We start from the raw sequence: 57,671 nt of genomic DNA on the forward strand, positions 1-57,671 counted from the left end.
ATCTTCACGTGGCTGGCCTTGCCCCGCGACAGCGCCAGCGCCCACTGTTCCCACGCATGCTGCAGCGACATGACTTTGCTGGACACAGGCACCAGCGACAGCGTGAATTTGTCGGCTACCGACAAGGGCAGCGCATCGAGCCACGCGGCCCGCTCGAACTGTTCTTCCGTAATGCGCGGATAAAAGAAGCCGTCCGGCACGTCGATGTTGTGCACGAAGCGCTTCAGCAAGCGCGCCAGCGACGTTTCCGCCGTCACCGATGAAATCAGGTGCAAATGTTCCAGTGTCGGCGCGACAGAAAACCCCGTGGCATTGAGCGGCGCCGGCTTTTCCTTCAGCAGCGCGCGCATCACCTGGTGCGTATCGTCGTCGAACCCGGCAACCAGACCCTCTTCATGGATGCCGTAGCGCCCCGCCCTCCCCGCAATCTGGCGCGCCAGCGCGGACGGGATTTCCTCTTCTTCGCGGCCATTGTATTTCACGGTGGTCGTCATGACGATGCGCGAAATCGGCAAATTCAAGCCCATGGCAATGGCGTCCGTCCCCACCACCACGTCGGCCGTGCCATCGCGGAAGCGCTGCGCCTGCGCACGCCGCACTTCCGGCGACAGGTTGCCGTACACGGTGGCGGCCGACAGGCCCATTTCCGTCACCATGTCGCGCCACATCAGCACGTCGCGCCGGGAAAATGCGATCAGCGCATCGCCGCGACGCACGTTTTTCAATTTGCGTACGGCAGACGGTTCCATCGCCAGCGGACCTTTGCGTTTCAACAGGTGCACTTCCAGCGGGCACTCCAGCCGCTGCGCCAGCGCTTCAATGGCTTTCCTGGCTTCCGGCGCACCCACCAGGTACACGGTGCGCGCTGGTGCGCCGCAGACGGCGGCAGTCCACGCAGCGCCCCGGTCCGGGTCCGCCAGCATCTGGATTTCATCGATGACGGCCACGTCGACCGAGGTGCGGGTATCAAGCATTTCCACCGTGCTGGCCACGTGTGTGGCGCCTTCCACGATGCGGCGCTCTTCGCCCGTCACGAGGCTCACGGCCAGCGGCTTGCCATGGCGCGTCACGGTTTGCAGGCGCTCGTAGTTTTCCAGCGCCAGCAGGCGCAATGGCGCCAGATACACGCCGCTGCCCGCCTTCGCCAGCGCTTCCATGGCTTTATGCGTCTTGCCGGAATTGGTCGGGCCCAGGATGGCGATGAAGCGGCGCGGCATGCGGTGCGCCGTCGTGAATGAGGCAGGATATTCGCCCAGGCTGATGCTCTGGCGCGTACGCTCCGCATGGCGCTCTTCGCGCTGGCGCTCGACCGCGTGCTCCAGGCGCAGGCGGATGCGGCCGCACACTTCGCTGCCCAGATCCGACGTCTGCAAGTCCGACAGCGTATGCAGGAAAGCCATCGGATCCATGTTGTAATCGTCGGCTTCCACCGCGATGTCGCGCACGAATTCCAGCACGTACGCGTGCAGGTCGCGCACGGCTTTTTCGCCGCTGCGTTCGCGCAGCAGGGCCAGCCGCGTGTCGCGGTCCATCTTGCGCCACTTCGATGGCTTGGCCAGCACGCCATATTGCGGCACCAGTTGGTAAGGCACGCGCAGCCCCGCCTCTTCCACCACGCCGGCAAAGCGCAGGAACACGCGTCCTTCCATCTTGACCAGCGTAATGCCGCGTTCGGGCAAACCCAGCGCTTCGCACAGGCGCTCGTCGTCATCGTCGTGCGGCGTCAAGGAGGTTTCGTTGGCGTGGGTGCTGGTCATGGTGTTTCCTGCATGGTGTTTCCTGAATAACTGGTGCCTATTGGGCTGCAAGTATAGCGCCCCGCGTCCTGCTTGGTGGGCGGCAAGGTACAATCGTGCCTCAGCCGTATGTAGGCGCCAAACCGTTGTACCGAATTGAACCATGCCGCAAACCATCATTACACCTGTTCACCACGAACTGGTCATCAAGAAAAGCCGTTTTATTGCCTGCGTCCAGCCCATGCCTGACCGCGCTTCCGCGCAAGCCGTGGTGGCGGAATTGTGGGCCCAGCATCCAGGCGCCGCGCACGTATGCTGGGCGCTGCTGGCTGGCGGCCAATCGGCGGCAGTGGATGACGGGGAACCCAGCGGCACGGCCGGGCGGCCCATGCTGGACGTGCTGCGCCACCAGGACCTGGAAGGCGTGCTGGCGACCGTGGTGCGCTACTTTGGCGGCGTCAAGCTGGGTGCGGGCGGCCTGGTGCGCGCTTACACGGACAGTGTGGCGCAAGCACTGCTGACGGCGCAAAAAGTCGCTATCATCCGCCAGCAAACGTTGCGCTGCACGGCGCCGTATGCCATGGAAGGCTTGGTGCGGCGCGAAGTGGAACTGGCGCAGGCCAAGCTGGTGAACGTGGCCCACGGCGACGACGTGCTGTTTGAATTTTCGCTGCCACAGGAGGCGGCGCCGGCGCTGGTGTCGCGCCTGACGGAAGCGGGCCACGGCCGCATCGTGTGGCTGAAGGACGACGAGCCGGGCAACGGCGGCTGACTGCCCGTCCTCCTTCCGCCGCAAAACCTGGCTTAGCGGCAAACGGACATTTTTTTCGCGGCTTTCTTGTCCTTGCCATCGCCTGCGGCGGCCTTGCCGTCCTCCTTGCCTTTGCCATCCTTGCCGTGATCGCCGCCCGGCGAACCTTCGCTGCCGCCAAAACTGTCAGCGCCGCCACCAATGGTCTGCTGCTCGAATGCTTGCGCCAGCGCAGCGGACGCGGGCGATGACGACTGGATCGCCGGGTTGGCGGACGAGGGGCTGTCTTGCGGCGCACCGGACGCCTGGCCGCTGTCTTGCGCATTGCCTGCCGGCGTCGAAGGTTTGCCGTCCGGGCCTTTGCTGTCTTGTGGCTTATCGTGCGGCTTGCCATCCTGCGCGCTGGCCTGCTGTGGCGCTTGCTGGGTTTGTGGCTGGATTTGCGGCTGGGTTTGCGGCTGCTGCGGCGGTTGTTTGGCGCTGTTGGCGGCTGCTTTGGCCGCATTATCCGCCGCCTGCCGCGCTGCCTCATCCGCCGCAGCTTTGGCAGCGGCTTTCGCAGCGGCATCGGCGGCTGCCTTGACGGCAGCATCCGCAGCTGCTTTCTCTGCCGCTGCTTGCGCTGCCGCGTCGGCGGCGGCTTTTTCCGCTGCGGCCCGGGCCACGGCTTCTGCCGCGGCTTGGTCCGCGGCAGCCTTCGCTGCGGCCTCAGCGGCTGCCTTGGCTGCTGCTTCTGCGGCGGCTTTCTCTGCCGCTGCTTTGGCTGCCGCATCGGCCGCGGCCTTGTCAGCCGCAGCCTTTGCCGCGGCTTCCGCTGCTGCTTTTTCAGCTGCGGCTTTGGCTGCCGCCTCTGCCGCAGCCTGATCCGCCGCAGCCTTGGCCGCCGCATCCGCTGCCGCTTTAGCTGCTGCATCGGCTGCCGCCTTGGCCGCTGCTTCTGCCGCCGCTTTCGCCGCTGCATCGGCGGCAGCTTTATCCGCCGCAGCCTTGGCGGCGGCTTCCGCTGCGGCCTTGTCGGCGGCGGCCTTGGCCGCGGCTTCAGCAGCAGCCTTTTCCGCAGCAGCTTTCGCGGCAGCTTCGGCCGCGGCTTTTTTCGCTGCCGCATCGGCGGCGGCTTTGGCAGCGGCTTCGGCTGCTGCCTGGTCTGCCGCAGCTTTTGCGGCGGCCTCCGCCGCGGCTTTGGCCGCCGCATCGGCCGCTGCCTGTGCCGCCGCTTCCGCTGCTGCCGCGTTGTCCAGTTCTGTCGATGCGATCGATACGCTGCCAATCACAGCGCCGGCCGGCGCTACCACTGCGCCGCCCGCCCCGCGGGCTTCCAGCGTGGCCGAACCGCCTGCGCTGTCGATGCGGGACGCCGCGTTCAGCACGATGCTGCCATTTTGCGCCAGCAATGCAATGGTTCCGGGCGCCGTGGTCGTCAAACGTGCCGCCGCCCCCAGTGTAATGTCCGTGCTGGCCGTGACCTGGATCCCGCTACCGCTGGTCACGGCCGTATTGATGGCGACGGGACTGTGCGCCGTCAGCGCCACCTTGCCTGCGGCGGCAATGCCGCCCGGGCTGCTCGCAGCAATGCCGCCCGTGTTGTCGATGGTGATGGCGCCGGCGGGGTTGTTCAATGTCCCCAGCGCCAGCGATGCCAGCCCGCTGTTGTTGGTGAACGTGATATTCCCGCTGCCGCTATTGGCTGCCGCAAACGATGCCACATGATTGGCGCCATCGAGCACGATGCCCCCCGTGGCCGTGATATCGAGCCCGTTGGCCGTAATGGTTTCCGTCCCCGCGCGGCTGAACGCGCCGTTATTGACGAGGCGCAGCGTACCGCTGACGCCAGGCGCGCTAATGCCGCCGCCATCCGTCAAACTCATTGCGCCCGTGTGGCCGGCATCGCCCACGACCAGCGTGGGCGTGGTGAAGGCGGCCATGTCGCGCGTATTGAGCAGCAAGCCCGCACCGGTATCTTCGCCACCCAGCGAACTGAATTTAATCGGCTGCGCCGCCGTCAGCGAATTGACTTTGATGAAGTTGGCCGCACCGCCTGCCGACGCCACCTTGCTGCCGCCATACACATCCACTTCATCGGCCTGCAGCGTGACATTGCCGCCGCTGGACGTGATACCGGCGTTGATGGCAAGGCTGGAGCCGGCCAGCGAAATGTCGCCGCCCGCCGCCAGTGCGGTGCCCACCGCCGCCACGCCCTGCACGGACAGCGCGCCGCCCGCACTGCCCTGCAAGCTGCCCACCGTATTCGCCTGCACCAGCGCCACATTGCCGGGCGCATTCACTTGCAACTGCTTGACCACCAGCGCCGTGCTGCTGCTTTGCGCAATGTCCCCGGCCACGGCTTTCGCATTGATTGCATCCACCGTGACATTGCCCAGTGTGAGCGTACCGGTTCCCTGCGTGATATCGAGCGTGCTGAACCCGGACAAGGCGCCGCCCGTCTGGCTGTACGCCGACGTCACCGTCATCGTAGAAGCGGCATCGGCGGACAGTTTGCCGCCGCCCTGCGTATAGACGCCGGCCACCAGCGCCGCCTTCGTCACGTCCATGGCGCCGCCATTGATGGCCAGCGTGCCGACCGCAGGCGCCGCGCCCGTCACGGACAGCGTGCCGCCGCCCAATGCCAGCGTCCCCGTCCCCGACAGCGCATTGAGCGTCACCGCGCTAGTATCGCCGCTGATGCGCAGCGCGCCATCGACCACCATGCCTTTCTTGACATCGAACTGGCTGCCATTGATGTCCAGCGCCGCGCCCGAGACGATACGCAACGTCGACATGGCTTGCTTGCCCGCGCCTGCCGCCAGGCCCAGTCCTGTATCGATCACGACGTCGTCGGCAATGACCGGCGCCTTGCCCTTGCTCCAGTTATCCTTGTCATCCCACGACAGCGTGCCCGTACTGTTGGTGAAGTAATTGGCGCTGGCTACCTGGTTGATCCGCACGGCTTCGCCTGCGGCCAGGCCATAACCAGCCTGGTAATCCGCCGGCAGCGTGACTTTGCTGAAGACGCCGGTACGCCCGCCGCCTGCGTTGACGATGGCGATCGGCTGGTACGCCACCGGCTTATAGCTGGAGGCCAGCGTTGCCGCCAGCGCGCCATCGAGCAAGGCTTTGCCGCTGACAGCCAGCATATCCGACTGCCCTGCGCCATTGCCGCCCACGTCCATTACCAGCGTGCCCGCCGCATTCTGCTGATAGTTGCCCGTCACTTGCAGCGTGCCGATGCCGGTGCCGCCCGGGCTGACTTTGCCGCTGCTGGTGAACGTGCCCGTGCCGACGTCGATGGCGCCGCTGCCTTGCAATGTACCGGTAGCCGCCAGGGCCAGGTCGCCCGCATGGGACAGCGTGGAACCGCTGCCGATATCAATGGTCCCGGCCAGCGTGGACGGGCGCGTACCCAGCGTCAATGCCGCCTTGTTGGCCAGCGCCAGCGTATTGTTTTTGCCCAGGTCCAGGCCCTTGATGGATGCCGGGCCGCTGGCGCCGTCGAGCGTCACCGTCAGCGTGTCGGCGCGGGCGATATGCACCAGTTGCGCGGCGGTCGGCAATCCCAGCGACCAGTTCCCGGCAACGTTCCATGCACCAGACGCATACGCGCCGCCGCTCTGGTGAATCCAGAAATTATCACCCGCCTGCGACGTCAGCCGCACCGCATGGTAAGACGGGCTGACGTTTTCCACGGCAAAGCCGGCGACGGCGGGCAAGGCGCCCGCCACCACTGATGCCGTGCTTTGCAAGACATCGAACACATCGCCGCTGGCATACGCGCCCGATACATCCGTGCGGTTGATGACGGTGGCCGCGCTGACCGTGACGGCGCCTGTCGCCGTGACTTTATCGTAGCTCGACGCCGACGTGAGTTCGCTGTTGACGGCGCCGGCCGACGTATCGAGCGTACCGTTGATGGCCAGCGTACCGATCGACCCCGTGCCGCCGGGCGCGATCGTCCCCAGGTTGGTGACGTTGGCGGCAATCGTGCCGCTGCCGGACAGCGTACCGCCCGCGCTGTTGGCCAGCGCGCCGGAAGCCGTACCCACTGTGGCGCCATCGGCAACGAATACCGTGCCGCCGTTGGCGGCCAGGCCGGACATCGTCAGCGCGCCATTCGACACCGTCACGGTCCCCGTGTTCGTGCTCAGCAAAACGCTTTGCGTACCAGCCGACGTCTTGTTCAAATGACCTGCATTGGCAAACGTGCCGCCGCCGCTGACGGGCGCCGTATTGGTTCCGGCCAGGTTCACTGTCCCTGCCGCCGTGTTCGACAAGGCAGTCCCCGCCACGGTGGCCAATCGCCCCGCCGCGCCACTGATATTGATGACACCTGCATTGGCCGATGCGCCGCTGTCCAGTCCCAGTGCCGCGGCCAGGTTGACCGTGCCGCTGTTTTGCAGCGTGGCGATGGCCGATGCATCGTTGACGTCCACGGTGGCGCCCGAGCCTACCTTCAGCAGGGTCGATCCCGCCGCGAGGCCGCCGCTGCCGATCGTCAGCTTGCTGGCGCCTTGCAGCTCCACGCTTGGACCGGTATAGGTTCCGGACAGCGTAACTGTCCCTTCCGTTTGCGTCAGCGCGCCGCCTGCCAGCGTGCCGGTCACGGTGCCGCCCTTCAGCGTATAACTGGCCGCAGTCAGCGTGCCCGACGCGGCGCTGATGGCGCCCGCACTGGCCAGGGCGCCCACGGTTTGCGCAAAGCCCGACAGGTCAAGCGTCCCGGCTGATTCCACCGTGACGGCCGGTGCGCCAGTCAAACGGTTATCCGCGCCAAACGTCAACGTACCGCCCGTGATGCTGACGCTGGCGCCGCCATACGCCCCCGTCAACTGGGTGCTGCCGGATACGTGCGTCAGCGGCCCAGTTCCCAGATTTGCGCTGATGACACCGCCCTTGAGCTGATACGTGCCGGCAGTCAGCGTACCGGAGCCGCTCAGGGTGCCCGAACTGGCGAAGGCGCCGCCAATGGCGGTATTGGCGGCCAGACTGACGGTGCCCAGCTCGCCGATGGCAAGATTACCGGTGCCCAGTGCATTGGCGGCAGCGAGTTTCAGCGTGCCGCCGTTGACGGTGGTGCCGCCCGTATAGCTGCCGGGCTGGCTGAACGTGGTGACGCCGGACCCGGTTTTCAGTACGCTGCCCTCGCCGCTGATCGCGCCGCCGATTGATTCACTCACCGTGCTGCCCAATGCCAGCACGGCGTCCGCGCCCAGTTTTACGGCGCCCGTCAACGGCAGCGACAAGCCGCCATTGACCGACACGGTGCCGGTGACGGAAAGGTCCAGCAGGCTGGTATGGAACCATGGCGACGACATGGCCAGCGCTGCGGCAGTCGTCGCGCCACCCGTATTGACGCGGGAAAAGCCATCAAACGTTCCGCTCAGCGTCGTGTTGGGCGCGAGGATCGTCAGTTGCGCGGGAGCGCCGCCATCGTTGCCGCGCCCGCCGCCATTGAGCGCCACACGGCTGCTGTTAATCGTGCCGGTCAGTTTGGTGGCGCCGGCTATGCGCAGCTGGCCGCCATACGTCTGGTTCCCTGACGTGGTGACGTTGCCCTTCAATAAGACCGGGCCGCTGACAGCCAGGCTGTCCAATACCGCGACCGTACCGCCAAACGTCGTCAATCCCGTATTGGTGATGGCCAACGCAGGGTTGCCCACCGTGCTGATGGCGCCGAGGAAGTCCACGGCGCCGCCGCTGTTGACGGTGGTATTGCCGCTCAATGCCAGGCTCCCGTCATATGACTGGGCGCCGCCTGATTCCAGTGTGCCGCCATTGAACGTGATGACGTGGCCGGGCGCCGCGATAGTGATATTGCCGCCCGCTTTCAGACTGCCCAGCACCACATCGCCGCTGCCCGCCACGTTGAGCAGCCCGCCCGCCGTGGCAGTGAGCACACCGCCGTTCAAATTGATGGAACCTGTCCCCGCACTTATCGCGCCGCTCGCCGCCGTCAAATTCAAGCCCAGCTTGCCGCTGGTCGAGCTCACGGTATTGTTCAGCGCAATATCGTGGCCCGCGGTCAAGGTCAGCGTCTGGTCGCCGCCCGCGGTCTTGGTGATCGGGCTTTCAATGGTAATGTCGTTGCTGGCGGCCAGCGACACGCTGGTCGTGGCCAGCAGCGTGGCGATCGAGCCCGCCGTCATTTTGCTGGTGGCGCCGGAATACGTGCCCGCATCCAGCGTCACCACTGTCGCGGCGGGATCGACAAGCAGTGCGCCGCCATCGACGCTGGTACCCGTGCCATCCGCGTCCGCCACGGCACCGATCAGGATATTGGCCGGGTCCAGCAGCAGGCTGCCGGATTTGCCGTGCGGCGCCGTGGTATCCGCGCGCAAACCGGCAATCGACAAATACTGCCGGCCGGACGTTTCCACCATCCCGCCATTGCCGCCATACCAGCCGCCGCGCGCGCTGACGGTCCCTTGCGCCACGGTGGCGCGCTCCGACCACAGCACGATTTTGCCGCCATTGCCCCGTTCCACGGCATCGGCGCGCAGCACGGCGTCCGGGGCCAGCCACGCGGTCTGCGCACGGGGCAGCGTGCCGCCGCCCTGGTAATCGCCGCCCACCAGGACAGCCCCGCCGCCTGCCGTACCGGATGCATCCAGCAGCGCCGTGCCTTGCACGCCGACGCTGCCGCCCGTCATTTCGATCTGGCCGCCCTGGCTGCCCGTGGCCAGCAGTTGCGCGGCGCCATCCGCCACGGCCTGCTTAGTCGCGCGCAGAAAAATGCGGCCCCCTTCATTGACCACGCTGCTGGCATTGAGCACGCCGCTGTTTTTCACCAGCACCCCGGCCATGCCGATGCGGCCTGCCGTGCTGATGATTTGCCCCAGGTTCACGGCGCTGCCTTCCGTACCCGTTACGGCTACCCGCACGCCGGGCGTGGCGGTATCGAGCAATTCCACGCTGGCGCCCGCCGCCAGCAGCACTTCGCCGCCCGGTGCACGGATCACCCCATGGTTGTGCACATCCGCGCCCACCAGGTACACGCTGCCGCCCGATGGCGTGGCAATCGTGCCGTCATTGCGTACGGTTCCGGCTTGCGGGGAGGCGCGGAACAGCATGCGGCCTGCGAGGAAGTCCGCATCGTGCACGGCCAGCGTACTGGCAACGAATCCATGCAAATCCAGCGTCGCGCCCTGCCCGATCATGATGCCGGCCGGATTGACCAGCCACACCTTGCCGTTCGATGTCATGCTGCCCAGCAATTGCGACGGTTCGTTGGACGCCACGCGGTTCAAGATCACGGCATCGGCGCCAGGCTGGCGGAAATTCACGGCCGCGTTGCTACCGATATTGAAAGTGTCCCAGTTGACGATGGCCTTGCCGGTTTGCTGCGTGATGTCCATGCGGTTGCCCGCCTGCGCCACGCTGGCTTGTCCGGCAACCACGCTGGCGCCTGTCGGCAGTGCATTCGGCGCATTGACAGGCGGCGCCGCCTGCGCTAACGGGCCTGCCAGCAATGCCAATGCCGCAGCCGGGTGCCCCCATGCGGCGCGGGCGCCCAGCAAACGCGCCATCATGCGCAGCAGCAACGTCGCCACGCGCTGGGGTGCGCGCCGGATCAGCGAATAGCGGTGGCGCCCGAAGCGCAGCACGGCGGCTGCGGCGGACGTTGAGGCGGCAGGTTTGCGGGCGCTCATGATGATGGCTTTCTGGCGAAATCTATCCCTACATTATCGGTCACGGCATTGCAAATTACCTATGAAATTCTCCATGTTGCAATATTGCCGCGACGGATACTCGAACGGAATGGGTTCCACCGCACAGACAGCCATACTTGCCCCTGATAGCCTTAGAGCAAGAAATTAACCGGAGGAACATCCAATGAGATGGGAAGGCAACCGCGAAAGCGATAACGTGGAAGACCGCCGCGGCGAAGGTGGCGGCGGAGGCGGCTTCGGCTTCGGTGGCGGCACGATAGGCATCGGCACCGTGGTGCTGGCGCTGCTGGGTTCATGGATCTTTGGCGTGAATCCGCTGACCATGCTGGGCCTGCTCAGCGGCGGTGGTCCGGCGCCGCAAGTACAGCAGGCGCCCGCGCACCCACCGCCCCATTCCGACAAGCAGGCGCGCTTTGTGTCGACCGTGCTGGCCGATACGGAAGATGTGTGGGGACAACTGTTCAAGCAAGGCGGCGGCCAGTACGTGCGGCCCAAGCTGGTGCTGTTTTCCGGCCGCACGCCCACGGCCTGCGGCACGGGCCAGGCGGCCATGGGGCCGTTTTATTGCCCGGGCGACTCCAAGGTGTATATCGACCTGAGTTTTTACCGCGTGATGGAACAGCGCTTCCACGCGGCCGGCGAATTCGCGCAAGCGTACGTGATTGCCCATGAAGTAGGCCACCACGTGCAGCATTTGACGGGGGTATCCGGCAAGGTGGAACAGGCGCGGCGCAGCGCATCGGAACGGGAAGGCAATGCGTTGTCGGTGCGGCTGGAATTGCAGGCGGACTGCTATGCTGGGGTGTGGGCATTTCACGCCAACCAGGCGCGCAGCATCCTGGAACAGGGCGACATTGAATCCGCGCTCAATGCCGCCAGCGCCATTGGCGACGATACGTTGCAGCGCCAGTCGCAAGGCGAAGTGGTGCCGGATTCCTTCACGCACGGCACGTCGGCGCAGCGCGTGCGGTGGTTCAAGCGGGGCATTGAAAGCGGCGACGCCATGCAGTGCGATACGTTCAACGCGCGTGCGCTGTAAACTGGGCGGCCTATCCTTCCGGAGCCGCCCGCCATGACTGATCCTGTTGCCCTGTTTAACGCCCAGCGTTCCCGCCTGTTTGCCATTGCGTACCGGATGCTGGCCATCCGCGCCGATGCGGAAGACGTGGTGCAGGAAGCGTGGCTGCGCTGGGCGCAGACCGACCACGCCGCCGTGCAATCGGCAGCAGCATGGCTGGTCACCATTGTGACGCGGCTATCGATCGACCGGCTGCGCGCAGCCCAGGCGGAACGGGAAGCCTACATCGGCTGGTGGCTGCCGGAACCGCTGGTGGAACTCGATGAGCGCACACCGGAATCCGAAGCGGAAATGGCCAGCGACTTGTCGGTGGCCTTTATGTGGCTGCTGGAGCGCCTGGGGCCGGAAGAGCGGGCCGCGTTCCTGCTGCGCCAAGTGTTTGACCACGATTATGCGGAAGTCGCAGAAATGCTAGGCAAAAGCGAAGCATCATGCCGCCAGCTGGTGCACCGGGCAGCGGAAAAGGTCCAGCAAGAAAAAACCCGCAACAAAGTGGCGCGGGAAGCGCATCAAAGCTTGCTGTCGAAATTTGTCGCAGCGGCCCGCACGGGCGATAAGGATGCGCTCCGCGCGCTGCTGGCGGAAAATATTGAACTGGTAGGCGATGGTGGCGGCAAAGTGCCATCGTTTATGGAAATCCTGCGCGACCGGGACCGCATTGCGGAACTGTACTGGGGCATGCTGGACAAATTCCCCGGTCAGGTCGAATACCGCATGGCCACCATCAATGGCGAACCGGGCTTGCTGCGCTTTATCGGCGGCAAGCTGGAATCCGCGCAAGCGTTTGTGACCGGCAATGGGCAGATCTGCGCCATTTACGCCGTGCGCAATCCGGACAAGCTGGCCGCCGTGCCAATGGCCTGATAAATTTTTCGGTTTTTTTTCAAAAAGCTGTCACAAGGGACAAACGCGGTCCGTCTAATGAGCATGGACGGCCGCACGGTGCGGCTGCCACACACTGAACAAGGAAAGATCATGTCCCTGACTGCCCGCCTGAATTACTTCCAACTGGCCCAACCCAGCTTCAACGCCCTGCTGGCTTTGTCTGAAACCATCCAGAAAAGCTCGCTGGGTGTACGCCTGGTGGACCTCGTGCTGCTGCGCGTATCGCAAATCAATGGCTGCGGCTATTGCATCGACCTGCATTGGCGCGACCTGGTACGCAACGGCGCCGATCCCCGTCATTTGAATGCCGTGGCAGGCTGGCGCGAAGCGCCATTCTTCAGCGACCGCGAACGCGCCGCGCTGCATTGGGCGGAACTGGTGGCGCAAATCCCCCGCACGGACCCGGACGACGCCTCGTTTGCCGAACTGCGCAAGCATTTCACGGATGGCGAAATCGCGGAACTGGGCTTCACCATTGCCACAATCACTGCATGGAATTTGCTGAACGTGAGCTTCCGTAATCCGATTCCCGCCAAAGGCTGAACACCGCACGGATGCAGTTGTGGCAGGAATTGACTGCAAGCAGGCAGTCCTGCCACTCGCCCTTGCGCGATCATGAAGCCCTTCAACCACAAGGAGCCGCCATGACGCGCAAGATTGGAATTTTTTTGTATCCGGAAGTGGAGGTGCTGGACTTTGCCGGACCTTATGAAGTGTTCACATGCGCCACCCGCGTGGCGCGGCTGCAGGATCCGCAGGCCGAAGCCCCGTTCGACGTGTGCACGATAGCCGCCACGCGCGAGCCCGTGCGCGCCCGCGCCGGGCTGTCGGTATTGCCGGACCATGCGCAAGACAGCCATGACCCTCTCGATGTGCTGCTGATCCCCGGCGGCATGGTGGACCGTGAACTGGGCCGCGCCGCCACAATAAACTGGATTGCCCGCACGTCGGCACAGGTTCCGTTGACGGCCTCCGTGTGCAGCGGCGCCCTGCTGCTGGCGCAGGCAGGCTTGCTGGAAGGCCGCCCCGCCACCACGCACTGGAGCGACGTCGAACAGTTGCAGGGCTATCCCAATGTGCAGGTGCTGCCGCAGCGGCGCTGGACCGACGACGGCGGCATCGTCACGTCCGGCGGCATATCCGCCGGCATCGATATGGCGCTGTACCTGGTGCAGCGCTTTGCGGGGCGCGAACTGGCGCTGGCCACGGCGCACCGGATGGAATACGCGTGGAACGAACAAGGCTAGCAACAGGCAAGCTTAAATTCACGCTTTCACGCTTGCATACCACTTCAACACCGCAAAAAACTGGTACGCATCGCTTAACACATTGTCTCATTTGAGACATCCCGCCTTTTTTCTTCCTCCCCAGAGTGGCATGGCTGCTGCAATACACGTTGCAGCAGCCATGCCGCTGCCAGTGCTTTTGCTTCTCACCAGACAACTGGTCTTGAATTGGACGCAACTTTACAAAACCACTTGACTACCAATTTTTCGCATTCCATGCTGGCCGCCGGCTGCACGCATTTTGAGCCGCATAACAAAAGCAACAAACCTTTCCCAACCAAGGAGGAGAATGATGGCACGTACTTTCAGGGCGAATGCCCGCAATGTTTGCCTGGCCGGCCTGGCCGGCGCGCTGCTGGCCGCATGCGGCGGCGACGGCGCCGGCACCACGGATACACCGCAAAAACTCAAAATGGGGGCAACTGCCAGCTGCCCTGCATGGACAGCGACCGACATCTACACGGCCGGCATGTGCGTGACCTATAACGGCAATACGTACAAGGCCAAATGGTGGACGCAAAACAATGTGCCGGGCACGGAACAGTGGGGTCCATGGGAATTGCAGGCGACGACGCCGACACCTACCCCGACACCTACACCTACGCCGACTCCCACGCCAACCCCGACACCAACGCCCACCCCGACTCCGACGCCGACTCCGACACCAACGCCCACCCCGACTCCAACGCCGACGCCAAGCGGCCGTGAAATCGGTTCGTACTTTGCGCAATGGGGCGTGTATGGCCGCGGCTATGAAGTGGCCGACATCCACACGACGAAAACCCCGGTCAACGGCGTGCAAACCAGCGTGGCGGACCAGCTCACGTTCATCAACTATGCGTTCGGCAACGTCTACCAAAAAAATGGCGGCTATGAATGCGACATGGTGACGCGCGCCGAAGTGGGCAACGACAACCCGACGTCGGCGCAAGCCGGCACCGGCGGCGACGCCTACGCGGATTACCAGCGCCAGCCTGCCCGCACGGTGGACGGAAAATCCGTCGCGTGGGATGCCAAGCTGTCCGGCAACTTCCTGCAATTGAAATTACTGAAGCAGCAGCACCCGAACTTGAAAGTGTTCATTTCACTGGGCGGCTGGAGCTGGTCGAAATTCTTCTCGGCTGCGGCAAAAACGGATGCGCTGCGCAAACAGCTGGCGAAATCGTGCGTGAAAATGTTCATTGCCGGCGACTTGCCCGTGCAGGATGGCCGTGGCGGCCCGGCTTCCGCCAAAGGCGTGTTTGACGGCATCGACATCGACTGGGAATACCCGGGTGGCGGCGGCCAGCCGTACAACACGTACGCTGCGGAAGACAAGCAAAACTTCACGCTGCTGATGCAGGAATTCCGCGCGCAGCTCGATGCGCAAGGCGCCACCGATGGCAAGCGCTACGCACTGACGGCCGCCATCGGCGCCGGCGCTGACAAGATCGCCAACACGGAACCGGGCAAGTATGCGCAATACATGGACTGGGTCAACGTGATGACGTATGACTTCCACGGCGCATGGGAAGGCAGCACGAACTTCCATGCGCCGCTGTACCACGACCCGGCCGATCCATCGACGGGCAACCTGGCCAAGTACAACATCAATGACGCCGTCACGGCATTGGTGGCGGCCGGCATGCCCAAAAATAAGATCCTGATGGGCATCCCATTCTATGGGCGTGGCTGGAAAGGCGTCAGCGCCGGGCCGAATGGCAATGGCTTGTACCAGGCGGGCGCTGGCGCTGCTTCCGGCGCATGGGAAGCCGGTATCGATGATTACAAGGTGCTGGTCAATAAGACCGGCAACCGCTGGTACCACCCGGTGACCAAGCAATTGTTCCTGTACACCGGCACGGGTGAATGGTGGAGCTACGACGATCCAACCGTGATCGCCACCAAGATGCAATACGTGCGTGACCAGGGCCTGCGCGGCGCCTTCTCGTGGGAACTGGATGGCGACGCCAGCGGCGCGCTGACGGCAGAGGTCTGGAAAGGCCGCTAAACCGGGCGAAGAGTACGGCCTGCTCCGTAGGGCGGACTTTACGGGGACGCCGAGTCAAATCCGCCTGCCAGCGCCGCGTTGGCGCAAGCATGGCGGGTTGGCTCGCCGCCCGCCTTGAACCCGCCCTACGGGTCCACACGACACGGAGAAACCCAACATGAAACGCGTTAGCAATGTTCAACCTATCGGCATCAGCGACGAATGGCGCCGCTGGATCGCGGAAAACCTGATGCTGGGCAGCCATCCCGACACGCTGGCCGGCATCCTCGTGCAATCCGGCGTCACCCTGCGCGACGCCCGGGCGGAACTGGCCGCCGCACTCGCCAGCCCGTACCTGCAAGGCGTGCAGCGCCTGCACAACCGGCTCGCCAAACGCGACTGGGTGCTGGGCATACAGGCACAGCTCAACCGGCTGATGCCGATGGCAATCCCCCGGCGCCACCAGCTGTCCGGCGATGATTTCCTGCGCCAGCACTATCTCGCCAACCAGCCCGTCATCCTGACCGGTTTGCTGGATGGAACGCAGCGCGAATGCTGGACATTGGACAGCCTCGCGCAGCGCTTCGGCGAGCGCATGGTGGAAGTGCAGTTCGGCCGCAATGCCGATCCCGACTACGAGATGAACAGCATCGCGCACAAGCGCACGATGCGCTTTGGCGACTACGTGGAACTGGTCGCCACCAGCGGCCCTACCAATGATTTTTATATGACCGCCAACAATGGCCAGCAAAACCGCCAGGCGCTGCATGAACTGTGGAATGACGTGCCGCAGTTGCCGCAGTACCTGACGGATGAACCGGCAGGCTTTTTCTGGCTGGGGCCCGCGGGCACGGTGACGCCGTTCCACCACGACTTGACCAACAACTTCATGATCCAGCTGTCCGGCCGCAAGCGCGTGCGGCTGATCGCACCGTGCGAAACGCCCCGGCTGTATAACCAGCGCCACTGCTTCACGCCGGTGGATGGCCGCGCCATCGATACACAGCGCTTCCCCGCCATGGCGGGCGTGCCGGTGCCGGAATGCGTGCTGGAACCGGGCGAAGTCCTGTTCCTGCCGGTCGGCTGGTGGCATTTCGTGGAAGCGCTGGACATCTCCATCACAGTGTCGGCAACGCATTTCAAGTGGGATAACGACTTCTATTCGAACTATCCAACCCAACACGATTTCTAAACAAACCATGAACTATCAATCACATTTGCTGTTGGCGCTGCTGAGCGGCGCCCTGGTTGCATGCGGAGGCGGCGATCCGTCTGCCGCCACCACGAAACCCATGAAGATGGGCGCCACGGCCGGAGCGTCCTGCCCGGCCTGGACCGCCACCGATATTTACACGGCCGGCATGTGCGTGACCTACAACGGCGCCACTTATAAAGCCAAGTGGTGGACGCAAAACAACGTGCCGGGCGCGGAACAGTGGGGCCCATGGGAACTGCAGTCGGGCACGCCGACTCATACCCCAACACCTACTCCTACTCCTACCCCAACGCCTACTCCAACACCGACGCCGACTCCTACGCCGACTCCTACACCGACGCCGACGCCTACTCCTACTCCTACGCCGACTCCCGTAGCATGCCGCCCTGACGGCCTTGCATCCCCCGTCACCAACGTCCCGTATTGCAGCGTGTATGACGCCAATGGCCGCGAAAAGCTCGCCAACGGCATGAACCGCCGCATCGTCGGCTACTTCACCAGTTGGCGCACCGGCGCGGGCAACACGCCGTCCTACCTCGTCAACAATATCCCGTGGGACAAGGTCACGCACATCAACTACGCGTTCGCGTCCGTCGACAGCAATGCGAAAGTCGCCATCGGCAGCGGCGCCAACAATCCGGATACGGGCATGACGTGGCCAAACATCCCGGCCGCCGCCATGGACCCAGCGTTGCCGTACAAGGGCCACTTCAATTTGCTGGCGCAATACAAGAAGCGCTACCCCGGCGTGAAAGTCATGCTGTCCGTGGGTGGCTGGGCCGGCAGCGGCGGCTATTACACGGCCACCACCAATGCCGACGGCACCATTAATACGGCCGGCATCAATACGCTGGCCGATTCCATGGTGGCGTTCCTGCGCCAGTACACGTTCTTCGATGGCATCGACATCGACTACGAACACCCGACCACCAACAATGAAGCGGGCAACCCGCTGGACTTCGGCGTGTCGAAGCCGCGCCTGGCCGGTTTGATGAAGGGCTACAACCTGCTGCTGAAAACCGTGCGCCAAAAGCTGGACACGGCGGCCGTGGCGGACAACAAGTACTACATGCTGACCATTGCCGGTTCCGCATCCGCGTGGATTTTGCGCGGCGAAGAAAACCTGTCCGGCCTGCAGTACCTCGATTATGCAAGCCTGATGTCATACGATCTGCACGGCGGCTGGAACCAGTACGTGGGCCCGAATGCCGCGCTGTTCGATGACGGCAACGATGCGGAACTCAAGGCAGGCAATGCGTACCAGTATGGCGGCATCGGCTACCTGAACGTGGACTGGGCCTACCGCTATTACCGTGGCGCGCTGCAGGCAGGCCGCATCAACATCGGCGTGCCGTATTACACGCGCGGCTGGAAAGACGTCACGGGCGGCACCAATGGCTTGTGGGGGACGACGCCGGTGGTCAACAGCACCGTCACGTGCGCAGGCGTGAAAACGTGCGGCACAGGCGCCACCGGCATCGACAACGTATGGTATGACCTCGATAGCAATGGCCAGCCAGTACCGGGCGGCGGCAATCCCCTGTGGCACGCGCTGAACCTGCAAAACAATATCGTGCCGGATTACCTGGATGCGTATGGCGTGACGGAGAAAACCATCACCGGCGTGTACAGCCCGAACTACAGCGCCACACTGGCCGCGCCATGGCTGTGGAATGCGACACGTAAAGTGTTCCTGTCCACGGAAACCGCGCAATCGATCACCGCCAAGACCCAGTACGTGATCGACAACGGCATCGGCGGCATCATGATCTGGGAACTGGCTGGCGACTATGCATGGGATGCCGCGAAAAATTCCGGCCGTGGCGAGTACTTCATGGGTACGACGCTCACCACCAGCATTGCCAACGCGTTCAAGACTGCCGCGCCATATGGCAATGTGCGTGCCGAAAGCGCCATGCCCGCGTCCAGTGCGAAAGTATCGGTGACGCTGGGCGGCTGGAAAATGGGCGACAGCAATTACCCGATCAACCCGGTCATGACCGTGACCAACAACACGGCCACCACGATTCCCGGCGGCTCCGTGGTGGAATTCGACTATCCGGTGTCGGCGCCCGCCAACATGAGCGACCAGTCGGGTTACGGCTTGACCGTCACCAAGGCAGGGTATGCGGGGCCGAACAATATCGGCGGATTCAAGGCCAACTTCAACCACGCAAAATTCACGATCCCTGCGTGGCAATCGCTGGCGCCCGGCGCGTCCGTGCAGCTGACGTTGAATTACACCTTGCCGATTTCCGGTCCATCGGCCTACACCATCACGGTCAATGGCGTGAAGTATGCGCTGGCGGATGACTATCCTGACCTGCCGGTCGCGCTGAAGTAAGCCCGCTCTCCCTGGCGCGCTACCCGGTGCGCCAGGGCTTTTCCCACAAGGAGAACCTATGTATAAAATCACCAGCCTTTCCGTGCTGGCCGCCCTGCTATTGTCCGCGTGCGGCGCCAACACTACGCCGGACACCACGCAGCGCCTGCGAGCCGGCGCGGCAGCCTCCTGCCCCGCCTGGAGCGGCACGCAAGTCTACACAGCCGGCTCTTGCGCGATCTACCAGAACAAGCAATTCGAAGCGAAATGGTGGGTGCAAGGCACGGCGCCCAATGCCGCCGACCAGTGGGGCCCATGGAAATATATTGCCGACGCCACCACACCACCCGATCCCGGCCCGGGCCCCGGTCCGCAGCCAGGCGGCGTTCCCACCAAAGCCCAGGCGGAAGCGCGCGAAGCGGAACTGACCAACAATGACTTCTTCCGCAAAGTCAAAGCCTCCGTGCGCACGCTGGACAACGCGGCTGTGGAAGCCGTGGCGCCCGGCGCGTCTTCCAATCCCGCCAACGTCAAACGGGTCGAACGCCTGCTGACGTCCGCGAAATGGGATTACTACTTCGGCGCCCGCGACGCCAGCTATACGTACCGCCGCTTCCTGCAAGCTGTCGCGAAATTCCCGGCCGTATGCGACGACTACACGGATGGCCGCAATGCCGACAATATCTGCCGCCACTCGCTGGCCACGATGTTCGCGCATTTCGCGCAAGAAACGGGCGACCACAATGCCAGCATCCCGTTGCCGCAATGGCGCCAGGGCTTGAAGTACTTGCGTGAAATCGGCTGCGATGAAAACGGCGCCAGCTGCGGCTACAACACGGAATGCGCCGACCCGGTCTTCAATAGCGTGTGGACGTGCGGGAAAAATGCGGACGGCAGCTACAAAAAATACTTTGGCCGCGGCGCCAAGCAACTGTCATACAACTACAACTATGGCCCGTTTTCGCAAGTGATGTACAACGGCGACCAGTCCGTGCTGCTGAAAGACCCGGACCTGGTGGCTTCGACGTGGCTGAACCTGGCCTCGGCCACGTTCTTCTTCGTGTACCCGCAGCCGCCCAAACCATCGATGCTGCACGTGATCGACGGCACATGGGTGCCCAATGCCGCCGATATTGCGGCCGGCGCAGGCAACAATTTTGCCACTACCATCATGATCATCAATGCGGAATGCGGCACCGGAACGGAAAAACCGGCAGCGCAAAACCGCATTGATTACTACAAGCAGTTCGCGGCCGACCTGGGGTGGAATGTGGGCAATGAACAGCTGTCTTGCGCCACCATGCAGCGCTTCGGGCCTTCGTCGTCTGCCGCGTATAACATTTATTGGGAAAAAAACTGGAACAGCGGCGGTGATTACCAGTGCCAGCTGGTCAGCTACCAGACGCCGTACAGTGCACTGATTGCGGGGAATTATGCGAAGTGCGTGGAAAAGAACTGGAATGTGGTGCTGAAATAAAGCTGCAAATCAGTTTTTGCAACGCCATCTCCAGAGTGGGCTGGAGATGGTGTTTTCTCACCGCTTCAAAGCGTATCGCGTTTACTAGTACTAACCTCGACACTATCGATTTCCGGGTAAAGCCGGCGAAGGTACTCTGGCTTGGCAATGAGTATGCCGCCGGACTCTCTATCGTCAAACCAACCTGTCGGCGTAAATGCAAGAATCTCATATTCGCATACAACAGAGGTAACCAATGGGCCGAGCTCGTATCGGCGCCGTCCCCTCCTCGCAAGCAGCGTGTCAAGAGCTGCGGCCGTGGGGCTATCGGCCGATGCGCTATGGAGCGTAAGCCGCGCCTGGTGGGTCAGCTTGTGCACGGCTTGAGCTTGCAGATGGGCAAGCGCACAACGCATCGGCGGGCTCACAGCGCGCTGTTCTGCACTACAGAATTCGAGCCAACGTTTCCTCACAGTTTACGAAATCCTCAACCGCTTTTTCGCTTTCAAACTCAAACGATGCATACGTAACCTCGCACCCATCCGTCGGCTTATTTTCGGGATCGGTTGCGCTAACGAGCGATATCAGCTTTCTAACACCACAGAAGCTCCACCTGGCGGGTTGCCCATTCCATTCGAATGAGCAATCACCATCCCTCTCTAGGCTTAGACCAATACTCTCGGCCTTTGAAAGCGCAATATCCTCGTCCGGCGCTTCAATCAGATAGACGTTTTCCCACGCCGGAAAGGTGGATTGATTCTGCGTTTTGAAGACGACACGAAGTACAATATGGGCTGCAAACCATTCCATTTTTTCACCCGCAACGATATTTATTTTTGCGTTTGTCTTTATTCCGACAATCCATGAATTTCTGCGCTTCGATAATATCCAAAGCCCGCTTAACGTTACCGGCAGCCTTGGCTTGACGAAGCCATTCGCCAAGGACATCACACGGGTCCTGTCCGCTGCTCTGCGCCTCTGACTTCGCGCTTTCTGTAGCCCAGTTCCTGCCTTGCGACTTACCGCCCTTGGACATCTGCATTGGTTCAGCAAATAGCAGGTCGTTTAGTGCGTCACCCGCTACCCGACCGCCGTATGAACCAGCTTTACTGCCAATGATACCGCCAACAAAACCGCCTCCGGCCGGAAATACAACTTCGCCCGCAATTGCACCAACTCCACGTCCTACCCAAGCTCCCGCAATGGCGCTTGCATCTCCCAGCGCACTCAGTCCATATGGATCAATGAACATCAACGGGTTCCCACCGACATAGGCGTACGTATTAGGCCCAGCATCAAGCCCAATCGGATCACTCTGCACATACCGCCCCGTCTGCGGATCGTAGTCGCGATAGTAGTTGTAGTGAAGGTTACTCTCCCGATCAAAATACTGCCCCGCAAATCGTGGATTGAACATAAATGCTGATCCAGTCCCGGGCTGCTCATTCGGCGGCATAGAACCGAACCCGTCACTGTCCCACTTCCACACCACGGTCTGGCTCTGGTCCGTAATCACGCGCGGCGTGTTCAACTGGTCCGTCTGGATATAGTACACAGCCGCCTCGCCCGCAGCGTGCACACCAGTCATGCTTCCCAGCCAGACCAGCACCAGCGCCAAGAATTTCATCATAAGCTTGTTCACTTGATTATCCTTTCCAGTTGATCACTTCAGCACTGCCACCGGCACATCATCGAGCCACACATATTCCGTGACCGTCCCGCCGCTGCTCTCGGCAATCAACTTGCCCCCACTGTCGTAATGAAACACCGTCGATGACGCCGGCGTGGTTTTCAGCACCCGCTGGCCCAGCGCATTGATCTTGTACGTCACCACGCCAATCGCCGTGGAGGCGGACACCATGCGTCCCCGTGCGTCATAGCTGAACTGGCTCCCGGCCCCAGTGTTGGTGGTGCTGCCATTGGCATCCAGCGTGACCGCGGTTCCACCCGCCGTCACCAGGCGGTTGCTGGTAGCGCCATAGGTGTAATTGGTCGCAGCCGCATTCAGCGTGGATTGCGTACGGTTGCCCACCGCGTCATACGTATAGCTGCGGCTGCTGTTCGGATACTGCTCGCTGGTCAATCGGTCCAACTGGTCATAGCCATAGGTGCGGCTGTTGCTGGCATTGCCCGCATCCGCAATCCCCGTCAGGCGGCTGGCGGCGTCATAGCTGACCGTTTGAACCATGCCATTCAACGTGAAGCTGGCCATGCGCCCGTCGAGGTCATAGGTACGGCTGTACGTTTGCCCATTACCAAAGGTCAACGATTTCAATCCGCCAAACGGCTGGTATTGCACTTCGGCAGCCAGGGTGGTCGTGACGCCATCCCTGGTGGTGCTGACGGAATGGATCCGTCCCATGCTGTCACGGGTGTAATCCACACTGCGCCCGCTCGGATAAGTCAGCCCGCTCAGGCGTCCTGCATCGTCATAACGGTAAGCCATGACATAAGCCTGCCCGCCTATGGTGCGTGTTTCCTGCGTCACGTGCCCCTGCTGGTCATACACGTATTGCGTAACGCCGCTAACGTCCGTTATCTGCGTCAACCTGCCAATGCCATTGGCGCCCTGGTCATACGCATAAGCCGCGCTGCTGCCGTCGCCATACGCCACCGACGTCACGCGGTTGAGCACATCGTACTGATACGTGGTCACCTGGTTCTTCGCATCGGTGCTGGTTTTCAGGTTGCCCGCTTCGTCATAGGTGCGGCTGGTGATGCCGGCATCCGGGCTGGTGGTCTTCGTCAGATTGCCGAGCCCGTCTATCGTGTAGCTGGTCACGAGGTTGCGTGCGTCGGTGACCTTGTTCAGCTGGTCCTGTCCATCGTAGCCAAACAGCGTGATGCCGTTTTTTGCATCCGTGGTTTTGATACGGCGGTTCAGCGCATCGTAATCGTGCTTGGTGATCTGGCTCAGCGGACCGGTCACTTGCTTCAGGTTGCCCATCGTGTCGTACACGTAATTGGTCGTGCTGTTCTGCACCTGGGCATGGGCATTGCCCAGCAGGCTGACCGCCGTGGCCAGCGCAGTAAGATAAAGGCGCTTCATTGCTGGGCTCCGGTGATTTGCTTCAGGCGGTTCAATGGGTCATAGGCGCGGGCAATCTGGCGCAGCAGCGCTCCATTGCTGTCCTTGACCTGTTCGCTGACGCGGTTGCCCATGTTGTCGAGTGTGTATTGCACGCTGTTGCCGCTGCTGTCGGTAATTGCCGTCAGCCGGTGCGCCGGATCGTAGGTGTAGTTCAGGTTTACACCGCCTGGCATCGTCACGCCGGTCAGCTGGCCCGCGTTGTCATAGGTATAGCTGGTGGTGGCATTGCCCGTTGTGGTGGAAGAGAGCCAGCCGCGCAGCGTGTAGCTGAAGTCAGTCACCAGGCCATTGGGATCAGTCACCCGGCCTACGCGGCCGTGGGCGTCATAGTTCGACAAGGTGGTCACGTGCCCCGCCGCGTTGGTTACGGTACTCAGGTTACCGTGCTCATCGTAGGTATAGGTCGTGATGTCGCTGACGTCAGTCCGCGGCCCCTTACTTGTCAGTATTTGGCCCAAGGGGGAATAGGTAAATGCCCACGTACGGGGCGTGCCCACCAGCGTGGCGTTAAACCCGGCGGCGCCGCTGGCGTCCGTCGTAGCCTGCACGGTTTTAGTCAGGACATTGGCGGCCGCATCATAGGTAAAGGTGGTTCTGCGCAATGGTTCTGCAATGCGCAGCGGCTGACGGAATGCCGCATGCCACTCCGTGGTGATGGTCCGTGCCTGCCCAGTCCCTGACGCTTCGACCCGGCTCGTTTCAAGGTTGCGTGCCAGGTCGTAGGTATAACTGGTCATCGTACCGTCGTAGTCGGTATAGAGCGTCAGGTTCGCGTTGGCGTCATAGCCAAAGGATGCGGTTACCGTGCCAACACCGCCAGCGCCCGGACGGCGCGTACTCAATGAGCGCAGCACACCCAGCCTTTCGGTATAGGTATATTTGTAAATCGCGCCCAGCGGATCGGTCACTTGCGTTTCCGCATACGATGGATAGGTCAACGCATACTTTTCGACAGCCCCCGCATGCTCGGTCGATGCGGCCTTGGAGTCAGCGGCATAGGAGAACGTCGCGTAACGGTTGCCGTTTTCATCGACGATACCCGTCAACGCATTGGTACGGGCAACATTGGCAGTCAGGGCCAGCTCGTTGTAAACATAAGATTTGGATTTGCCATCCGGGTAAGTCACCTTGCTGAGATTGCTTTTCGAGTCGTACTCGTAAGTCGTGGAATTGCCAGCGGGGTCTACCAAGCTGGCCATGCGCCCTTGGCTGTCATACGTAAATTGCAGCGATTGGCCAAATGGATCCTGCACTTTCAAGAGCAGCCCTGCCTTGGGAGCAATATTTGCGGGAGTCGCAGCGTCGCTATAGGTATAAGTGGTGATACGGCCGTTGCGGTCCGTGACGCTTTGCAGATGGCCGGTCAGGCTGAAGGTTTCCACCGTGTCGTTGCCAGGCCATGCCGCTGGACCAAACTTCGCCTGTGAATACGCCAACGCATTCGCTAATGTAGTGATTATCCCGGCATTGCGCACTGGCATACGCCTTGACCGCCTCGTCTGCGTTTTCGCGGTAAACGTAATCAGCCAGGTACAACTTGTGCGCCTTGATTAACACCCCGGCAAATCGCATAGTATTGCCTGCCAACATTACCCAAATTGCATACTTCAAACCACGCTAAATAAGGCAACGATGTGCGGATTCCCGCCCCCAGATTCTGGCTTCCCATCCGCGCAACATTGCGCGCGAAACACTCCTATCCAACAAATCAACCACTTGCATAGAAAAAACAGCTGGCACAGCGTTTGCTCAACTATCGCTGCGAAGTTGCACAAGCTAAACTGAATTAGCGTGCGCCATCCGCGATAACTACAACACTTCCCAGGAGACCATCATGCGCAAGTCCTATCCCTTCCGTCCTTTCCTGTTCACCCTTCTGACGCTCTGCTTTGCCACCTCCGCCTGGGCGCAAAAGCCTGAACACGGCAGCGCCGACGAAGCCGTCGCCATGGTCCAGCAAGTGATTGCCTCGATCAAAGCCAATGGCCGCGACAAGACCATCGCGGAAGTCAATAACACCGCCACCGGCAAATTCCGCGACCGCGACCTGTACGTCACCATCAATGACTTGAGCGGCAAGAACCTGGCGCATGGCGCGAATCCGAAAATGCAGGGCAAGGATTTGATTGACTTGAAAGATGCGGACGGCAAGTACTTCGTGCGCGAACGGATCGAGCTGGCAAAGACCAAAGGCAAAGGCTGGCAAGACTACAAATTCGTCAATCCCGTGTCCAAGCAAATCGAGCCGAAGTCCATGTACTTTGAAAAATATGAAGACTTGATCGTCAATTGCGGGATTTACAAGGCAGCCAAATAAACTGATACGGTCACGGCACGGGGTATCTGCACCTGTCCGTACCGCGGTAGCCGGTGGAAAATCGGGCATCAATTCGAGGAGCCCGCCATGTCCACCCAACGCAGCTTTACACAAACCCTGGTTGCCGTCGCCTGGTCGTTTGCCGGGTTGCGCCGCAAACGCGATTTTGACGAAGATGTGGGCGCGCTGAATCCGTTCTATGTGGTGGCCGGGGCCTTCCTCGGCTGCGCGGCGTTCGTCGGCATCTTGCTGGGCGCCGTGCGGCTGGCGACAGCCTAAGCAGGGATGCGCAAATCAGTACGACGCTGACCGGCCTGCTGCCGGTCGCTAGCATTTAACAAAATCTCACAATTTTTTTAGCGTTTGGTGACAATTCGCGCATTTTTCAGGCAATTGATTGACGTATCCTAAATGCAAGATCGTTAATTGCTTTATAAGAATGCCGACTCCTACCGAACTGCGCCTGCGCGGCGCCACGCTGAGCTACCGTGTCATTATCGATGGCATACAGGAAGGCCACACGCTGGAGCATGTGGCTGCCCGGCTGGCGGAATTGTTCAGGCGCACAGTCGACCAAATGCGCGCCCTGTTGGCCGCACCGCGCGCCATCGTGAAAAAACAGCTCGATTGCCCGCATGCGCTGCGCTTCCAGGCTGCGCTGCAGCGCGCCGGCTGCATTGCCGTCATCGAGCCGGACCATACGGATTTTTCCACGCTGGTGCTGGCCCATCATGTGAGCCCGGGCCCGGGCATTGCCATCAACGCGCCGGAAGCGTGGCACGCCAGCATGGATGACGGCACGTTCCAGCTGGCCGACGAAGCCAGCGGCGCCTGCCTGCGTGCAGTCGGCGTAACATCGGCCGCACTGTCGATCCGCGAATGGACGGACCAGCGCTTGCGCTGGGTGGCCGAAGACATGCCGTACCTGCGCCAGGTGCGCGCACCTTACCGGATGGAGGGTGCTGGCTGGGAAGACCGGGTGCAGGGCGTGGCGGCGGAATACCGGGGCACGTTCCCCGGCACGGGCGTGTATAGCCATTACCTGGTACTGTGCCTGCGCTCGGCCCGCTCACTGGTCTGCCTGACCGTGCATGCGCCTGCCGCCGCGTTTGACGCCAATGAATCGCTGTTCCGCTGGCTGTTGCGCAACCAGCTGGACGTCTGCGATGCAGCAGCCGAACACATGCCGTTGCCTGTCCCGCAGCAGGCGCGGCAGTGGGAAGCCCAGCTGGCTGCCGCGCGGGAACCGCAGCACGGTGACCAGCAGGATGAGCAACCGGAAGCCTCCGCTGACGCAGCGGTTCCGCAGACGGTCGCGCTGTCGCCGCACGATGAAGCGCTGCAGCGCTGGCTGCGCTACAACGAAGCGCGCCCGTCGCGCCGCCTGCAGCAGGCCGGCAAGCAGCCGTCCGCCACGCCGGTACGCAACACGTAACGACTATCCATAGGCGGAAATATTCCGCCACGCCTGCCGGGCGCCGCCGTGCGGCAGGCGCCAAATGACTATACAATTGCGCGGTTCCCTGTTCCTACGATAGAAAGGCCGCGCAATGGCGATCCCTGTCCTCATCAACCTGGCCATTGCCGCCGCCGTGCTGGCCTTTATGTATCGCCAGCAAGCGAACCACGCAACGTTTACGGTGCGGGTGTTCACGGGCCTCGGCCTGGGCGTGGTGCTGGGCGCAGGCTTGCAGGCTGCGTATGGCATCTCCGCCCCGGAGCTGAAAACCACGGCAGATTACCTTGACATCGTGGGCAGCGGCTACGTGAAGCTGCTGCAAATGATCATCATGCCGCTGATTATGGTGTCCATCGTCAGCGCCATCATCAAACTCAGGAATGCCACGTCGCTGGGCAAGATCAGCGCCCTGACCATCGGCACGCTGATGGCCACGACCATCGTGGCGGCGGCTATCGGTATTGTGATGGCCAAACTGTTTGGCTTGACGGCTGTGGGCATGGCATCGAACGCAGCGGAAGTGGCGCGCGGCGCTTACCTGCAGGGCAAGCTGGGCGATGCGCAATCGATCTCGCTGCCATCCATGCTGTTGAGTTTTATTCCCGCCAATCCCTTCCTGGATCTGACGGGCGCGCGCAAGACTTCGACGATTGCCGTCGTGATTTTTTCCATTTTTGTCGGCATGGCGGCGACCGGCATCCATGACAAGAAGCCGGACCTGTTTGCCTCGTTCGAACATGCCGTGCACGTGGCGCACGCCATCGTCATGCGCCTGGTGACGATGGTGCTGCGCCTGACGCCGTATGGCGTGTTTGCGCTGATGGCGCAAATGGTGGCCACGTCCAGCCTGGCGGACATTTTGAACCTGATCAATTTCGTACTGGCGTCGTACAGCGCGCTGGTGCTGATGTTTATCGTGCACCTGGCGCTGGTGGCGGCGGCCGGATTGAATCCGCTGCGCCATGCGCGCAAGATTTTCCCGGTGCTGGCGTTTGCCTTTACGTCGCGCACCAGTGCCGGTTCCATCCCGATGAATGTGCAAACGCAGACGCAGCGCCTGGGTATTCCTGAAGGCATTGCCAACTTTGCCGCGTCGTTTGGCGCGACCATCGGCCAGAATGGCTGCGCGGGCATTTATCCGGCCATGCTGGCGGTCATGATTGCGCCCACGGTCGGCATCGATCCATTCACCGCATCGTTTATCTTGCCGCTGCTGGCCATTGTCGCCATTGGTTCCGTCGGCGTGGCCGGCGTGGGCGGCGGCGCCACGTTTGCCGCGCTGATCGTGCTGTCGTCGCTAAACTTGCCGGTGGCGCTGGCGGGCTTGCTGATTTCCATTGAACCGCTGATCGACATGGGCCGCACCGCCCTCAACGTCAGCGGCGCCATCACGGCCGGCACGATTACCAGCCGCGTGCTGGGCGAAACCGATATGGCCGTCTTCAACAGCGACGCGGAGCTCAGCGAGGAAGCCGGCAGCAAGGCGGCCTGATCAGTTTGAGGCGGGATCGTAAGCCAGCACGGCTTTATAACCCGCCGGCGCAATCGACGTATTAAATGGATAGGTGGCGAAGTTGTTGTGATCCACCATCCCCAGGTTGATCAGGATGGTGTGGGGCAAATCCTTGCTGCGGCCCTCCAGCACATTGACCACGGCATTGATGGCCACGCGGGCCTGGCTGACGCCCTTGGTATCCACCGCCGCGTAAATTTCCCCCTTGTCGATCATGCGTGCAATATCGCTGGTCAAATCGTACGCCACCAGCCGTATCTTGTTCTGCAAGCCGGCGTGAACCAGCGGCTGGTACACGGCGGGCGCGCAGCCCGTGCAGCCCAGGATATAGTCGAGTTGGGCGCCGTTCTTGGCCAGGATGTGTTCCGCCAGCCGCGTTTGTCCTTTGAAGTCGCTATCGCCATACCGCACTTCCAGGATGTGGACCTTGACGGGCCCCTCCTCCGCCGCGATCCGGCTGCCATCCACTTCGCCTTTGACCCAGCCAGCGCCAGCGGGGCCGGGCAGCAACGCCACGTTGATGGATTTCATCCCGCGCTGCTGCGCGTCGCGCATTACCCAGCGCATTGCTTCCAGCCCCATGCCGCGCAACGACGTGGTGATCTTGATCGTGAGATCGTCGCTGCGGCTGTCGTTCGCCAGCTGAAAGACGGGAATACCCGCCGCCCGGGCCTTGGCGATCGATGTGTTATTAAACGTCATGTTAATGGGCGAAATGACAATCGCGTCGTAGCGCGCCGCGATTGCCGCGTCCATCTGGTTCAGCTGGGTGGCCAGGTCGTCGTAGCCGGTGGCAGCAATGACATCGACCGCCACGCCCAGACGGCGTGCTTCACTGATCACGCCATAGTTGCAGCCGACCCAGTACGGATCCTTCAGGTGCGGAAACAGGAACGCGATGCGCCAAGGCTTGCTGGCAGGCGCTGCCATGGCGTAGGCGCCAGCAACCACACGTCCACTCGCCAAGGCATCATCCGCGCTCCCGTTGGCCTGCAGCGGGCGGAAGATGGATTGCACCGGTATCGGCGCAAACTTCACCGGATCCGGCAATTTTTCCGCGCTGGCCAGCGCTGTCGTCAGCGCCGATGCCGCCACAGCGGCCAAACGGCGCGTCCATTGAATCTTCACGGCATTCCCCTTGTGACTACCCTGCAGGCGGCCACACATCACACCCTGGCAGCCTGAATGAATTGCAGAATAGCATCTTCAATGCACCAATTGCGCGGCCGGACGCTAAAAAGTACGCCTGGCCTGCAACAGCGCGCCCTGGTCCAGCGTGGCCCGCAACGATGCGGCGTGGCGGTGCGCCGCCTGCCTGGTGATTCGTCTACCATGCATTCCATCGCCAACCGGGAGGTGCAACGATGGAGTCTAAGTGGCCAACACAACTATGGATCGTGCGGCATGGGCAGAGTGCCGGCAACGTTGCGCGGGATGCTGCCGAGGCCACGTCACAATACCTGATCGATATCGCCGAGCGGGATGTCGACGTTCCCCTGTCCGAACTGGGCGCGCGCCAGGCCCGCGCGCTGGCTGCATGGTTTGCGGAACTGCCGCCTGAACAGCGGCCCACCGCCATCCTGCACTCCCCTTACCTGCGCGCCAAAGGCACGGCCATGGCCGTCATCGAACGGCTGGACCGTGGCTCCCTGCTGGCCGTGGTGGCGGATGAGCGCTTGCGGGAAAAGGAATTCGGCATACTTGACCGGCTGACGCCGCTCGGCATTGCCGATAAATACCCGGAACTGCACGCGCAGCGCAAACACGTCGGCAAGTTTTATTTCCGGCCGCCGGGCGGCGAAAGCTGGTGCGACGTGATCTTGCGGCTGCGCAGCGTGATCGACACCATCACCCGCGACTACCGGGGTGAACGGGTGCTGATCGTGGCCCACCAAGTCATCGTCAATTGCTTCCGCTACCTGCTGGAGCGCCTCGATGAAGACGCCATGCTCGCCATCGACAAGGCAGCCGACGTGCCGAACTGCGGCGTCACGTCGTACGCTTTCGATCCCGCTGCCGGCAAGCGCGGCAAGCTGGTGCTGCAAGTGGCCAACTTCGTTGCGCCGCTGGCCGACACTGGCACGCCCATTACTGCCAAGGCCGACGTACCGGCCGCGCCCAAGTCGTGAGGCCCGCCATGTCCGGCACCGATATCACCGACATCGACTTGCAAACGCTGCGCAACTGGCCGCTGCCCATGCCCCGCTTTGACGATGACAAGGAAGTGCGGGGCCATGCAGTCGTGGTGGCGGGGTCGCGGGAAATGCCGGGAGCGGCGCTGCTGGCGGCCAATGGCGTGCTGCGGGCCGGCGCGGGCAAGGTGACCATTGCCACGGCAGCCCACACTGCCGCGCACGTGGCCACGGCGCTGCCGGAAGCGCGCGTGGTCGCACTGGCGGAAACGCCGGGCGGCGGCTTTGCGGCGGAAGGCATACGCCGGCTGGGCGAGCTGGCAGCCAAAGCCGATGCCTTGCTGATCGGCCCCGGCATGCAGGATGAACAAGCTTCCGCTGAACTGGTGCGCGCCCTGCTGCCCCGCTATGCGCTCTGCAAAGTCATCCTCGATGCGGCTGCGCTGGCCGTACTGCGTCCGCCCGGCGGCGCGTCACTGCTGGCCGATCCCGTGGATTGGGAACACATGCGGTTCGCGGAACCCGTGTTACTGACACCCCACGCGGGCGAAATGGCGCACGCCACGGGGATGGAAAAAAAAGAGATCGAAGCCGATCCGCGCGGTGCAGCCCAGCGGGCAGCGCAGCGCTGGAATGCCGTGGTGGCGCTGAAAGGCGCACTGACCATCATTGCCGCTCCGGACGGCAAGCAGTGGCAACAGCAAGGCGGCAATGTGGGCCTGGCCATTTCCGGCTCCGGCGATACGCTGGCCGGCATCATCGCAGGACTGGCGGCGCGCGGGGCGTCGCTGGAACAGGCGGCGGCATGGGGCGTTGCCCTGCATGCGGCCGCCGGCGACCAATTGGCGATGCGCTTCGGCACCCTGGGCTACCTGGCCCGCGAAATCCCGGCAGAAATTCCTGCGCTACTGCGTACGCTGGCGCAAGCCTGATTTAATTCCCCAATTTTGAAAGGATACACCATGAAACACTCAACATCAGCCCTGCTGCTGGGCGCGCTGCTGGCCGCCGGCACACTGGGCGGCTGCAAAGACCGCAGCACCGACACCAGCAACAGCGCCGCCCATTCCGACTCGACCACGACTCCGGCCAACACGGCGCCGGCCAATACGGCGCCAGCCAACACGACGCCATCGGATACCACGACACCGGGCACGGGGACCGGCACGGGCACGCCGGACAACGGCACCACCACCACGCCGCCCAACGGCACGACGCCCGGTACCGGAACCGGAACTGGGACCGGAGGCGGCACTTCCGGCACGTCCGGGACATCAGGTACATCCGGTTCAGGCACTACCGGCTCAGGAACCTCTGGCGTGACAGGCGACACGGGCGGCAGTGGCGCCTACGGCACGCCAAGCCACCGCAACGACAGCCGCGACAACATGCCGCGGCGCGATACGACACCGCACCAGCGCTGACACCCCATGTAAACGGCAAAGGGGCCGTTATCCGGCCCCTTTGTCATGGCTGTATCAAACCGTTACACGACTTTCGGCGACGCCGGTTCCAGCTTGCCGCCCTTGCCGGTCGCCTTGCGCACCAGCCACATCAGGCTGCGGAACACGAGGCGGATGAACGTCAGCGTCAGCAGCGCCTCAATGAACGTCAGCACGAACGCCACCAGCGCATTCCACCGTACGGCGCGGCGGCCGAACTTGGCTACCATGCGGTCGCGGGCAATTTCAATACTGTCGTAGAACGTCGGCACCACCAGCAAGGTCAAAATCGTCGACGTGATGGTGCCGCCGATAATTGCCACTGCCAGCGGACGGTAGAAGTCCGCGCCTTCGCCCGCGCCGATCGCCACCGGCATCATGCCGGCGATCAGCGCAAACGTCGTCATCAGGATCGGACGCAGACGCATGCGGCCCGCATGCATCAGCGCATCTTCACGGCCATAGCCTTCTTCTTCGCGCTTGCGCGCCGCATCGAGCAACAGAATCGCATTCTTCGCCACCAGGCCCATCAGCATAATGATGCCGATAAAGCTCATCAAGTTCAGCGTCCCTTTGGTCAGCAGCAGCGCCAGCACCACGCCGATCAGCGACAGCGGCAGCGACATCATGACGGCCACCGGCGCCGTGAACGAACCAAACTGCATCACGAGGATCAGGTACATCAAGCCCACGCCGGACACCAGCGCAATCGTCATTTGCGTGAACAATTCCTTCTGGTCTTTACCGGCGCCGCCCAGCGACAAGCCATAGCCCGGCGGGAAGTCGATTTCCTTGGCCAATTTCATGGCGTCGGCAGTGACTTCACCGGTTGAGCGTCCCTGCGAGTTGGCCGACACGGCGATCAAACGTTTGCCATCCTTGTGCGTAATGGTGGCAGGGCCCTTGCCCATGGTCACGCGGGCGATCTGGTCCAGCGGCACCATCTGGTTCGTGCCCGACACGGCAATCGGCAAGCGCTCGATGTTTTCCGCGCTGGTGCGGTCGGCCGGATGCAGGCGCACCGCCACGTCGCGGGTTTCACCGGTTGGATCGACCCAGTCGCCCACTTCGATACCGGCAAACGCCACGCGCAATGCCTGCGCCGCATCGCCGGCGGAAATCCCCATCGAATTAGCCAGGCCACGGTCCAGCTCGATCTGCAATTCGTCTTTCGGATCCTGTTCCGACAAGCCCACGTCCACCGCGCCAGGCACCTGGCGCAGCTTGTCCATGTACACGCTGGTAATGGCCATCAGCTTGCGGGTGTCCGGGCCCGTAAATTCCACCTGGATCGGCTTGCGGTTACCATTCGACAAGTCGTCCAGCACCACGTATTCCGCGCCTACCAGATGGCTGAGTTTTTCACGCAATTCGCCAGCCGCTTCCACGGCGGAGCGCTTGCGCTCATTTTTCTTGCCCAGGTCCACGTAGATACGGCCGCCCGACAAGTTCACGTAGCTGTTGGTTTGCTTGGTTTCCGGCAAAGTGCGGGCCAGTTCGGCCGCTTTTTCCAGTTTCAGGCGCGAATATTCCAGGCTCGACGACGATGGCGTCCGCACGTCGATCATGATGGTGCCGTAGTCGGAATTCGGCAGGAACGACGAGCCGCCAAATTTCACGTGCAAGCCCAGCGCCGCCACCAGCGACAGCAGCGTAATGACAGCCATCCAGCGGCGGTGGTGCAAGGCCCACGCAATCACGTTGCCGTAGCGGTCAGCCTGGTGGTCGAACCAGTCATTGAAGCGCTGCAAGACTTTGCTCAAGCCTTTTTTCGGCGCTGTGTGGTGATCCGGCGGATCGCCCCAGTAGGCCGACAGCATCGGGTCCAACGTGAACGAAATGAACAGCGACACCAGCACCGAGCACGTGACGGTCAGCGCAAAGGGACGGAACCATTCGCCCGATACGCCCGGCATCACGGCGACCGGAATGAACACGGCCATGATGGAGAACGTGGTGGCGGCAACGGCCAGGCCGATTTCCGCCGTGCCTTCCAGCGCAGCCTTGCGGCGGTCCGAACCCAGCTGCATGTGGCGCACGATGTTTTCCCGCACCACGATGGCGTCGTCAATCAGCACGCCGATGGCCAGCGACAAGCCCAAGAGCGTCATGAAGTTCAGCGTAAAGCCGCACATCCACACGGCGATAAACGCGGCAATCACGGACGTCGGCAGCGACATCGCGGTGATCAGGGTCGAGCGCCACGAGTTGAGGAACGCGTAGACGACGAAAATGGTCAGTACGGCGCCGAACACCAGCGATTCAATCACGTTGTTCAAATTGCTTTCGGATTCTTCGCCGCCATCCTGCACCACTTCAATCTCGGTGCCTTTCGGGAATTCCTTGTTCATGGCTTTCACCATGTCGCGGATTTCATTCGCCACTTTTACGGTGGACGCATCGCGCGAGCGGGTCACGGCAATACCGACGTTCGGCTTGCCGCTGCGCACCGACAGGTTATTGATGTCGGCAAAACCATCTTCAATCGTGGCCAGCTGGCCCAGGCGGATGATTTCATCGCCGCGGCGTTTCACCACGACGGACTGGAAATCTTCCGGACGCTCGATGCGGCCCACCAGGCGGATGCTCTTTTCATCCATCGAACCGCGCACCTTGCCCACCGGTGCATTGGTGTTCTGGTTGCGCAGCGCATTGGTGACGTCGCTGATCGACACGTTATATTCACGCAGCTTTTCCGCCCGCAGCAGCACCGACAATTCACGGCGCAGCGAACCGTTGACCGTCACGCTGGCCACGCCGTCGATGCCACGGAAGCGGTCGGCCAGCTGGTCTTCCGCCAAACGCGAAATCTGCGCATGGGATTGCACACTGGACGACAGCGACATTTGCATGATCGGTTCAGCGGAAATATCGAGACGCTGGACGATCGGCTCGCGCATTTCCAGCGGCAGCTTGTAGCGCACCGATGCAATCGCGTTGCGGATTTCATCCGTTGCTTCGATCAGGTTTTTGCTGAACGTGAATTTCATCTGGATGCGCGCCTGGCCTTCGGACGCGGTGCTCTGCGTTTCCGTCACGCCGGTAATGCTTTGCAGCGATTTTTCCAGACGGTTGATGATTTCCCGCTCCACGGTTTCCGGCGAGGCGCCGGGGTACGGCACCGTCACGAAAATCATCGGGATTTCCACGTCCGGCCGCTGGTTGACCCGCAGCTTGGACAGGGCCAGCAAGCCCAGGGCCATCAGCGCGATGATGATCACCACCGTCGCGATCGGCCGTTTGATACTGAAATCAGACAAGAACATGGCGGTTTTTCCTTAATTGCCTTTGGCAGCTTGCGCCGGTTCGACGGAAGCGGAAGCGACAGCCTTGGCATTCGCGCTCATTTCAACTTTCTGGCCTTCCTTGAAGTTCGAACCCGGCGTACGCATCAAGACGTCGCCGCTGGACAGGCCGGCCACCACTTGCCACGTGCCCGTGCGGTCATCGCGGATGCCGATGGTGACCGGCACCTTGGTCAGCACCTTGTCCTTGACTTTCCACGCATACGTGGCGTCGCCGCTGCGCACAATGGCCGAGTCCGGCATCATCAGCGACGACGTGGATTCCGCTTCGATGCGGCCTTCCGCATACAGGCCCGCCACGCGCGACTGCGTGCGGTCGTTGAAGTCCACCAGCACGACGACCTGGCGGGTCACGGCGTTGGCAGCCGGGTCAACGCGCTTGACCTTGCCCGCGAAATTCTGGCCCGGATAGCCATTGATGCGGAACGACACAGGCTGGCCGACTTTGACGGAACCAATCTTGTCGGCCGAAACAAACCCTTCAAAGCGCATGCTGGACGGGTCGATCACCTTGATCAGCTCTTTGCCGATCTGTGCCGTGTCGCCATTCGATACTTTCCGCTCGGAGACGATGCCATCGAATGGGGCGCGCACTTCGGTACGCTGCAATTGCTGGTGGGCGCTGACCGCGCGGGCCTTGGCGGCAGCCAGGTCGCTTTGCGCATTATTGCGGCGGATTTCCGCATCTTCCAGCGCCTGGGCCGACGTCATGCCGGACGCGCGCAGGGTTTTCTGGCGTTCCAGCATGCGGGTGGCCTGTTCCAGCGACTGGCTCGACGCACGCACGGCTTCATTGGCGGAATTGACGGCGTCGCGCAGCGACGTGTCATCCAGGCGCACCAGCAAGTCGCCCTTCTTCACGGTTTCGCCGTTTTCCTTCAACACTTGCATGACGATAGCGCTGACCTCCGCGCGCAAATCCGCCTTGCGTTCCGGCTGGATCGAGCCGGTAACGACGGGACCGGACGCCAGCGCATTGGACGACACCGTCACCAGGTCTTCCGGCGACACGGTCAGCAAGGCAGGCGCCTTCTTGTCGTCTGCCACCTTGGCGGCCGGGGTACTGGCAGCCTTGTCAGCCTCTTTTGAAGGCTGCTTGCCGCAAGCAACCAGTGCGGAAGCGATGGCAAGTGCCAGTAGGGTTTTGCGCAACATAGATATCTCCGAGATTTGGGAATAGTGCTGGTTTTACAAATACTATAAGTATTCGAGTATCCAGCAGCGGCTTAAGGTGTGTCAACGGGGGGAGGACGGACTGCGCAAATGCGCGACCGAAATGCGGAATAAGGGGATGAACGGCAAAAAATTGGGGCCAAACCGGCCCCATTTTTAAAGATTAGCCAAAGATGGCGTGCACCAGGTGCCCGATGCCGATCCCCGTGGCCAGGCCGCCGGCGATTTCCACCAGCGTATGGCCCATGCGTTCGCGCAGCCACGTGTGCGCCTTGTCGCCATCGGCGATGCGGTTGATGGCGGCTGCCTGGCGGCCCACGTGCTGGCGCAGGCTGTTGGCGTCAATGATGACGATGAAGCATAAGGTCACCGCCACGCCAAACGCGGGATGGCCCATGCCTTCGCGCAATGCAATCAAGGTCGCCATGCTGGACACGACGGCGCTGTGGTTGCTGGGGAAACCGCCATTGCCGACCAGGTTGAATGCCCAGCGGCGCGATTTCGCACTATTGATGAGGAATTTGATCGGGCCGACCGACGTCCACGTAATCAGCGGCGTAACAAGATATGCAAGGTCCATCGCGTACTTTCTAAATTGCTTTCGGAATTGATTACTTCTATGCAATCGGCCATTATCGCATCCCGAATGGGGCGCGAGGGGGCAAGTGGGCTAAAATCCGCCCCATATCACTAAAAAGGACAACAACAATGAAGCATTTCCGCATTTCTTTCATCGTCACCATCGTCTTGATGGCGCTGGCCGGCTGGTGGGGCTATGACCGGGGCGGCGCCAGCGGCCTGGTGACGGCGCTGTGGATCACGGCGGTGCTGGGCGTGATGGAAGTGTCCCTGTCGTTTGACAATGCGGTCGTCAACGCGGCCGTGCTGCGCAACTGGAACGACTATTGGCAAAAACTGTTTTTAACCGTCGGTATTCTCGTGGCGGTGTTCGGCATGCGCTTGCTGTTCCCGCTGCTGATCGTGTCCTTTGCCACGGATTTGGGCTTGTTCGACGTGTGGACCATGGCTTTGAACACGCCGGATGAATATTCGCGCTACCTGACGGGCGTGCATGCGGAAGTGTCGGCCTTTGGCGGCGCGTTCCTGATGCTGGTGTTCTTGAATTTCCTGTTCGATGACGACAAGGAATTGCATTGGCTGGGCTGGCTGGAAGAAAAAGTCGGCGAACTGGGCAGCGAAGGCTTGTCCATCCTGCTGACGTTGCTGGGCGTGCTGGCCTGCGTGGGCCTGGTGCCGGAATTTAAAAAGCTCAGCGTGCTGATGTCGGGCGTGATCGGCGTGGCCGTCTATGTGGCGGTGGACTGGATCAGCGGCTTGCTGGAAGATGAAGAACATGATCCATCGACCGGCGTGGCGCTGGCCAAAGGCGGCATTGGCGGTTTCTTGTACCTGGAAGTACTGGATGCGTCATTCAGCTTTGACGGCGTGATTGGCGCGTTTGCCATTACCACCGACGTCGTCGTCATCATGCTGGGCCTGGCGATCGGCGCCATGTTTGTACGGTCGCTGACGGTTTTCCTCGTGCACAAGGGTACGCTGGATGAATTCGTGTTCCTCGAACATGGCGCGCACTATGCGATCGGCATCCTGGCGCTGATCATGCTGGCCAGCGTGAAATACCATATTCCCGAGTGGTTCACGGGCTTGTCCGGCGTGGCATTCATCCTGGTATCGCTGTGGTCGTCGGTAAGGCACCGCAACCTGGCTGCCGAATGATACGATGACAACTTTGCCACTCTGAATACGTCCTATGTCCCGACTAAAGTTCATTATTCCCGGCGTGCTGCTGGCCGCCGTCCTGGTCTTTGCCGCTTATGTCTGGCTGTCGTTGTCCGTTTCGTACTCGGAAGGCGAACGGGCCGGCTACCTGCAAAAGTTTTCCAAGCGGGGCTGGGTGTGCAAGACGTGGGAAGGCGAATTGCTGTTGACGTCGATGCCAGGCGCCATTCCCGAGAAATTCGAATTCAGCGTGCGCGATCCGCAAGTGGCCGAGCAAATGATGGCCGCCACCGGCAAGCGCGTGCGGATTACATATGAGCAGCACAAGGGCGTGCCGACATCGTGCTTTGGCGAGACGGAATATTACGCCCAGAAATTGCAAGTACAGCCGTAACGCTTATCCCGATAACTTGCCGGCCATGGCCCGGCACGTTTCCCGCAAAATTTCCGCACAGCGCAGCACACCGGCCGACGCCGGCCGGTGGCTCGGCGTCACCATACTCACCGTATAGGGAATCGAAAATGCCAGCGGCCGGATTTGCACGCCGCGCGACGCATATTCCAGCGCCGTCAGCGGATTCACGATGGCGATCCCCGCCCCCAGCGCCACCGTCGCGCACACGGCCCCCGCGCTGTGCGTTTCCACCACCATATGGCGTGCAATGCCTGCACCACGCAGCAAACTGTCGGTTTTCAACCGGTACGGGTCTTCCGGCGCCAGGCAAATAAAGTCCGCGCCATCGAAATCGTCCGGCGCCAGCACGGCGCTTGCGCACAGCGGGTGCCCATCAGGCAGCACGCCCACCAGGTCCGCCTGCAACAGGATTTCCGCTGTCGTGCCCGGCGGCGGTTCCACATCTTCCGTCAAGCCCAGGTGATAGCGCTGCGCCGACAGCGCATCCTGCAATCCCGGCGCTTCCATCGGCGTGATGGCGACCTGGATGCCGGGATGGCGCAGCTGCAGCTGGCGGCACGCCTGCGGCAACACGTTATGGGAAAACGCGGGCAGGCACGCCACCGACAATTGCCATTGGCGGTGATTGCGGATCGCATCGGCAGTGCTGGCAATGCGCTGCAACCCCACGTAGCTGCGCTGCACTTCGTCATACAGCATGTGCGCCTGTTCGGTCGGCGCCAGCTTGCCGCCGCTGCGTTCGAACAGCGCCAGCCCCGTGAGTTTTTCAAAGCGGCTCAATTCGCGGCTGATGGTGGGCTGCGACGTGTGCAGCAACGCGGCGGCGGCTGTGGCGCTGCCCGTCGACATGACAGCGCTGAAGATTTCCACGTGACGGAAGCTGAAAGTCATTATTCATCAACGTATGTAAGTTACTTAAGCATATCAGTAATGAATAGCCCGCGTATAAATGGATATTTTTTTATTTGGCGCTGGCACGCGATAATTTTTCCATCGCATTGAGGAAACAGCCATGGATCACTTCATTTACCGCAGCGGCGCCTTGCACATCGAAGGCGTCAATGCGCACCGCATCGTCGAACGTTTCGGCAGCCCCGTGTACGTGTATTCCGCGCAAACGCTGCGCCACCATGTCGCGGCCCTGCAGCACGCATTTGCGCCGGTGGCGCCGCTGATCTGCTATTCCGTCAAAAGCTGCAGCAACCTCAGCGTGCTGCAACTGCTGGTGCGGCAAGGCTGCGGCATGGATGTCGTCAGCGGCGGTGAATTGCAGCGTGCGCTGGCGGCTGGCGCGCGGCCCGAGACCATCGTGTTTGCCGGCGTCGGCAAGTCGGCGGACGAAATCCGGCTGGCGCTGGAACATGGCATCTTCATGTTCAATGCGGAATCCGAAGCCGAAGTCGAGCGCATCAACTCGGTGGCCGGGCAACTGGGCCGCCGCGCACGGATCGCACTGCGCATTAATCCCGACGTGGCCGACGCCGCCACGCCGGACAAGACTGCCACGGGCGGACGCCACACGAAGTTCGGCATCCCGCTGACGCGCGCCCTGCCCCTGTACCGCCCGGGCCGCTACAGCCACCTGGACGTGTGCGGCGTGCACATCCACCTGGGCTCGCCGATTCCCGATGCAGCCACGTATGTGGCGGGCATCGCCGCCATCGAGCGGCTGATTTACCAGGTTGAGGGCGAAGGCGGACGGATCGACACCGTCAATATCGGCGGCGGCTTCCCCGCTTCGTATGTCAGTGGCGAGAACCAGCTGACGTTGGCGGAAATGGGCCGTGTCATCAGTGCCAAGCTGGCCGCTTTGCACGCGCAGGGCAAGCGCATCGTGATCGAACCGGGCCGCTCCATCAGCGCCAATGCGGGCGTGCTGCTGGCCACCGTCGAATACATGAAGCAGGGCTGGGACTGCGGCATTGCCATCCTCGATGCCGGCATGAATACGCTGCTGCGCCCCGCCATGTACGGTGCGCGGCACGTGATGTGGCCAGTGGCGGATGCGGGGACGCATGGACCATGGCACCTGGTGGCGGAACGGGCCGGGGCGCCAGTGGAAGCCATTGACGTGGCCGGCCCCATTTGCGAAACCGGCGATTTGTTTGCCCAGGCCCGCCCCTTGCCGCCGCTGGCGGCCGGCGACGTGCTGGCGATCTTTTCCAGCGGCGCTTATGGCATGAGCATGGCCAGCCAGTACAACACGCGGCCACGGCCGGCGGAAGTCATGGTCGATGGCGAAGTAGCGTGGGAAATCCGGGCGAAGGAGGCGGTGGCGGATTTGCTGGCGCTGGAAATGGCGGGATTGCGCCACGCGCAGGACGCAGGCTCCGGCCGCTGATTGGCACACCGCTTATTTGGGGAAATCCGCGATCGGCATGAACAAGGTCAGCGGATCGGATGGCAGGGCGGCAAAACCAAAGTAAGCATAAAACGCGGCGGCTTGCGCATCCTTGGCATCGACAAAGAACGCATAGCCGCCAACATACTCTGCTGCGGCCCGCACACGGTCCATTGCATTCATCAGCAAATCGGCGCCCAGCCCCCGCCCCTTCATTGCCTTGCTGACGGCCAGACGCCCGAGCGTATAGCCAGGCACGTTACGCGGCAGTTTCTTTGCCACTGCTAACGGTAATTCTTCCTTGGGCGTCATGGCGCGAATTGCCAGCGCATAGAAACCTAATATCTTGCCCGGCTCATCGTCATTGACCAGCACATAAGTCTTGGAAATGTGCTTTTTCATGTGCTGGCTGGCGATATCGCGCAACCAGACATTCAGTTCATCGGTACCGCAGTCAAAATTCGCTACCTCATGCGCCGGCGACAACGCTGTTACGGATAATGCCATTTGCCAACTTCGCCTTATAACGCTCATATGCCCTGGCCATTGCGTTATTTGGCGGACGAGGGTTGTCGAGCATATCGATGAACATCGCAGCATCTTCTGCGGAGAAACGGAGCGCATGCTCCTTGTCGATCACCTTTTCCGCCTTTTCAAGGGCAGCCTGAACCACGAACTGGTTTAAGGTGGCGCCGCTAAGGTCAGCAGCTTCCTGCAATTTTTCCACTAGTACGGCAGGGACACGTGCGGTAATTCTGCCCCGCTCCTGAGTTGCCATCGCCATATCAAACTCCTGGGGATTGCCAGCCACAACGGCCAGTCAAAACATCATAGCACAGTGGTGACAAAATGACGCCACAACGAATGGATTCTGTGCCAGCCCGCCGCGCTTAACGGCTGCGCCACGCCGCGCCCACGGATTCCGCCGTTTCCTTCAAGCGCACGATCACGTCACGGGCCAGCGATTCCGACTGTTCCTGTTCAGCACGGGCGCGGGCGGCGGCCAGCGCTCCGGAGAAGCTGCCCTCTTCCACGGCCAGGCGATTCTGTTCGCGGGCTTGCGCCAGCTTTTCTTCCACGGCGGCCAATGCGTTTTGCGCGGCGTGCTGGCGGCGGGTTTCCAGGTCCAGCAATTCCTGCTTGGCGGCCGTCATGGCCTGCGTGGTGTCGGCAACCTTGCGCTGCATGGCGGCGTGGGCTTGCGCGGTTTCCAGCAGTTTTTTCTGTTCCGCCGCTTTGTCCAGCGCGGCTTGCGCGGCAGCCCGCTCGGCCATTTCACGCTGGCGGGCCAGTTCCAGTTGTTCGTGTTCCGCTGCGGCGCGCACCTGGGCGGCTTCTGCCGCAGCCTGTTCGGACGCCAGGCGCGCTTCGACAGCTTGCGCGGCGCGCAGTTCAGCCGCTTCGGCCTTGCGCTGCTCGGCGAGTTTTTCATCGATGGCCGCCAGCGTGGCGCGCTCCGCGGCAATAAAGGCTTGCTCCGCTTCCAGCAATGCCGCCGTGCGGGCCAGCTTTTCTTCTTCCACGCGGAATTTTTGCTGCGTCACGTCGCCCAGTTCCACCGCCAGGCGGGCCTGGGCGGCGGCAGCTTGCGCGGCGGCAGCCTTGGCGTCCGCTTCGGCTGCCACTTGTTCCGTCATCTGGCGCAGCGCTTGTGTTTCCTGCGCAGCCGCGTCGGCCAGACGCTGTTCTTCCGCTTGCTGGCGGCGCAGTGCTGCCGCCTGTTCCTGTTCGGCGGCAGCGCGCACCTGGGCCGCTTCCAGCGCCAGCTGTTCGGCTGCCAAACGCTCTTTCAGCGCCGCGATGGCGTGCTGTTCCGCTTCCACGCGGGCTTGTTCCGCTTGCGCCAGCTGCATCGCCAGCGCGGCTTTTTCTTCAGCCAGCACGGCAGCCTGCTGCTGGGCTTCCGTCTGCATGGCCAGCGCGGCGACTTCCGCCTGTTCCGCATCGTTGTGGATGGCAGCCAGGCTGGCAGCGGCGCGCGCCAGCGTGGCGCGTTCATCAGCCAGTTGCGCGGCGCGCTGCTGTTCGGCGCTTTCCATGCGGGCGGCTTCGGCGGCAGCCTGTTCGGCAGCCTGGCGCTGCTGGATTTGTTCGACGGCTTGCGCTTCCGCTTCGATCTTGGCCAGCGTATCGATTTCGGCCTGCTGTTCCGCTTCCGCGCGGGCCATGGCGGCTGCGCGTAATTGGCGGTCGGCTTCGATGCGGGCTTCGGTGGCGGCAATGATGCGGGCATCGGCGTCGCGGCGCGCTTCGGCGCCGGCTGCCGCCATGGCTTCCATGCGTTCGCGGTGGACTGCAGCGTCGCGGATTTCTTTTTCCGTTTGCAGGCGCAGGCGCAGCGATTGCGCGGCGCTGCGTTCGGATTCCGCCTTGGCCAGCGCGATTTGTTCGTGCTCCTGTTCCAAATGGGCGCGGGCGCGGGCTTCTTCCAGCGCGCGCGCTTCGGCGGCGGCGCGGTTGAAGGCGGCTTCCAGTGCAACCTGGTCGGCGCGCTCGCGCTGCACCGTCAATTCCAGTGCATCGGCTTCGGCTTCGGCCAGCGTCTGTGCCGTCTGGCGGGCGGCGGCAGCCTGGCGCTCGCGTTCACGCGCCAAGGTGGCCAGGCGCGCATCGGCGGATGCAATGCCGACCACTTCTTCGCGGGCAGCCTGCACGGCGGCCATGCGTTCCGCAGCATGCAGGCGGGCTTGTTCCGTTTGTGCCGCCAGTTCTTCGGCAGCGCGGGCGGCTTGTTCTGCCAATTCCGCTTCGGCGGCAATTTGTTCAGCGGCGCGGCGGCGGCTTTCTTCTTCGGCGCGGGCGCGCTGTTCGGCGGCCTGGCGCACGTCGTTGTCAGCCTGGGCACGGGCGCGCAGTCCGGCGGTTTCCTGTTTGACAGCTTCCAGGCGCGCGACGCTGGCTTCCGCTGCGGCGCGCAAACTTTCCAGGCGTTCGCGGTCCGCCTGCATGGCCGCTTCCGCAGCCTGGGCATTTTTCAACGCGACCGCGGCAGCTTCCGCATCCACGGCGGCACGGTCATCGGCCAGCGCGCGGGCGCGGGCTTCGGCGTGGGCACGGCTTTCAGCGGAGCAGGCAGCGCGGGCTTCCGCTTCCACGCGGGCAATGGCTTCCGAGATCGATTTCATGTCCATGTGCTGGCGCGGCGCCGCCGGTTCGGCAGGTGCGGCAACCGCTTCATCTTCTGGCAGGGACAGATCGTGGAAAGAATGCGCTGGCATGGAAGACTCGCGAAGTAGTGGAACCACGGCGGAATTGCCGTACAACCATTATCAACGCAGTCCCGCCAGCCTCAAGCCCCAATCAGACCCGAAAAAACCTGCCAATTCCGGGCTTTCCAAAAAGCTACGCACGAATGCACGCCTGACCCTACCGGTGGGGTCAGACGTGCATTCATGCATCCGAAAGCAGACTAATCAATCCTTCGCCAGCAACAGCAAGCCGGTGAGCAGTGGGGTCAGGCGTGCATTCGTGCGTTGCTACGGCAAAGGTTGGCAGTGGGTGCATCAATGCACGTCTGACCCCACGGGGGGTTAAATTGGGAGAGGGGACTCGTCCATCAGCGCGATTTGCTCGCGCAATTCCAGGATGCGGTCTTGCCAATAGCGCTGGGTGTTAAACCATGGGAAGGCCACGGGGAACGCGGGGTCGTTCCAGCGGCGCGCCAGCCACGCGGAATAATGCAATAAACGCAAGGTGCGCAACGCTTCCACCACATGCATTTCGCGGCTGTCGAATTCGCAGAAGTCTTCGTAACCCGCCAGGATGTCCGCCATTTGCCGCACCATGTCGCCCCGCTCGCCGGACAGCATCATCCACAAATCCTGCACGGCCGGTCCCATGCGGCTGTCGTCGAAATCCACGAAGTGCGGCCCCGCGTCCGTCCACAACACGTTGCCGCCATGGCAATCGCCATGCAGCCGCAACAGCGCCACGTCCCCTGCCCGCTCATAGCAGCGGGCTACGCCATCGAGCGCGCAATCGACTGTCGTGGTCCATGCCGCCTGGATATCCGGCGGAATAAACCCATTCGCCAGCAAGTAATCGCGCGATTCACGGCCAAACGTGTCGATGTTCAACGCGGGACGTTCCATAAAAGGCTTGACGCGCCCTGCCGCGTGGATGCGGCCGATAAACCGCCCCGTCCACTCCAGCACCTTGGGATCATCCAGTTCCGGCGCCCGTCCCCCTTTGCGGGGAAACACGGCAAACCGGAAATCCTGGTACGTGTGCAACGTGCGCCCGTCCAGCGCCAACGGCGCCACCACGGGAATTTCCAGTTCCGCCAGCTCCGCCACAAATGCATGCTCTTCAAGTATCGCCGCATCGCTCCAGCGTCCCGGCCGGTAAAACTTCGCCACCAGCGGCTGGCCTTCTTCCATCCCCACCTGGTACACGCGGTTTTCATAACTGTTCAGCGCCAGCAGGCGGCCATCGCCGCGCAAACCTACGCTGTCAAGCGCATCAAGCACGCAGTCGGGGCCGAGGGCGGCGTAAGGGTGTGGTTGGGTATCGGTCGTCATAGGGCCGTAGTATACTGCCGGATTACCTATCCCATGCAGGACACAGAAAAATGAACCTCGAACAGCCATTGACTGAAAAAGAATTCGACGAACTCGACAACTTCCTGCTGGGCGAGCGCAGCCCGGAAGACGCCATGACGATGGACCACTTGCATGGCTACCTGACCGCCATCGCCATCGGCCCGGAACCCATCATGCCGGCGGAATGGCTGCCGAAAGTGTGGGGCCCGGAAGGCAAGGATGCGCCGAAGTTCAAAAACAGCAAGGAAGAAGAACGCATCCTCAACCTCATCATGCGCTTCATGAATGAAGTGCTGGTGACGTTTGAAGTGGCGCCGAAAGAATTCGAGCCGCTGTTTGTCGAGCACGAAGTCAATGGCCAGACCTTGATCGATGCGGAAGCCTGGTGCTGGGGCTTCTGGGAAGGCATGGAATTGCGCGAAGGTTCGTGGGATGAAATCTGGGATTCCGAAGTGGGCCCGCTGATGCGTCCGATTTACCTGCTGGGCGCCGATGAAATCGAAGAAGACGAATTGCCGCTGGTGGAAGATCCCGTCAAAGCCCACAAGCTGGCGCAAGACCTGGAAGCGAACCTGCCGGCCATCGCGAAGTTCTGGATTCCGCGCCGCAAAGCGCCCGTGACGACGCAAGTCCGCGAAGAACCGAAAGTCGGCCGCAACGATGATTGCCCATGCGGCAGCGGTAAAAAGTATAAAAAATGCCACGGCGCTGACGCGTAAGCGCTCTACGCCCATATCGGTGTGACAATTTTCGTCACACCGATTGACAATTTCAGTCACCTTCCCCGCCACGCTTCCCGCCTCGAAGTGCCACTTCCTGTCACTTTTGCCATGGCATAGAAATTGCCACATAGAAATTCGCTTGCTCATAACAAGGAGAATTTCATGCAACGATATGCACTACAGAGCTGGGCCGCAGCCTGCCTGCTGAGCTTTGCCACTGCCGCAGGGGCCGCCACTGTCACGATAGAAAACACCGCCAGGGGTGAAGTCGCGCTCGGCAGCAAAGTCTGGTTCGTCGGTAAAGTCGACGGCAAAGGCGTCTTCATGAACTTTGCCGTCAACGGCATCCCCGGCGGCAATGCCACGGTCGGCACGCTGAATTCGCAAAATGGCGAATATGTGGCGCCCGCTGTCATGCCGGCCAGCCGTATCATCACGGTCACCGGCACCACGGCCACCACCGATAAGCTCAGCGGCAGCACGACGCTGACGTTGAAAATGGCGTCCACCACCTCCCCCACGACGTCCACCGGCTCGACAGGTTCCACCGGCACAACGAGCCCGCCCGCGCCCACCACCCCAACCACGCCACCGCCATTAGGCCCGCAGCCCGCCATTGATGCTGCCACCGTGGCCGCTGCCCGCCTGCTGGAACAAGCCACGTTCGGCCCCACTGCCGCCGACATTGCGCAAGTCAAAAACCTCGGCGCCCAGGCGTGGCTGAACCAGCAATTCGCCATGGCGCCCAGCCCAATGCCCGTCACGACGGACATGAGTACGCTGCGCTCGAACTGGTATAAAAACATGGCAGGCGGCCAGGACCAGCTGCGCCAGCGCATGATTTTCGCGCTGTCGCAATTGTTCGTCGTCTCCGCCGACAAGAACCCCTACGCCAACGAAATGCAGCCGTGGCTGACCACCTTGAACCAGCACGCGTTTGGCAACTTCAAGAACTTGCTGCGTGAAATGTCGCTGAACCCGTCGATGGGCAAGTACCTCGACCTGGGCAACAGCATCACCCCCGCGCCCAATGAAAACTATGCGCGCGAAGTCATGCAGCTGTTCACCATCGGCCCCGTCATGCTGAACCAGGATGGCAGCGTGCAGCTGGACCGCAACGGCGACGCTATTCCCACGTATGACCAGGACCGCATCACGCACATGTCGCGCGCGCTGTCCGGCTGGACCTACACGGGCGCCAGCGCCACCGGCATCAACTGGGAAAATTTCACGGGCCCGCTGCAGCCGCGCGACCGCTACCACGACAAGAGCGCGAAAACCCTGCTGATGGGCGTCACGACGCCGGCAGGCCAGACCACGCAGCAAGATTTCGATGCGGTGATGGATAACTTGTTCAACCACCCGAACTTGCCCCCTTTTATTGCGACCCGTTTGATCCGCGCCTTCACCACCAGCAATCCCAGCCCCGCCTACATCACACGCGTGGCCGACGTGTTTGCCAACGGTCCGTCCGGCCGCGGCGACTTGCAAGCCACGTTGAACGCGATCCTGATGGATCCGGAAGCGCGACAGCCCGGCGCCGGCGCCATGCCGGGCAAGCTGAAAGATCCCATGCTGCACTCGCTGAGCCTGTTCCGCGCGCTGGGCGCGAAAGTCAACGACCCAAATAACCTGTTCTGGGATTACTTCCTGCTGGGCCAGCGTTTGCTGAGCGCCCCCAGCGTGTTCAACTTCTATTCGCCCCTGACAAAACTGCCTGGCACGCCAGACCGCTTCGGCCCGGAATTCCAGGTCTATGCGCCGGCGCTGGCCATTGCCCGCGCCAACTTCCTGTACCAGTTCATCAACGGCAATTACAACACCATGGTCACCATCGATATCACGCCATACGTGAACGTGGCGGGCGACGTGACCAAGCTGATGAACCTGGTCGATGCGAATTTGCTGCAAGGCCGCATGACGCCGGCAGCGCGCGCGGCCATTGCCGGTTCCGTCAGCGCCACCACGGACAGCAAACAGCGCGCCCTGACGGCGCTGTACCTGACCGCCATCACTGAATTCGCCGTACAACAATAAGGAGTCTGAACATGGCTACCAACCGCCGCCGCTTTTTAGGGATGGGCGCCCACGCGGGCATGCTGGGCGCACTGTCGTCGCTGGGCCTGCTGACGGCCAAGCCTGCCCACGCCGCCGTGTCCGATTACAAAGCCCTTGTGTGCCTGTATATGTTCGGGGGCAATGACGGCAACAATATGATAGTGCCGCTCGACACGGCCCGCTACAGCAAGTACACGGCCATCCGCGGCAGCCAGGGCCTGGCCCTGTCGGTCAACGCAAAAACTTTACTGGGCCAGCGCAGCGCCACGCTGCAAAGTGTGGCCAACCCTGTCAACCAGCCGTTCGCCTTCCACTACGGCATGCCGGAAATCGATACCTTGTTTGGCCAGGGCCAGGTGGCCGCGCTGCTGAATGTGGGCAGCTTGCGCCAGCCGCTGACGAAGGCGCAATACCAGGCCGGCACGGCGCTGCCGCCGCAACTGTTTTCGCATCCCGACCAGCAGTTGCAGGCGCAAGCCGGTACGCCTTCGGTCGCGGGGACCGGCTGGGGCGGCCGCCTGGTGGATTTGCTGGGCACGGGCGGCGACCTCGACGCGGTCGCGCTGAGTTCCGGCGGCCTGTTCATTGAGGGCGCCAAGACGCACGGCAACCTGATCCCCGGCAATGGCCAGTTGAACCTGGCCGGCATGAATTTCTGGCCGCAGGCGGAAGCCGATAAACGCCGTGCCGCACTGGTGCAAGTGCTGCAGGCAAACCAGCCGAATCTTGTCGCAGCCACCGCCAACCGCGCCATGTTGAATGGCATCGAGCTGGTCGATGACTTAAAGGCGGCCAACAGCGGCGCCGCATTGGCAACGCCGTTCCCCGGCTACAGCCTGGCGCAGCAATTGAAAACCGTCGCGCACCTGATCCGGCTGCGGGCGCAGCAGGGGCCGGGACGGCAAGTGTATTTCGTGTCGCAAGGGGGTTTCGATACGCACGGAGGCCAAGCCTACCAGCAATTCGACATGCTGCGCCAGGTGTCGCAATCGGTGGCGGCATTCCAGCAAGCGCTGGCGGAAATCGGCGCGCAGCAGCAAGTGACGACGTTCACCATGTCGGACTTTGGCCGCACGTTGCAGCCGAATACGGGCGGCACCGACCACGCGTGGGGCAATCACCAGCTGATTATCGGCGGCGCCGTCAAAGGCGGCTTGTACGGCGAATTCCCGGATTTCACGCTGGGTGGCAAAGATGACGCCACGGGCCGCGGCGTATGGATCCCGCAAATCTCCAACCAGCAATACGGCGCCACGTTGGGCCGCTGGTTTGGCGCCGATGCGGACATGCTGGAGATGCAGGTATTCAAGAACGAACTGGGGAAATTTGCTATCAAGGATATGGGCTTCATGAACTGACAACCCATCCCCCAATAAAAAAGGCCGGTGCGAAACCGGCCTTTTTATTACTTGCCCTTGCCGCCCATGCGCAAGGCCGGCGACAGCGTGCCCGGCACCGGCACCACCAGCAAGTTGCGGTCGCCCATGATGAACAGCGTGTTGTCATCGTGCGAAATCACCATTTGCGCCGTGTTGTTGACGCAGCTGGGCAGCGAGAACGTGCCAGTGCAGTCGGCGCGGTCCGTCACGGGTACCTGGCCCAGGATAGGATAGGCGGCGCCGGCCGCCACAGGATTGGCCGTATTGAACACATAAATACGCGGTGCGCCGGGACCGCTGGTCGCATAGACATAGACGCGCGAACCGTCGCTGTTGATGACACCGGCCACCGCCGTCCAGCCGGCAGGCAGGCGGACTGCGCCCTGCAACGTTTCAACCGCGTCGTACACGTTGAACGTCATGGCATTGCCCAGCGCCTTGCCCTGCAGCCACCTGAACCCGTCGCGCGAAGCCGACGCCGTCGTAAAGGCGTTGGCCGACGTGCCCGGCGCCATCGGCGAGAATTTGCCACCGTCCACCGAATACACGGTCAGCGGCCCCGGCAGGTTGCCCGCTCCCGGCACCAGCATGGTCGCGCCGTTCGGCGCCACGATGCCAAACGGCGCCAGACCGTTCGGGATGGCGCCCGCATACGGCGTCACAGCCGCCGTGTCGAGATCGAGCATGCCGTAATTGGAAATCATGATGCGGTTATCGCCCAGCACCGGCAGCGGATTGCGCTGGTAATCAGGCTGTGCAGTAAAGGTGCCCGCAGAGATCGTCTGCAGCAGCGACAAATCCGCCACGCCCAGCTTGATAAACGAATTCGCGCCGGACGACGCAATCAGCGCGCTGTGGTCGCGGGTCAGGCCGATGGCTTCCACGCCATTCGTCAGCGCATTGGTACCGGTGCGCGTAAAGGTGCCGGTGGCGCCGGCCGCATAGCGTTCAATGGTTTTTTGCGCATTGATGACGAACAGGGCTTTGCCGTCGGCGTCCCACACCAGCGACGCCTTGTCGCCCGTGGTTGGCACGGCATGGTACGTGTACGTTTGCGGATCGGCCACCTTCAGCGTGGTTTTCGACACCAGCATGCCGGATGCATTGCTCAGCGTGACGTCGTACGTGCCCGCGTCCAGCGCCGGCATCGCCATGGTCAGCACATTGTCGCGGGCAGAGAATGCCGAAGGGGCAAACGTCCCCACGCGGATGCCGACATTCTGGCCATCGACTGCCGTCAGGCCGGTGCCATACACCACCACCGTGCCGCTACGGCCCGGACGCAGTGCATAGGTATCGGCCATGCGCAATTGCGCCAGGTGCTTGTTGAGTTTGAAGGCGATGGTTTTCGCCGGGATGCCCGTGATGGTCAGCGTGACGTTGGCCGTGCTCACCACATTGTTGGGCAAGCTTGCGGCCAGCGTGGTATCCACGTGCCACGACATCTTGCCGCCGACAGTACCGCTGGCCGTATCGACCTTCAGCCAGGGCTGGCTGCTGACCGCAGTCCACGTACCGGCGTTGGCGCCGCTGACCGTCAAGTCGCCTTTCATCATGTCCGGCGTGGTCGCGCTGCCCAGGTCGATATTGACGGTTTCCGCGATCACGACACCGGTGCCGACCGTGAACGTCACCGGTACTTTGGCCGACAGTTCCGGCTGCGCAGCCACCAGTTCCAGGTCGGCCGTATACGTGCCGGTCGCCAGGCCCGTGGCCACGGCCTGCAAGTCCAGGCCGCCCGTCGCCGTGTTGCGCGCGACTTTCAGCCACTGCGTGGTCTGGCCGGCCGGATACGTGACTTTATAGCTGACGTCGCCAGAACCAGCCGGCTGCGTGACGCCCAGCGCCACCGTCGTGCTGGAGCCGCCTTCCGACGCCGCCAGCGCCACGTCCGCCAGCGATGGCTTGATCGGCGTGCGCACAGTAATCGTGTAGCTGACCGTTTGCGGCGAGCCCGGGTGCGATTCCGTACACGCCGTGCTGGTGCACGCCTGCAGCTTGATGGTCCCCGTGTACGTGCCGGCCTTCAGCGATGGATCGGCGGAAATCACGATATTGCTGGCCAGCGGTCCCGCGCTTTCAATGGCGACCGGCGTCAAGATGCCGGGGCCGGACACGTCGGCCGTGAATACCACGGGTTTCGTCGTGGTCGTGTTGGACGTGGCCGTCACGGTGCGCGTGACCGGTGTGGTCTTGCCTTCCACCACGTCAAAATTCAGCGACGCCGTGCTGAATGCTATGCGGAACGTTTCAGTCGCGGTGCCCGTGTTGGTGCCGGAACTGGAGCTGCTGCCGCTGCCGCCGCCACCGCAAGCGGCCAGCGTGGCCAGCATGCAGGCTGTGATGATTTTCTTCATGAGTAGGTGCCTGTACAGCGCTGTTAAATATCAGACAAGTGTACCACGAGCAACATTTCCCATGGAACACACCGCAGTGGTTTCCCACTATGCCACCACGCTGAATGGTAATGCCAGGAAATGCGAAGTGAAGCGGCGAACAACGGGGGTTTTGTGGCGAAACGGCGGCAATTGCCGCCGTTGGAAGGGATCCAGCGGGAGTCAGGCAGGGATTACAGCTTGATGAAATGCTCTCGGTAGTAGCGCAGTTCGTCGATGGATTCCGTGATATCGGCCAGCGCCGTATGTTTCTGGTGTTTTTTGAAACCGCCGACGATTTCCGGCTTCCAGCGCTTGCACAGCTCTTTCAAGGTGGACACGTCGATATTGCGGTAGTGGAAAAACGCTTCCAGCTTCGGCATGTACTTGACCATGAAGCGGCGGTCCTGGCCGATGGTATTGCCGCACATCGGGGCTTTCCCTTTTGGCACCCACTGCTTCATGAATTCGATCAATTGCGCTTCCGCCTGCGCTTCCGTCACAGTGGACGCCTTGACGCGGTCGGTCAGGCCGGAACGGCCGTGCGTGCCTTTATTCCACGCATCCATCTTGTCCAGCACTTCGTCGGATTGATGAATTGCCAACACCGGGCCTTCCGCCAGGATATTCAAATGCATGTCGGTGACGATCATCGCCACCTCGATGATGCGGTCCGTTTCCGGCTCCAGGCCGGTCATTTCCATGTCGACCCAAACCAGATTCATCTCGTTGGGACGTTGCTGGGCAGGGGCGGTGGTTGGGATTGCGGTCGCTTGTGACATAATTCTCTCTTGGCCTAAACAATCCGCCATTTTCTCACAGGCACAGAATGTATATCCACGCGTTTTCGATTTTGTTCGCATCTTTCCTCATCTTGACCCTGGCCGTCCGCTTCTGGCTGGCCTCGCGCCACATCCGCCACGTGCTGACGCACCGCAGCGCCGTCCCGGCGGAATTCGCGGAAAAGATTTCGCTGCAAGCCCACCAAAAGGCTGCGGATTACACGATAGCCCGTACCAAGTTCGGCATGCTGTCGATGATCGTGCATGCGGCCGTGCTGGTGGGGTTTACGCTGCTGGGCGGGTTGCAATGGCTGTCGGTGCAGGTGTATCAATTCACCGGTCCCGGCATGGCGTACCAGATCGGCTTGCTGGTCGCGTATGCGGCGATTTCCGGCGCGATGGATTTGCCGTTTGATTATTACCGCCAGTTCTCGCTGGAACAAAGCTTTGGTTTCAACAAGATGACGCCCAGCCTGTTCTTCATGGATATCGTCAAAGGCATCGTCATTGGCGCCGTGATTGGCTTGCCGCTGGTGTGGGTGGTGTTGACGCTGATGGACAAGAGCGGCGCATTGTGGTGGCTGTATGCATGGCTGGTGTGGAGCGGTTTCCAGGTGTTGATCATGCTGCTGTATCCGACCGTGATTGCCCCGCTGTTCAACAAATTCACGCCACTGGCCGATGAATCGCTGAAAGCCCGCATTGAGCGCTTGATGGACCGCGTGGGCTTTGCGTCAAAGGGCTTGTTCGTCATGGATGGCTCCAAGCGCAGTGCGCACGGCAATGCGTATTTTTCCGGCTTTGGCGCCGCCAAGCGCATCGTGTTTTTTGATACGCTGATCGAGCGCCTGGCGCCACAGGAAATCGAAGCCGTGCTGGCGCATGAACTGGGCCACTTCAAGCTCAAGCACATTATCAAGCGCATCAGCGTGATGTTTGCCCTGTCGCTGGGTTTCCTGGCCCTGCTGGGCTGGCTGAAGCTGCAGCCGTGGTTTTATGCGGGCCTGGGTGTGAACCCGCTGGCCCTGCCAGGCGCCAGCAACGACGCCATGGCGCTGCTGTTGTTCATGCTGGTGCTGCCGGTCTTCACGTTCCTGTTTGGGCCGCTGACGTCGCTGTCGTCGCGCAAGCATGAATTCGAAGCCGATGCTTTTGCCGCGCAACATACGGATGCGCGCGACCTGGTGTCGGCACTGGTGAAAATGTATGAAGACAATGCATCGACGCTGACGCCCGACCCGCTGCACTCGGCTTTTTATGATTCACACCCGCCGGCCAGCATCCGTATCCGGCAATTGAACGTGGGAGTATGATCATGAAAATCGATTCCGCCAAACACTTGCTGGCGTTGCACTGCGCGCCCGCCAAAGAAGCGCTGCCCGATGTGGAAGCGGCGCGCCTGGCTGCCCTGCTGCCGAACTGGGCGCTGGAGTTTAATGAACAGCGCGGCAAACTGGTGCGCACTTTTGCCTTTGCCGACTATTACAAAACGCTGGCCTTCGTCAACGCGCTGGCGTACGTCACGCATGCGCAAGACCACCACCCGGAATTGACGGTCACATACAGCCGCTGCGTGGTCCGCTACGACACCCACTCCGTCAACAATGGCAAGGGCGGCTTATCCATTAACGATTTCATCTGCGCCGCCAAGGCTGATGCACTGGTGGCGGAGGGTCAATGAGCAAGCAACAAACCATCGGCACCGTGATTGCCGCGCATGGCCGCCACTACCTGGCCACGGCCACCATCCATGGTGAATTGCACCGCCTGCAATGTGTCACACGCGGCAAGAAAACCAATGTGGCCGTGGGCGACCTCGTCAAACTGACCATGACGTCCGCCGACCAGGCCGTCATCGATGCGATTGAAGAACGCAAGACCCTGCTGTACCGTTCGGACCAGTATAAATCCAAGCTGCTGGCCGCCAACGTCACGCAATTGTTCATCGTGGTGGCGACGGAACCCAGCTTTTCCGATGACCTTGTTTCGCGCGCGCTGGTGGCGGCGGAAGCGGCCGGCATCGAAGTGCGGCTGATCCTCAACAAGACCGACGTGGAAGGCGCGCTGCCGCGCGCCCGCGAACGCTTGCAGGTCTATGCGAAGCTGGGCTATCCCGTGCATGAAGTGTCGGCCAAGACGCGGCCGGAAGAAACCGTGGCCATATTGCAGCCACTGCTGGCCGGCCACCATTCGATCCTGATCGGCCAGTCCGGCATGGGCAAGTCGTCGCTGATCAATTTGATCGTGCCGGACGCGGACATCGCAACCCGTGAAATTTCCGAAGCGCTCGATACCGGCAAGCACACGACGACGTTTACGCGCCTGTACACGATACCCGGCCTGGGCGACGACACGGCGATCATTGATTCGCCCGGCTTCCAGGAATTCGGCCTGTACCATTTAACGGAAGGCATGCTGGAACGGGCCTTCCGCGACTTCCAGCCTTACCTTGGTGGTTGCAAATTTTATAATTGCCGCCACTTGAGCGAGCCGCAGTGTGCCGTACTGGACGCGGTGGCCAGCGGCGGCATCGCGAAAATGCGACACGAACTGTATGGACAACTGTTGCACGAGTCGTCACAAACGCTCTATTGACAGCCCCGCCATCCGTTAGCGGTTGCACAACTGTCTTATCAGCCATTTAAAAAGGCAATTGCACCTTTCAATGCTGTAGAGCATTATTGGCATAAGAAAGCATTTAATTCCGAGGAGCATCAGCTTACAGGGCTGGTTATGGACATGTTCGCGGTAGACGACGAAGTCGCACAGTGGGAAGTGGCGCTGCTCCCGCTGCGTGGCGCTGCGCGTTTGCCGCTGCTGTTGCCGCTGGCATGGCACATGCGCCAGCGCGACAGCGCCCGCGCCGACCAGCTGGCGGCGGAAGCGCAATCGCTGCTCGGTCCCGATGATGTGGCCGGCCGCGCCCGTATGCAGCTGGTGCGGGCCGAAGTGCAGTGGCTCAATGGCTCGCTGGACGCGGCCGAAGCGCAGGCACAGCAAGCGTTTGCCACCCTGTGCGCCAGCGGCGACCATGCCGGCTGTGCGGACGCCCACTGGCTGCAAGCATGGATTGCCATCGACCGGGGCGACCATGGACGGCGCGATACGGAACTGGAACTGGCGATGGCGGCGGCGGAAACGGCCGGCGATAGCAAACGCATGCGTATCATCGAAGCCGTGACGGGCCGCTGGGAAATCCTGCGCAATCCGACCGAGTCCCAATACTGGACCGAGCGCCTGATCCACAGCAATGGCCCCGACTTCCGTTTGCTGCCGCCGGATATCGCCACCTGGGTCAACGATTACTTTGGCATTGCATGCAGCCAGTCCGGCAATTTCGGCACGGCCGCCGGCCATTACATCCAGTGCTATGAAAAAGCGCTGGAAACGGGCCAGCTGCGCGCCGCCATTACTGCCGCCACCAATATCGGTGAAGACTATACCAACTTGAACAACCATCAGGCATCGCTGGAATGGATGCAGTGCGCGCTGGACTTGTCCCGCCCTACGGGCTGGCCCCGCAGCGTGGGCGCGAGCCTGATGCATACGGCCGACACCATGCGCCGCCTGGGCCGCATCGAAGCCGCCGAAGAATTGCTGCGCGAAGCGCTGGATATCCTCGCGCCCATATCCGGTGCGCGCAGCTATGCGATTGCGCTGCAATACCTGGGCGACCTGTCGCTGGATAAAAGCGATTACATGGGGGCGCTTGACGCCTTTACGCGGCTGGGCGCCCGCGCTGCCGCCCTGCAGCAGGCAGACTTTTTCACGGTGGCGAAACGGGGCCAGGCGCACGCACTGTCCGGCATGGACCGGCCCGAGGAAGCGCTGGCGGCCGCCCATGAAGCCGTGCGCCTGGCTGCCGAGCAAAACAATGTGTACCACGAGATCCTGGCGCTGCGCGTACTGGCCCTCATCCATCGCCGCCACCAGTTGCCGGCGCCGGAAGGCATGACGGAGCTCAATGCCAGCCTGCACTACCTGCACAAGGCCATCGCCGTAGGCGCCACCATCGATGGCTATACGCTGCCCGGCGAATTGCTGGACGCCGTGGCGCACGAATATGCGCTGGCCGGCAGTTACCAGCAAGCGTATGAAACGGCGCTGGCCGCGCGCGCCGCGTGGGACAAGACACACAGCGAAGAAGCCACCAACCGCGCTGTCGCCATGCAAGTGCACCATGAAACGGAACATGCCCGCGCCGAAGGCCAGCATCACCTGGAACTGGCGGCGCTTGAGGCGCGCCGCGCGGAATTGCTGCAGCAAACCAGCGCCACCCTGGAGCGCTTATCCGTGATCGGCCAGGAAATCACGGCGCACCTCGATGCCTCCGCAGTCTTTGACGTGCTGAACCGCCATGTGCAGGCGCTGCTGCCGGCCCACACGTTTGCCATTTACCTGCATGATGCCGCTGCGGCTGCGCTGCTGCGCGCGTTCGGGCTGGAAGGCGGCGCCCCGTTGCCTACGACCGTGATTGCGCTGGATTCCGCATCGTCGTATTCCGTGCGGGCGCTGCATGAACGGC

The 57,671-nt window shown here is 62.1% G+C and carries 43 protein-coding genes (2 of these 43 cut by a window edge); 26 read left to right on the forward strand and 17 right to left on the reverse strand.

Annotation, left to right across the window (positions count from 1 at the left end; all coding sequences use genetic code 11):
* Positions 1 to 1,757 carry the 5' portion of a helicase-related protein gene (locus GM668_RS20380; RefSeq protein ID WP_155440786.1) on the reverse strand. Its footprint begins 217 nt before the window's first position, so only the first 1,757 of its 1,974 coding nucleotides appear in the window; its start codon is at positions 1,755 to 1,757; the stop codon falls past the left edge of the window.
* Between the two features lie 142 nt (positions 1,758 to 1,899).
* On the opposite strand from GM668_RS20380, the gene GM668_RS20385 reads away from it, so the two are divergent.
* The gene (locus GM668_RS20385) at positions 1,900 to 2,508 is read left to right on the forward strand and encodes an IMPACT family protein (protein ID WP_155440787.1); all 609 of its coding nucleotides are present in this window, start codon (positions 1,900 to 1,902) and stop codon (positions 2,506 to 2,508) included.
* Between the two features lie 32 nt (positions 2,509 to 2,540).
* Here the strand turns inward: GM668_RS20385 and GM668_RS20390 are convergent, their stop codons facing one another.
* Positions 2,541 to 10,127: a two-partner secretion domain-containing protein gene (locus GM668_RS20390; RefSeq protein WP_155440788.1), complete on the reverse strand. Its 7,587-nt coding sequence runs from the start codon at positions 10,125 to 10,127 to the stop codon at positions 2,541 to 2,543.
* A 184-nt stretch (positions 10,128 to 10,311) separates the two neighbouring features.
* Here GM668_RS20390 and ypfJ point away from each other — a divergent pair, with 184 nt between their 5' ends.
* The 8 genes from ypfJ (at position 10,312) to GM668_RS20430 (ending at position 20,382) form a co-directional block, all read left to right on the forward strand.
* Positions 10,312 to 11,187, forward strand: coding sequence for a KPN_02809 family neutral zinc metallopeptidase (gene ypfJ / locus GM668_RS20395; protein WP_155440789.1), 876 nt, complete (start codon positions 10,312 to 10,314; stop codon positions 11,185 to 11,187).
* 33 nt (positions 11,188 to 11,220) lie between these two features.
* Positions 11,221 to 12,090 (forward strand): RNA polymerase sigma-70 factor, encoded by an 870-nt coding sequence (locus GM668_RS20400; protein ID WP_155440790.1) that lies wholly within the window; start codon positions 11,221 to 11,223, stop codon positions 12,088 to 12,090.
* Between the two features lie 111 nt (positions 12,091 to 12,201).
* Positions 12,202 to 12,654 carry a carboxymuconolactone decarboxylase family protein gene (locus GM668_RS20405; protein WP_155440791.1) on the forward strand — a complete coding sequence of 151 codons (453 nt, stop codon included), beginning with the start codon at positions 12,202 to 12,204 and terminating at the stop codon, positions 12,652 to 12,654.
* A 101-nt stretch (positions 12,655 to 12,755) separates the two neighbouring features.
* Entirely contained in the window at positions 12,756 to 13,358 is a 603-nt protein-coding gene (locus GM668_RS20410; protein WP_155440792.1) for a DJ-1/PfpI family protein, read from the forward strand.
* Positions 13,359 to 13,686: 328 nt separating this feature from the next.
* Entirely contained in the window at positions 13,687 to 15,387 is a 1,701-nt protein-coding gene (locus GM668_RS20415; RefSeq protein WP_308506833.1) for a glycosyl hydrolase family 18 protein, read from the forward strand.
* A gap of 157 nt (positions 15,388 to 15,544) precedes the next feature.
* Positions 15,545 to 16,558 (forward strand): cupin-like domain-containing protein, encoded by a 1,014-nt coding sequence (locus tag GM668_RS20420; protein ID WP_155440793.1) that lies wholly within the window; start codon positions 15,545 to 15,547, stop codon positions 16,556 to 16,558.
* Positions 16,559 to 16,565: 7 nt separating this feature from the next.
* Positions 16,566 to 18,926, forward strand: a complete 2,361-nt coding sequence (locus GM668_RS20425; RefSeq protein WP_155440794.1) for a chitinase C-terminal domain-containing protein — start codon at positions 16,566 to 16,568, stop codon at positions 18,924 to 18,926.
* A 58-nt stretch (positions 18,927 to 18,984) separates the two neighbouring features.
* Positions 18,985 to 20,382, forward strand: a complete 1,398-nt coding sequence (locus GM668_RS20430; protein WP_155440795.1) for a glycoside hydrolase family 19 protein — start codon at positions 18,985 to 18,987, stop codon at positions 20,380 to 20,382.
* Positions 20,383 to 20,805: 423 nt separating this feature from the next.
* On the opposite strand, the gene GM668_RS20435 is transcribed toward GM668_RS20430, so the two are convergent.
* The 4 genes from GM668_RS20435 to GM668_RS20450 are packed head-to-tail and all read right to left on the reverse strand — an operon-like array spanning position 20,806 to position 24,888.
* On the reverse strand, positions 20,806 to 21,171 hold the full coding sequence (locus tag GM668_RS20435; RefSeq protein WP_170305731.1) for a DUF4288 domain-containing protein: 366 nt from the start codon (positions 21,169 to 21,171) through the stop codon (positions 20,806 to 20,808).
* A gap of 4 nt (positions 21,172 to 21,175) precedes the next feature.
* Positions 21,176 to 22,003 (reverse strand): RHS repeat domain-containing protein, encoded by an 828-nt coding sequence (locus tag GM668_RS20440; RefSeq protein WP_155440797.1) that lies wholly within the window; start codon positions 22,001 to 22,003, stop codon positions 21,176 to 21,178.
* 21 nt (positions 22,004 to 22,024) lie between these two features.
* Complete coding sequence (locus GM668_RS20445; protein WP_155440798.1) at positions 22,025 to 23,410, reverse strand: RHS repeat domain-containing protein; 1,386 nt, start codon at positions 23,408 to 23,410, stop codon at positions 22,025 to 22,027.
* Complete coding sequence (locus GM668_RS20450) at positions 23,407 to 24,888, reverse strand: RHS repeat domain-containing protein (RefSeq protein WP_170305732.1); 1,482 nt, start codon at positions 24,886 to 24,888, stop codon at positions 23,407 to 23,409. The genes GM668_RS20445 and GM668_RS20450 overlap by 4 nt, the downstream gene beginning before the upstream one ends.
* Before the next feature lie 398 nt (positions 24,889 to 25,286).
* On the opposite strand from GM668_RS20450, the gene GM668_RS20455 reads away from it, so the two are divergent.
* The 4 genes from GM668_RS20455 to GM668_RS20470 all read left to right on the forward strand — a co-directional run bounded on the left by GM668_RS20455 (position 25,287) and on the right by GM668_RS20470 (position 28,720).
* Positions 25,287 to 25,769: a cache domain-containing protein gene (locus tag GM668_RS20455; protein WP_155440800.1), complete on the forward strand. Its 483-nt coding sequence runs from the start codon at positions 25,287 to 25,289 to the stop codon at positions 25,767 to 25,769.
* Between the two features lie 87 nt (positions 25,770 to 25,856).
* The gene (locus GM668_RS20460) at positions 25,857 to 26,048 is read left to right on the forward strand and encodes a DUF2970 domain-containing protein (RefSeq protein WP_155440801.1); all 192 of its coding nucleotides are present in this window, start codon (positions 25,857 to 25,859) and stop codon (positions 26,046 to 26,048) included.
* A 160-nt stretch (positions 26,049 to 26,208) separates the two neighbouring features.
* Positions 26,209 to 27,204: a hypothetical protein gene (locus GM668_RS20465; RefSeq protein ID WP_155440802.1), complete on the forward strand. Its 996-nt coding sequence runs from the start codon at positions 26,209 to 26,211 to the stop codon at positions 27,202 to 27,204.
* Between the two features lie 115 nt (positions 27,205 to 27,319).
* Entirely contained in the window at positions 27,320 to 28,720 is a 1,401-nt protein-coding gene (locus tag GM668_RS20470; protein WP_155440803.1) for an L-cystine transporter, read from the forward strand.
* Here GM668_RS20470 and torT read toward each other — a convergent pair whose 3' ends face one another.
* Positions 28,721 to 29,869, reverse strand: a complete 1,149-nt coding sequence (gene torT, locus GM668_RS20475; RefSeq protein WP_371868741.1) for a TMAO reductase system periplasmic protein TorT — start codon at positions 29,867 to 29,869, stop codon at positions 28,721 to 28,723.
* Positions 29,870 to 30,105: 236 nt separating this feature from the next.
* Here torT and GM668_RS20480 point away from each other — a divergent pair, with 236 nt between their 5' ends.
* The 3 genes from GM668_RS20480 to GM668_RS20490 are packed head-to-tail and all read left to right on the forward strand — an operon-like array spanning position 30,106 to position 32,297.
* Positions 30,106 to 30,870: a histidine phosphatase family protein gene (locus GM668_RS20480; RefSeq protein WP_155440805.1), complete on the forward strand. Its 765-nt coding sequence runs from the start codon at positions 30,106 to 30,108 to the stop codon at positions 30,868 to 30,870.
* 8 nt (positions 30,871 to 30,878) lie between these two features.
* Complete coding sequence (locus GM668_RS20485) at positions 30,879 to 31,805, forward strand: NAD(P)H-hydrate dehydratase (protein WP_155440806.1); 927 nt, start codon at positions 30,879 to 30,881, stop codon at positions 31,803 to 31,805.
* A 30-nt stretch (positions 31,806 to 31,835) separates the two neighbouring features.
* Positions 31,836 to 32,297, forward strand: coding sequence for a hypothetical protein (locus tag GM668_RS20490; protein ID WP_155440807.1), 462 nt, complete (start codon positions 31,836 to 31,838; stop codon positions 32,295 to 32,297).
* 62 nt (positions 32,298 to 32,359) lie between these two features.
* Here GM668_RS20490 and GM668_RS20495 read toward each other — a convergent pair whose 3' ends face one another.
* From GM668_RS20495 to GM668_RS20505, 3 genes are all read right to left on the reverse strand, one after another.
* Positions 32,360 to 35,581, reverse strand: a complete 3,222-nt coding sequence (locus GM668_RS20495; protein ID WP_155440808.1) for an efflux RND transporter permease subunit — start codon at positions 35,579 to 35,581, stop codon at positions 32,360 to 32,362.
* A 12-nt stretch (positions 35,582 to 35,593) separates the two neighbouring features.
* Positions 35,594 to 36,775: an efflux RND transporter periplasmic adaptor subunit gene (locus GM668_RS20500; protein ID WP_155440809.1), complete on the reverse strand. Its 1,182-nt coding sequence runs from the start codon at positions 36,773 to 36,775 to the stop codon at positions 35,594 to 35,596.
* Positions 36,776 to 36,956: 181 nt separating this feature from the next.
* Complete coding sequence (locus GM668_RS20505; protein WP_155440810.1) at positions 36,957 to 37,373, reverse strand: divergent PAP2 family protein; 417 nt, start codon at positions 37,371 to 37,373, stop codon at positions 36,957 to 36,959.
* Between the two features lie 128 nt (positions 37,374 to 37,501).
* Here GM668_RS20505 and GM668_RS20510 point away from each other — a divergent pair, with 128 nt between their 5' ends.
* Positions 37,502 to 38,530 carry a DUF475 domain-containing protein gene (locus tag GM668_RS20510; protein WP_155440811.1) on the forward strand — a complete coding sequence of 343 codons (1,029 nt, stop codon included), beginning with the start codon at positions 37,502 to 37,504 and terminating at the stop codon, positions 38,528 to 38,530.
* Between the two features lie 34 nt (positions 38,531 to 38,564).
* Positions 38,565 to 38,927 carry a DUF8785 domain-containing protein gene (locus GM668_RS20515; RefSeq protein ID WP_155440812.1) on the forward strand — a complete coding sequence of 121 codons (363 nt, stop codon included), beginning with the start codon at positions 38,565 to 38,567 and terminating at the stop codon, positions 38,925 to 38,927.
* 3 nt (positions 38,928 to 38,930) lie between these two features.
* On the opposite strand, the gene GM668_RS20520 is transcribed toward GM668_RS20515, so the two are convergent.
* On the reverse strand, positions 38,931 to 39,839 hold the full coding sequence (locus tag GM668_RS20520; protein WP_155440813.1) for a LysR family transcriptional regulator: 909 nt from the start codon (positions 39,837 to 39,839) through the stop codon (positions 38,931 to 38,933).
* 121 nt (positions 39,840 to 39,960) lie between these two features.
* On the opposite strand from GM668_RS20520, the gene lysA reads away from it, so the two are divergent.
* Positions 39,961 to 41,289, forward strand: coding sequence for a diaminopimelate decarboxylase (gene lysA / locus GM668_RS20525; RefSeq protein WP_155440814.1), 1,329 nt, complete (start codon positions 39,961 to 39,963; stop codon positions 41,287 to 41,289).
* A 12-nt stretch (positions 41,290 to 41,301) separates the two neighbouring features.
* Here the strand turns inward: lysA and GM668_RS20530 are convergent, their stop codons facing one another.
* The 4 genes from GM668_RS20530 to GM668_RS20545 form a co-directional block, all read right to left on the reverse strand.
* Entirely contained in the window at positions 41,302 to 41,796 is a 495-nt protein-coding gene (locus GM668_RS20530) for a GNAT family N-acetyltransferase (RefSeq protein ID WP_155440815.1), read from the reverse strand.
* Positions 41,759 to 42,073 carry a type II toxin-antitoxin system TacA family antitoxin gene (locus GM668_RS20535; protein ID WP_155440816.1) on the reverse strand — a complete coding sequence of 105 codons (315 nt, stop codon included), beginning with the start codon at positions 42,071 to 42,073 and terminating at the stop codon, positions 41,759 to 41,761. Before GM668_RS20535 ends, GM668_RS20530 begins: the two co-directional genes overlap by 38 nt.
* Before the next feature lie 106 nt (positions 42,074 to 42,179).
* Positions 42,180 to 44,507: a coiled-coil domain-containing protein gene (locus tag GM668_RS20540; RefSeq protein ID WP_155440817.1), complete on the reverse strand. Its 2,328-nt coding sequence runs from the start codon at positions 44,505 to 44,507 to the stop codon at positions 42,180 to 42,182.
* Positions 44,508 to 44,819: 312 nt separating this feature from the next.
* Entirely contained in the window at positions 44,820 to 45,809 is a 990-nt protein-coding gene (locus GM668_RS20545; protein ID WP_211923427.1) for a serine/threonine protein kinase, read from the reverse strand.
* A 50-nt stretch (positions 45,810 to 45,859) separates the two neighbouring features.
* Here GM668_RS20545 and GM668_RS20550 point away from each other — a divergent pair, with 50 nt between their 5' ends.
* The 3 genes from GM668_RS20550 (at position 45,860) to GM668_RS20560 (ending at position 49,968) form a co-directional block, all read left to right on the forward strand.
* Positions 45,860 to 46,549: a UPF0149 family protein gene (locus GM668_RS20550; protein ID WP_155440819.1), complete on the forward strand. Its 690-nt coding sequence runs from the start codon at positions 45,860 to 45,862 to the stop codon at positions 46,547 to 46,549.
* Positions 46,550 to 46,714: 165 nt separating this feature from the next.
* Complete coding sequence (locus tag GM668_RS20555) at positions 46,715 to 48,589, forward strand: DUF1800 domain-containing protein (RefSeq protein ID WP_155440820.1); 1,875 nt, start codon at positions 46,715 to 46,717, stop codon at positions 48,587 to 48,589.
* 11 nt (positions 48,590 to 48,600) lie between these two features.
* The gene (locus tag GM668_RS20560) at positions 48,601 to 49,968 is read left to right on the forward strand and encodes a DUF1501 domain-containing protein (RefSeq protein ID WP_155440821.1); all 1,368 of its coding nucleotides are present in this window, start codon (positions 48,601 to 48,603) and stop codon (positions 49,966 to 49,968) included.
* Between the two features lie 47 nt (positions 49,969 to 50,015).
* Here the strand turns inward: GM668_RS20560 and GM668_RS20565 are convergent, their stop codons facing one another.
* Both GM668_RS20565 and orn read right to left on the reverse strand, forming a co-directional pair.
* On the reverse strand, positions 50,016 to 52,346 hold the full coding sequence (locus tag GM668_RS20565) for a hypothetical protein (protein WP_155440822.1): 2,331 nt from the start codon (positions 52,344 to 52,346) through the stop codon (positions 50,016 to 50,018).
* A gap of 212 nt (positions 52,347 to 52,558) precedes the next feature.
* Positions 52,559 to 53,146, reverse strand: coding sequence for an oligoribonuclease (gene orn / locus GM668_RS20570; protein ID WP_211923428.1), 588 nt, complete (start codon positions 53,144 to 53,146; stop codon positions 52,559 to 52,561).
* Between the two features lie 47 nt (positions 53,147 to 53,193).
* On the opposite strand from orn, the gene GM668_RS20575 reads away from it, so the two are divergent.
* The 4 genes from GM668_RS20575 to GM668_RS20590 form a co-directional block, all read left to right on the forward strand.
* Positions 53,194 to 54,459, forward strand: coding sequence for a M48 family metallopeptidase (locus GM668_RS20575; protein ID WP_155440823.1), 1,266 nt, complete (start codon positions 53,194 to 53,196; stop codon positions 54,457 to 54,459).
* Between the two features lie 2 nt (positions 54,460 to 54,461).
* Positions 54,462 to 54,827, forward strand: coding sequence for a 4a-hydroxytetrahydrobiopterin dehydratase (locus GM668_RS20580; protein ID WP_155440824.1), 366 nt, complete (start codon positions 54,462 to 54,464; stop codon positions 54,825 to 54,827).
* A complete protein-coding gene (rsgA, locus tag GM668_RS20585; RefSeq protein WP_155440825.1) occupies positions 54,824 to 55,741 on the forward strand; it encodes a ribosome small subunit-dependent GTPase A in 918 nt (305 codons plus the stop codon). Before GM668_RS20580 ends, rsgA begins: the two co-directional genes overlap by 4 nt.
* Before the next feature lie 144 nt (positions 55,742 to 55,885).
* On the forward strand, positions 55,886 to 57,671 hold the 5' portion of the coding sequence (locus tag GM668_RS20590; RefSeq protein ID WP_229499608.1) for an ATP-binding protein. 1,037 nt of this gene lie beyond the right edge of the window; 1,786 of the gene's 2,823 nt are visible here — the first part of the coding sequence; it begins with the start codon at positions 55,886 to 55,888; the stop codon falls past the right edge of the window.

Source organism: Pseudoduganella ginsengisoli, assembly GCF_009720865.1.
Taxonomy (GTDB): Bacteria; Pseudomonadota; Gammaproteobacteria; order Burkholderiales; family Burkholderiaceae_D; genus Rugamonas; species Rugamonas ginsengisoli.

Coding starts and splice junctions, on each gene's coding strand:
- GM668_RS20385 (WP_155440787.1), top strand. CDS start 1,900: ATGCCGCAAACCATCATTACACCTGTTCACCACGAACTGGTCATCAAG.
- GM668_RS20390 (WP_155440788.1), bottom strand. CDS start 10,127: ATGAGCGCCCGCAAACCTGCCGCCTCAACGTCCGCCGCAGCCGCCGTG.
- ypfJ (WP_155440789.1), top strand. CDS start 10,312: ATGAGATGGGAAGGCAACCGCGAAAGCGATAACGTGGAAGACCGCCGC.
- GM668_RS20400 (WP_155440790.1), top strand. CDS start 11,221: ATGACTGATCCTGTTGCCCTGTTTAACGCCCAGCGTTCCCGCCTGTTT.
- GM668_RS20405 (WP_155440791.1), top strand. CDS start 12,202: ATGTCCCTGACTGCCCGCCTGAATTACTTCCAACTGGCCCAACCCAGC.
- GM668_RS20410 (WP_155440792.1), top strand. CDS start 12,756: ATGACGCGCAAGATTGGAATTTTTTTGTATCCGGAAGTGGAGGTGCTG.
- GM668_RS20415 (WP_308506833.1), top strand. CDS start 13,687: ATGATGGCACGTACTTTCAGGGCGAATGCCCGCAATGTTTGCCTGGCC.
- GM668_RS20420 (WP_155440793.1), top strand. CDS start 15,545: ATGAAACGCGTTAGCAATGTTCAACCTATCGGCATCAGCGACGAATGG.
- GM668_RS20425 (WP_155440794.1), top strand. CDS start 16,566: ATGAACTATCAATCACATTTGCTGTTGGCGCTGCTGAGCGGCGCCCTG.
- GM668_RS20430 (WP_155440795.1), top strand. CDS start 18,985: ATGTATAAAATCACCAGCCTTTCCGTGCTGGCCGCCCTGCTATTGTCC.
- GM668_RS20435 (WP_170305731.1), bottom strand. CDS start 21,171: ATGGAATGGTTTGCAGCCCATATTGTACTTCGTGTCGTCTTCAAAACG.
- GM668_RS20445 (WP_155440798.1), bottom strand. CDS start 23,410: ATGAAGCGCCTTTATCTTACTGCGCTGGCCACGGCGGTCAGCCTGCTG.
- GM668_RS20455 (WP_155440800.1), top strand. CDS start 25,287: ATGCGCAAGTCCTATCCCTTCCGTCCTTTCCTGTTCACCCTTCTGACG.
- GM668_RS20460 (WP_155440801.1), top strand. CDS start 25,857: ATGTCCACCCAACGCAGCTTTACACAAACCCTGGTTGCCGTCGCCTGG.
- GM668_RS20465 (WP_155440802.1), top strand. CDS start 26,209: ATGCCGACTCCTACCGAACTGCGCCTGCGCGGCGCCACGCTGAGCTAC.
- GM668_RS20470 (WP_155440803.1), top strand. CDS start 27,320: ATGGCGATCCCTGTCCTCATCAACCTGGCCATTGCCGCCGCCGTGCTG.
- GM668_RS20480 (WP_155440805.1), top strand. CDS start 30,106: ATGGAGTCTAAGTGGCCAACACAACTATGGATCGTGCGGCATGGGCAG.
- GM668_RS20485 (WP_155440806.1), top strand. CDS start 30,879: ATGTCCGGCACCGATATCACCGACATCGACTTGCAAACGCTGCGCAAC.
- GM668_RS20490 (WP_155440807.1), top strand. CDS start 31,836: ATGAAACACTCAACATCAGCCCTGCTGCTGGGCGCGCTGCTGGCCGCC.
- GM668_RS20495 (WP_155440808.1), bottom strand. CDS start 35,581: ATGTTCTTGTCTGATTTCAGTATCAAACGGCCGATCGCGACGGTGGTG.
- GM668_RS20500 (WP_155440809.1), bottom strand. CDS start 36,775: ATGTTGCGCAAAACCCTACTGGCACTTGCCATCGCTTCCGCACTGGTT.
- GM668_RS20505 (WP_155440810.1), bottom strand. CDS start 37,373: ATGGACCTTGCATATCTTGTTACGCCGCTGATTACGTGGACGTCGGTC.
- GM668_RS20510 (WP_155440811.1), top strand. CDS start 37,502: ATGAAGCATTTCCGCATTTCTTTCATCGTCACCATCGTCTTGATGGCG.
- GM668_RS20515 (WP_155440812.1), top strand. CDS start 38,565: ATGTCCCGACTAAAGTTCATTATTCCCGGCGTGCTGCTGGCCGCCGTC.
- GM668_RS20520 (WP_155440813.1), bottom strand. CDS start 39,839: ATGACTTTCAGCTTCCGTCACGTGGAAATCTTCAGCGCTGTCATGTCG.
- lysA (WP_155440814.1), top strand. CDS start 39,961: ATGGATCACTTCATTTACCGCAGCGGCGCCTTGCACATCGAAGGCGTC.
- GM668_RS20530 (WP_155440815.1), bottom strand. CDS start 41,796: ATGGCATTATCCGTAACAGCGTTGTCGCCGGCGCATGAGGTAGCGAAT.
- GM668_RS20535 (WP_155440816.1), bottom strand. CDS start 42,073: ATGGCGATGGCAACTCAGGAGCGGGGCAGAATTACCGCACGTGTCCCT.
- GM668_RS20540 (WP_155440817.1), bottom strand. CDS start 44,507: ATGCCAGCGCATTCTTTCCACGATCTGTCCCTGCCAGAAGATGAAGCG.
- GM668_RS20545 (WP_211923427.1), bottom strand. CDS start 45,809: ATGACGACCGATACCCAACCACACCCTTACGCCGCCCTCGGCCCCGAC.
- GM668_RS20550 (WP_155440819.1), top strand. CDS start 45,860: ATGAACCTCGAACAGCCATTGACTGAAAAAGAATTCGACGAACTCGAC.
- GM668_RS20555 (WP_155440820.1), top strand. CDS start 46,715: ATGCAACGATATGCACTACAGAGCTGGGCCGCAGCCTGCCTGCTGAGC.
- GM668_RS20560 (WP_155440821.1), top strand. CDS start 48,601: ATGGCTACCAACCGCCGCCGCTTTTTAGGGATGGGCGCCCACGCGGGC.
- GM668_RS20565 (WP_155440822.1), bottom strand. CDS start 52,346: ATGAAGAAAATCATCACAGCCTGCATGCTGGCCACGCTGGCCGCTTGC.
- orn (WP_211923428.1), bottom strand. CDS start 53,146: ATGTCACAAGCGACCGCAATCCCAACCACCGCCCCTGCCCAGCAACGT.
- GM668_RS20575 (WP_155440823.1), top strand. CDS start 53,194: ATGTATATCCACGCGTTTTCGATTTTGTTCGCATCTTTCCTCATCTTG.
- GM668_RS20580 (WP_155440824.1), top strand. CDS start 54,462: ATGAAAATCGATTCCGCCAAACACTTGCTGGCGTTGCACTGCGCGCCC.
- rsgA (WP_155440825.1), top strand. CDS start 54,824: ATGAGCAAGCAACAAACCATCGGCACCGTGATTGCCGCGCATGGCCGC.